Genomic DNA, 57671 nt, shown 5'->3' on the forward strand with positions numbered 1-57671 from the left:
AACCGTGGGGGTTCGAGTCCCTTCTCCGGCACCATTTCTGTATCGGAATGTAGCGCAGCTTGGTAGCGCGCACGCTTCGGGAGCGTGAGGTCCAGGGTTCGAATCCCTGCATTCCGACCAACTAGAAAGGCTCATTTCCTTCGGGAGATGAGCCTTTTTTGCACACTGGTACTCGCGATCTCGGTCAGATGAAAGAGCGAGGAAACGCATGAATTCAGTAGGATAGCTCTGTGTGCCGTCGATCATCCTGCACAGAAGCGAAATTTGTTTGAGTTTGTCGCCCGAATCGTGTTGAATCGTAGGCGTGACCGTGATAAGATACTACTTGTCGCCGCGATGAGCGGTGCACAACAACTTGATAGCAAGTCTGCAGAGACATGTGTGGTGATCGCGCTGCCGCTTGACGGCAGTGAGGAAAGTCCACGCTCGCCTGAGCTGAGATGCTCAGAGTTCGGATGCCTGACCAATCAATAAGTCAGGGCACCTCGCAAGAGGTGACGGCGGGGAACGTATGCTACGTCCTTCGGGATATGCTGCTACTACCCTGAAAGTGCCACAGTGACGAATCTCCTCGGAAACGAGGAGGGTGGAACGAGGTAAACCCCATCTGCGAGAAACCCAAATTATGGTCGGGGAACTGCCCGGAGGGAAATGAACTTCGGAACCAAAGGGCGGATCGACACATGTCGATAGATAGATGGTTACCACCTGTAGTGCGAGGTCTAATCAGCCGTTTGGAGCACAAGGTAACAAAACGTGGCTTACAACAGTCTCTGCAGTTCGATTTTGCCGGTGTAGCTCAGTAGGTAGAGCAACTGACTTGTAATCAGTAGGTCGCGGGTTCGATTCCTGTTGCCGGCACCAGTTTCGGAATGTAGCGCAGCTTGGTAGCGCGCACGCTTCGGGAGCGTGAGGTCCAGGGTTCGAATCCCTGCATTCCGACCACTAGGAACCAAAAGAGCCTGTCCATCGCGGACAGGCTCTTTTTTATTGTTCGAATTGTCGCAGGAAGTCGTCGAGGCTTTCCCGGAGCAGAGAAGCTTCGGAACGATTCAGTTCCTTGGCCAGTCGAGACAAACGGTCGAGCTGGGTTAAGGTGTAGTAGTTGCTCTTGAGTTTCATCTTGGTGTCTGCTGCGAAGACGATGCGGTTACGCCCTTCCTGCTTGGCGCGGTAGAGCGATTCCTCCAAGGCGCGCAGCAGTTCTTTGACGTCGTCGCCGTGCTTCGGATACTCCGCCAGCCCCGCGCTGAACGTGGCACCAAAGCGTTGCTCCAAAGCTTGCTTGGCAAGCGTTACGTGCAAGAAGAGATCCTCGACCCGATGATCCGCACTTACAACGGCGAATTCATCGCGACCCAGGTAGAGTAGTTCAGACGGCACGAGATTCTGTATAAGTTCGTGCATCTGCTTGAGCTTCTCACCCAACTCCATCTCCGGAAGTACCTCGTGGAAGCGGTCCAAGTCCACCAAGGCCACGACAAACGCAGTCGATTGCGCAGCCACATCTGTCAACCGTGAGAGGAGCGGGTGATACTCACGCTCGCTTATATACATCTTGTCCACCCCGTCTTCTCAAAATTCTCCCCAGACTATACCACCAGACTCCTCCAACGTCAATTCATCCATACATCTGTTCCAATTCGCCCGCCAGTTCGTCCAGTTCCTCGTCTCCATACAAAGCGTGGCAGCAGACCACAAAACTGCCGATCGGCGTCAGAACGACATCGTAGCGGTCGACTTTCAGCCACTTCCATGCTCCTTCATGTTGCATCGCATTGAGCTTCATAAAGTACACATACGCTCCGTTTTGGAAAAAGGGCTTGGCTCCGAAACGCAAGTCTGCCGCTTTCATCAACGTCAACCAACGGTCCGTATCATTCCAGCGCGTCGTCGTTTCCCGCAGGTTATGGTACCAGTAGTTCCGCAACGGACTCGATGTGTTACGACGCAGGTATGGGAGGATATGAAAACGTCGCAGCTCTTCAAAGGGCGGAAGGGTGGGCTGAACCCCAACTCGTCCTGCTAACTCCAACAACATCGGAGGCGTTTCCAGAACGGGGGTCTCTTCATAGGAATGCAGCAACAAACGCAAGGCGTAGTGCAAGTGGTAGCGTTCGATGACCTGTGCCACATAGTCCAGATCGATTTCATCCGCAAGGGAGATGTCGTGTGGCTGCGTGACACAGGTGACGTCGAATAGATCACGAAGCATTAATTTCGTACGAGACATCAATTCCGCGAGATAAATCAACAGATTTCCTTCGCGGTCGGGAACGGGAACCGTCACATCCGCCAATCGGACTTGACGGCGGCCTCTGGTGAACGTCTCCCACGGAAGGTAGGTGCGCATGTTCATCGAGTACGCTCCGATTTGCACTTCAACGCCTTCAAATTCTAGCGTCTCTTCCACCGGATCAAAACGGGCTCCCCCATGGGTCAGACCCGTATCAGGCTCCGTGAACATCGTCATCGTGCTGAACTGATCCAATTCGTTCTCCAACAACACGTGACCGGTCTTCCAAAACTCATCGAGCGACGAGACGGCGACGTCAAGGTCGTGAAAATAGCGGGACTTGCCCGGCGGATAATAAGCTTCGATGCCAGGTCCTTTCAAAACGAGAAAGTCCAGACCGGCACCGTCAACACCCATCCCGTTGAGGATGCGGAAAATCTCCTCCCGCATGTTGCGGTATCGTTGATAGAAGAGATGGTGCTCCTCTTCCAATGTAAAGTGCGGCTGCAAAGCTTCGTAGATCTCGGGGAAGATCTTGTTCAGTCGCGCCGTCTCCAACAAATGATGCGCGGTTTCGGACGTCAATTGTGCAGCCAAAGTCGCACGGGAATCAACGTCCCCGTAATAAAGGTTGATCAGCTGTTCAGCTGTTAATTTGTCTGTCATGAAAGATCCCTCCTATAAAGTAAGAATAGCAAAAAAATTTCGTCACGTACATATTGACGAACACATATATACGTATTAATATATAGACATAAGCTCTTGAAGGGAGGTCTCGTCCATGAAAGTAGTACGTTCTACTCGCGTTCGCCGCGTCATGTTCATCCTGTAATTTTACTGTCCGAATCGCGCCATTCTGAAAAGGAGGGCGCGATTCCTCTCTTTTAGCTCTTGAAAGCAAGTCTATATTAATGAAACGAGGCGTTGGTCGTGGCACATTTTTATTTTCAAAAACCGTTGCTGCGCCGAGGCTGCCAGGTGGACGCACACAGCGATCATTTGCAGCTTCGCTACCGTGACGATGAGTTTGAACTCTTCCCGGAAGAGGGTCACACGGTAGAGCAGATGCAAAAGATGCTGCTTCAAATAGACGGGACGAAAACCGTAGAGGAATTGAAAGCGGATGGATTCGGATACAGTGCGGATGAAGTGATGGACATGCTGACCGCTCTGGACGAAAGCTGGCTGCTGGAAGAAGGCGCACAACCGGTCTTCACCGGCAAAAGCGGTTTGCAATTCATCACGCACCTCGAAGACCTCTACCGGGATTGGGAAAAAGAAGCCGGCGAGACCAAACTCAGCCAACTTGTTCTGGACGGGAACGCTCCGCGTCACCTGATGATCGGGTGGACGCTCGAATATTACCATATCACCAAGCGGGCTCACGATTGCATTTCTCCGGCGATTGCCAAAGGACACGGAGAGTTTCGTTCGATGCTCCTCGACTTTTTCCATGAAGAATACCGCCATGACAAACTGTTGCTCAAATCCCTGAAATCTCTGGGCTTTGAAGAGCACGAGATCACCAACTCGATTCCTCTCCCGTACACGGCTGCGGTGTCGAACTTGTTGGCCAAATGGGCGCACACCGACCTGCTCTCGTACATGGCATCTCTGTTTATTTTCGAAGGAACTGCGATGGAAGGGAACGATTACGTGCAAGCGCTTGATGTGTACGAGATGCCGCGCGAGTTTTCCATCCACCAAGCCGCGCATAACAACATCAATACCGAAGGCGACCACGGCAACGTTTCGCGTGAGTTCTACGCAAGCATCGAGTACATCACGGCCGAGGATCAAGCCCGCGTCATCCGAAACATCCGCTTGCTGCATGAAGCACAACTGCGCGCACATGACACGATCTTCGAGTACTATCTGAAACCCGATGTCAAAATGCCGCGCCTGTTGGACAATCTGCTGGTCAGCAACGCATAATTTCATTGAAAAAGGAGTCGAACCTCATGCAGTTCACCATGCAGGAACTCATTGCAGAAGCAAAAGGCATGGCAAAGTCCCGCGAATGGGGGACAGGGTACCAAGCGTTTTGGGCTTCCGTACAGGCAGGGACGGTGGAAGCCGGTCTTCAGCAACTGTTTCTCGAAGAATGGCTGTATTTCCACAGCCGCCAATTGGAGTTTGGGTCGGCGATCCTGCACGTGAACATTCATGAGCAAGTGATGTTTGCGCTGTCTGCGCACTTCGTGATGGTTTCGTCGCTGAATCTGAAAGCGGTGGAGTCCCGTCGCCATGAAATGCCGTACCCGGCAACAGAAGCTCTGAGCAATTTGCTCTTGATCATGTCTGAAACAGACCCGGCTGCGTTCTTGACGGCAAGCACCTTGTTGGCACCGTATGTATTCCGTGCCGATGTGTTGAAGTCCGGTCTGGCACAGTTCGATCTGAGCCAAGAGGAGCGCGACGTACTGGTAAAATACACAAACATTCTTGCGGCCACTGAAGACAGTGTGGAGAAGTGCCTTCCGTACTTCGCGCCGGTTTCGGCGAACGATCGCATCCGGATCTTGAACCAAGTGCAACTCTTGTTGGAGACGGCAGACTTGATCTTCCAAGAACTTGGGGCGGCAGAACCGAAATGGGTGGCGACGGCGTGAACTTGCTGGAGTCGGTCTTTCCAAGTGTAGACCGGTGGGAGTCGGCGTTGGAACGTGTGCAAGCCCGCGCATCCGCTCTGAGTGAGCAGTTTGCAGACGGCATCACGTCAACGTCGGAGGTCTTGTTGGAGGGCCTGATGCATGTAGAGCAGATCTTGATCGAGGTGGAGGCCGTCTTTGTCTACGGACAATTGGGTTTCGACCTCGACCTGGATTCGGAAGGAGCTCTGCAGAGATTCGCTCAGGCGGAAGACAACAGCTTGTTCGTCCAAGAACAGATCGAATTCCTGCTGACTGAGCTCAGTACCTTTGATCTCAACCTGTTTGACGAGTTTGCAGAGAAAGAGTCGGAATTGCAACGATACCGTCCGTTTTTGGTGCGTGTACAGCAAGAGATGAACGCTGCGGGCGAACCCTCCACCCAAGCGGCGGTCAGCGCTTTGGATGTTGTGGGTCAGCAATTTGAAGAAGCGGCTCGAACGCTGTTGTTCCGCGAGACATCGTTTGCACCGGTGCAAGATGCAGACGGCAACGAGATCTCCGTCACGCATGGTAACTACCGGTCGTTGCTCGGCAACCCGGACCGCGAATTTCGCACGAGAGTGGCAACATCGTATCAGAACGGGTTGAAGCAACATCTCCACACCTGGGCGGTGCTGTACAACGGATACATCACCAAGGAACAACAGACCGCAGCTTTGCGGAATCTCTCGTCGTCCTTGGAAGCGGCGATGCACCGCGATCTCGTGGACGTGGCGGTCTATGATCGTCTCGTTCAAGCGGCAAGAGCGCAACTTCATCACTTCCATGCAACGCTGGAGATTCGTCAGGAAGCGGCCGGCACGGACACACTGGGGTTCCAAGATTTGTTCGTGCCTCTCGCGAATGATGTGGAGCGTACCTATTCGTGGGAAGAGGCCGGGCGGGTGTTGAAAGAAGCCATGCAACCATTTGGTGCCGAATATGTCGGCCTCCTGGAGGAAGCGCTGGCTTTTGTCATTCCGAATGCACCGGAGCCGACCGAGTACACCACGAACTGCTACGGACGTCATCCCGTTGTGTTGATGACCTACCGCAATTCTGTGCATAGTCTTTTGACCTTGGCGCACGAACTCGGTCATGCCGTCCACATGCGTCTCGCCAACCGCACACAGCCCTACTTTTCAGCGGAGGCGCCCGTTCTTCCCAGCGAAGTGGCGGCGCTTACGCAGGAGTGGGCGGTGTTGTTCCACTTGATCGAGACGGCGCGCACGGACGGAGAACGGGCGAGTTTGAAAGCGTTGGCGCTTGAGAAGTTTCAGGCGGCGTTCTTCAGGCAATCGATGTTGGCCGAGTTTGAGCGTCGGACGCATGAACTGGCAGCAGAAGGCATGGTCCTGTCTGCTGAAGTCCTCTGCGACGAATATGCAGAGTTGCTGCACACCTACTACGGTCCGACGTTTTCTGCAGAAGAGGCGGCACAGGACTTTGTGCGGGTCACGCACTTGTTCAACTCCTTCTACTTATATACCTACCCGATCGCCTGCTGTGCGGCTGTGACGCTTGCACAATCGATCGCCAAGGGCGGTGGAGAGTCGTTCATCCGGATGCTTTCCGCGGGAAGTTCGCAAGCACCGGCTGACCTGTTGCAGATCGTCGGCGTCGACATTACCCAAGACGCTCTGTATGACGAAGCGCTTGAAATCTTCAAATCTCTGTTCTAAAAAAGGAACCAGTACCCACGCGGGTGCTGGTTCCCTTTTTTATAAGCTTGATCGTGCGGTCAATTTGGTGAAAAGCGACCGGGCCATTTCGGAGAAGTCATGACCGATCCGAAGACCGATCAAGGGGCAGCGCAACAAATCGTCGATGCGCTTCTGAGCCTGTTCAACCAGCGCCGACTCGTCCACCTCCACGTACTGCAGCCAGTGCGGGCGGGAAGGGTCATGCGGAGTCCGGCACTCCGCTTCGAGGATGGCGCGTGCTTCTACAGGGTCGACTTCGTAGAATCCGGACGGCTGAGTGAAATCGCTGGTGGGTAACACAACAGCTTGCAGCTCAACAGACGGCGCGATCATCACGTGCAGACGAGAAGGGATGTCGCGGTAGGGGATGATCAGTTTGCCTTTCGATGTCCGCAGTCCCTCCGTTTGTTCGGGGGACATGTCGAACAGCTTGCAAGTGAAGTCGGAGATTCCGATCGGTTCCGGCCAACCGTGCAACCGGTTGGCAGAGTCGAGCATGACAAAATCGTTGCTGACGAACGATGCATCTTCTTTTCGCAAAAGCGCCCCTGTCAGCGTGGTGGTTTTGCCTGCGCCCTTGCGTCCCACGACGAGGAACCCTTTGCCGTCGAACGAGACCGCGGAACTGTGGAAAATCACAGAGCCGTTTGCTTCCTCCATGCGTTGGAGCAAATTGTCTTTCAAGATCGCCCGTGCTTCAATCGCCAAATGGGAGGTGTCGTCACCCAACAACACCGTCTGACGCCGCACACGGTCGCTGTAGACGAGAACACCGTTGGTCTGGTAGTGGAACAGCAGAGATCCGTCCAAATCATAGAGACGACCGTCGGTGAAAGAACCGCCCTCGTATTGCGAGGGAATCGGGACAAGCGAATACTCGGAAGGCAAAGAGTCCAGCGCTTGGCGATAGAGTTTTGCGTCACGGCATACCCACACGGTATCCAGTTGCTGCAACTGTTCAGGTGTGGCCTCGCCGAATCGGAAGTACGGGATCAGCCGATGCAATGTTTGCTCTACGATTTCAGGACAATGAGTCCGCAACAGAACGCTGGAGTTTGCGTACGAAACTTCCAGCGTGTGAGGGGTCGGTTGTGTTGTCAGTGTGTCAAACACATGTTGGGTCGTCTGGATCAAGGTCGTACCTCCTAGCGGAACAGATTGGTTTTTTCCAGCGGGTCACGGGTCAAGTTGTACACTTCAAAGCGCTGTTGGTCAGCATCCCAGTAGACTTTCAGCGTTTCGTTTTCCAACTGCAGGCGCAGGGCGTGGGTCTGCTCTTGACGGGTCACAGCCGGGAGAAAGGGCAATTGTTCTCCACGAAAAGCCGGGAGCAAGGATTGAGCGGTGAAGTCCTCGTGTTGATAGGGAAGATTCAAGAGATCCAGCACCGTCGGTACAACATCGGCGAGCCGCACTTGTTTGGAAACGGCCCGCGCTCCTGTGAAGCGTGTCGGGTAGGAGAACACCAAAGGGACACGATCTTCCATGGTTCCGTCCTCCCGTTGATTCGTCTCGCCCACGCAGATGATCAGAGTGTCATCCCAAAGCGGTTGCAAGTGCTGGAGCAACTTTTGTTGGAGCTCCGTCGTGGCCTCATCGGTTACGTGCAACCAAGACACCGTAGGGTGTTCGGAGCGCGCGAACAACTCTTGAAGTGAATCACACCAGATATCAACTTGTTCGTGGAAAAAGTCCTGAACGCGAGCCGTGCCGGTCATCCCGCGCACGACATACCCTTGTGTTTTCAATTCTTCAAAGAGAGAGTGCGCTCCCAACTCGTTTCCAAGCAGCGTTTTCATGTTTTCAAAAGAGTCAGACGAAGGAGCGATTGCGTTTTCAAAACGAAGCCCACGGGTGCTCATCTCGACCAAAAGCGGGTGACGGTGGAGCAACGGGGTAAGGGTCAAAGAGTCAAATTTGAGTAGAATCAGAGAAGTTGCTATGACAAGTCACCTCCGGAGATCAGGGCAGTAGGCTGTCCGTGTAGATGTGTTCGAACCATTTGCATCGCCGCTTCAAAATCCTGTTCCACGAGAGCGGTGTTCAACGTGTCGCGGCCATACCGCCAAAACACGTATTTTTTCTTGAGTTCCAGAGCTTCCAGCACATCTTCTTGACTAAAAATCGGCTTGTCCGGCAGATCGTCGGCAATTTTGTCCGCCAAGTCGAGGAACTGGCGGTAGAACTGCACGTCTTCGGTACCCATTTCGTCGTTTAGCACGGCGAGAGTGAGCGCCCAATCCGCACGATCCAGTTTCAAGCGGTCAGCGGCAGATTCTAAGATGCGGGTTGTCAGGATCGTATCGCGCAAGGGAAGACCACTTTGCAATTCTTCCTCGCTGACATAAGGAGCAAGGCTCGGTGCCAGTTGCAACAATTCGGAGAAGGCAATCGGTTGACCCAGTTGCAGCATCTCACGCAAGCCGAGAAGTTCATCATCGCGGAATGGCTGCATCTCCTCAAGGGGAACCCCCTGGGGGAAACGCTGACTCAGATTCCACACCCGGGATATCCGGTGGGCATAGACGCTGAGCACTTTGCCGGTGTCGTGGAGGAGAACCATCAAGCGCATGGCTTGTCGATTGAACGTCTGTGCAAGGGGTCCGCTAAGACTTGCGGCCAGCCGTTCGGCTGCCACCCCCACGTCGTAGAGGTGCGGGTAGAAGTTGATCTGCGGGTTTAGCTCATATCGGCCTTCTTCAATTAATAACGAGGACAGCTCACGGGAGGCTCGCACTTCCCTGCGTACAGCTTCCGACTTCAAGAAGCGTATCAGGCGGTGCAATCCTTCCTTCAAGGTATCAAATGAAATGGAGAACGTAATGCGAAGCCAGCATCCGTCAAACAGACCAAAGCAGACGCCGGGGAACACCGCCGTTTTTTCCTGTTGCAGAAAACGGAGGAAGAATTGATAACTGTCCAGTTCTGAACGGACTTTCAAAGTTACGTTCAGCGAGCCGTCCGGGACGATGATGTTCTCAATGAGATCGGGCATGTACGGCGTGAGCGTATCAATCGTGTATTGGCGGAGTTTCGCCATGCGCTCGGTGAATCGTGTCTGATTGAGGTTGTATTCATCGTAGAGCAGTTGCAAGCCCGGCATGGACAAGTTATAGGTGGTGTTGAATTGTCTCAAGTGCGACTCCGACAAGGTCGTAAGCGACATCGTTCGGTATTGCTCGAAGCGGGACTGCAACTCCAACAACAGATAGAACAAGGAATTCGGCGCGCCATAGGAAGTGGACGCCACATTGAAGAACGTCTGAATGATTTCGGTCCGCGCGAGGATATAGCCGACTTTCAACCCCGGAACCGCATGGGTTTTGGAGAGTGAAATGACGCGCACCACGTTTGGACTTTCCATGTTGTCCGGTTCTTCAAACGGTTCTCGAAGGAAACATTTGCCCGCTTCATCCAGCAGAATCACCAGATTGTGTTCTTCTGCATAGTCGATGAGAATTTCCAACTCCGCTTTCGGTAATTTGCCGCCGGTCGGATTGAGCACGTCGACCAATACGATCAATTGGGTTCGACTCGTCACTTTGGCGATCACATCTTCAGCGCGAAGTTTGAATCCTCTGTCTTCTTGAAGCGTGACGTACCGTACATCGCAATACTCTTCACATGCGTGCATGAAGGGAGCGTAGGACGGGAGAACGAACACAGCTTCACAGCGGGTTTCCAACTTGGCGGTCAGCATTTGCAAGAGGAAGTACAGCGCCGAAGTGCCGCCCATCGTGATGGCGACGTTGTTCTCGGCGTACACGGGACGTCCCAAGGAGGCATTCTCCCGATCGCAGACCGCTTTGCGTGTAGGAGCCATCCCCAGCGTGTTCGAATAGCCGACCCAGTTCTGTCGCAAGGCGTAGTTGATGGCCTGCTGCAACGCGAGGGAAAGTGGAAATTCCGTCTCATCGAGCGACCCGGAACTGAGGATTACATTTTCCGTATCATTGTCATACTTGCCGTAGAGGTCGTTTGCAAAAAAGTGATTGTAGATTTTTTTGCAGAACACGCCGTACGGGAATCGTTCTTCAAACCTGCGCATCAGTTGTTCGACAGCTCGTCCCGGACCACTCCCGAGGAAGAAACGGTACGCATCGTCGTATTCGCGCTGCGTGATCAAGGCAGGTTCCGAGAGAGGAGCGGCGGGCAAGGCACCGATCAGATGCAAGTAGGATTGACAGAGGAGTTGGTCACGCAGTGTGAAAAAGGAATTCTCCCGCACTTGCGTCGGGTTCGACTCTGACAGACGTGCCTCAACTAAATGAAACAAGACAGCCAATCCTTGAGAGCTTGCGAAAGGGCTTGCCGATGTGCTTTGGTTCATCACCAAAGAATGAGAGGGGGTCGAGTTGAGAGCCACGGGGAATTGAGCAGGTTCGCTCAGGCGGTTGAAACGCGCCAAGAAATCATCCAACTGTTGCAAACAATAGCTGACATACGTCAGCCAACGATCCGGTTCTGCTCGTTCGTCAAACGTCGGGTGAGGGAACCCCAGCTCTTGAGAGATGGATTTGATGACCGCCCAACATTCGTTTTTCGACCAGAGGGAGGTTGGATCCTGATCCGGCGTTTGCAAGTGGGTCAACATGTCGACGAGGATTTTTTTAGATTTTTCGATAAAATCAATCTTTTCTTGGATTAAGTCCATAATTATCACCGCATAGTTTTAGTGAGTTAGTTAGTTCAATTATAAAGGAATTGGCAGATGTGTCAAATGTACTTCTGTAATTTATAGGACTTGACCAGATAGTTCTGTTAAGGTAACTTAGGTTTAGCTAATAATACTATTCAGAGAAAAGGAAGGATCTACATGGCAGCGACACCTACAAACTCTCCAGCGATCGACGGACAGCCCACTCCCTCGACATCTGTTTGGAAAAACCGGAACTTTCTAATTCTTTTCCTTTCCTCGTTGATCATCTCTCTCGGGGGACGCGTGTATGAACTGGCCTTGCCGCTCATTTTGTACAATTTGACTCATTCGCCGGTGGCAATGGGTGCTATGAGAGCGATTGAACTGCTGCCGAATATGTTGCTTGCGATCTTCATTGGTGTCATTGTAGACCGCGTGCGCAAGAAATCTTTCATGCAGATTTCGATTGCACTCCAAATTGTGTTCTTGGTCTCCTTGTTCACCTTGATTCAGACCGGGCATGATCAGTTGGCCTTTTTCTTTGTTTTTGGATTTTTCCTGATGACCTTTAATTATGCGTATGACAATGTGCGCATCTCCATTGTGAAAAACGTAATTCCGTCTCCGTTGCTCACGTCTGCGAACGCGAAGTTCTCATTGGTCTCGACGTTGGTTTACATTTTAGGGCCTTCGATCTCCGGCTTCCTGTTCATGCTCTCCGATCTGCATATGGGGCTGTTGATCACCGCATCGGCGTTGACATTTGGTTTGATCGCGTCCTTCCTGCTGCAGATGAACGAAGCGGCAGATGTGCGCGCGACCGGGAGCTTCAAACAGAACCTGATCGAAGGTTGGACGGAGCTGCGCACCAACAAAGCGCTGTGGACGATCACGATGTTTGTTATCTTCATCAACGCGATTGACGGGTTGTCCAGTGCGATGATTCCGTTCTACGCCCAAGACACGATGGGGCTTTCCAGTTCCGAGTTGGGCATGGTCTTTTCGGCCGTCGGGATCGGCGGATTCCTCGCCAGTTTGATCGTTGCGCGCGTGCGCAAGATGTTCTCGGTCGGACACTTGCTGGGCATCACGATGCTGTTGATGGGGCTTTCCTACTTGACGATGTACTTTTCCACGAACGTTTGGATGATGATGCTCGCGATGTTTATGAACGGCTTCTTCGGCACCATTCAAGCGGTTTGCGTGTGGTCGTTCCGTCAAGAGACTACGCCTTCGCACTTGATGGGTCGAGTCAGCGGCATCACCGGGTCGTTGTTTAAACTGGGAATTCCGTTCACGATGTTCGGTTCCGGCCTTGTAACGGAAGCGGTCGGCCCGTCCTATGTGTTCTTGGCAGCCGCTTGCTCCGCGGGGCTTATGTTCCTCGTCTATCGATTCCAACCGTTATGGAAGGTCAAAGCATAATAAAAAAGACCAAGTGCCTGTGAGCACTTGGTCTTTTCATTTCCAATAAAACAAGGTGGTCAAGACCCAACTGGCAAGGCCGACGACCAAAAGGGCGATAAACACTTCGGAGTAGGGAATGCGGTAGTCGAAGATCATCTTCGACAAAAAGCTGGCAAAGAGCTCCACTCCGCCGATCCAGATGGCGATCGACGACAGCGAGCGCACGGTTTGGCGACGCAAGGTAGGTGCTCCTCTCTACGATACAAGTCCGAGTCTCTCATAGCATGTAGTTTCATGATACACCGCATCGGGGGAGTCTCTCAACCCGCCGAGTCTTGAAACTTTGACAATTCTGTGCACGTACCGAATACTGTCATTATGGACAGTCCCGAGAACGGGCAAGATACACACAAGCAGGAGGGGTACCGATGTCGAAACGAGACCATAAAATGAACGGCCCGAAGCAGGCTGGGGAACCGTCCGAGCGCTTGCATGACGACCCTGTGACATTGCCGGAGGAGACCCGTTTCCTCTCCAGTCAGATTCAGCGTCTGGCCATCCAGATGGAGCGTTCCAACTTTGCAGAGTATGTCCAACTGATGCAGCGACCGAGACGCCTGATCTTTCTCAATTTGATCAGCGGAATTTCCCGCGGTGTCGGCATCGCGATCGGATTTACGGTGATTGCGGCCGTGATTTTGTACATCCTGCAGAAAGTTGCAGTCTTGAATCTCCCGATCATCGGGGATTTCATCGCCGATCTCGTTCGCATCGTCGACGCGCAGTTGCACACGTCTTCGTACTAGATTGATCTAGGGGAAGGGGGAGTCTTCTATGACCTTGACACAAAACCAGTTGCAGCAGTTGCGTTCGCAGTTGGAGGAGGAGTTGTCCGACATCCGGGACCGACTCGATCACACCGACGGGTACGGTCTCGATGACTCGCTGGAGACGACGACCGATGAGTTGTCCAACTACGACAACCACCCGGGCGATTTGGGGTCCGAAGTGTTTGAACGCGGCAAAGACTTGGCACTTCGCGAGCATGACTCCATTCGAATGACGGAGATTGACGCCGCCCTCGATCGCTTGGAGGATGGAACTTACGGAGTCTGCCAGCACTGCGGGGCAGAGATCTCGTTTGCCCGCTTGCAAGCGGAGCCGGCCGCCAATTATTGCGTGGGGTGCCGCGAGGAAGCGGACGTCCGCGAAGTGCAGGCAAACCGTCCGGTCGAGGAGAACTTCCTGTATCCGGGCTTTGGCCGAAGCGATATGGACAACAACGACGAAGACTACAACGGATTCGACGGGGAAGACTCGTGGCAAGCGGTCGCCCGCTATGGAACGGCCGCGACCAATGACGACAACCCCGATTTTACCGGCAACGAGCCTCAGCACCAGTACATCGACGCCGACGAGCGCATCGGGTACGTAGAGGACTTGGAGGGCTTCCTGATCGCCGACATGCACGGCAATCCGGTCGAGCCGGGCTTTGTGCGCAATGAACCGTACCGCCGTGCGTTTGAAGAAGCCGGTGGCGACGTCTATTAAAAAGGAGACCAACCGCTGAGCGGTTGGCCTCTTTTTTCTTGTCATTCTTGGGTAATTTATGCTACAATTGGCACGCTAAAAAAGGTTGGAACTTGCCGGGAGAGGTGTGACCGCATGTATTTTTATCTCATAATCGCGCTCGTGGTTGCCATTGACCAATGGGTGAAATACTACGTTCGTCATCATCTGGAGATTGGACAGTCCGTTCCGCTGATCGACGGGGTGATCAACTTGACCTCGCATCGCAACGCCGGAGCGGCGTTCAGCATCCTCGAAGGACAGCAGTGGTTCTTCATCTTGTCATCGCTGGCGGTTGTCGCCGCTGTCATCTACTACCGCCGCAAGGGCGAACTCAGAGGGCGTCCGCTGATGGAGTTCGGCGTGGCGCTGTTGGTCGCTGGAGCGATCGGGAACATGCTCGACCGCCTCGTACTTGGGGTCGTCACCGATTTCTTCGACCTGCAGTTCGTGCAGTTTGCGATCTTTAACGTGGCAGACATCGCGATCAACCTCGCCGTCGTATTGATCGTGCTGGCGATTCTGATCGAGTCGTTCAAGCCCAAGACCAAGAAAGCCGTGGAGGAGTAGGAGGAAGCATATGTCCCAATCTCAATCTCATACCGAAGATCTCGAACTGGAATCGGAATCCCTCTCGTGGACCATCGAGGAGGAGCAAGCCGGAGAGCGCATCGACAAGTTGCTCGCGGAGCTGATTCCCAACGTCTCGCGCTCGCAAGTCCAAGAGCTGATTGAATCTCAACACGTCTTGGTACAGGACAAGAAACCCAAGTCCAACTATAAAGTAAAAACAGGCGATGTCCTCACCGTCACGCTCCCTGAACCGGAGCAAGCGTCCATCGAAGCGGAGGACATCCCGCTCGATGTGCGGTACGAAGACGCAGACGTCATCGTCGTCAACAAACCGCGCGGCATGGTCGTTCACCCGGCGGCCGGACATTACTCGGGGACGTTGGTCAACGCGCTGATGTTCCATTGCAAAGACCTCTCCGGCATCAACGGAGAAGTCCGCCCCGGCATCGTCCACCGCATCGACAAGGATACGTCCGGCCTGCTCATGGCTGCCAAAAACGACGTGGCCCATCGCCACCTCGCCGAACAGCTCAAAGAACATACCGTCACCCGCAAGTACCTCGCGGTCGTTCACGGTGTGATCCAGCATGACCTCGGCACCGTCGACGCACCGATCGGTCGCCATCCGGTTCACCGCCAGCAGCAGGCCGTTCTGCGGGAGGGCGGTCGTGAGGCGATTACGCACTTCCAAGTGATCGAGCGCTTGCCCAATCATACGGTCGTGGAATTGAAGCTCGAGACGGGCCGCACACACCAGATTCGCGTCCACATGGATTTCATCGGCCACCCGCTCGTCGGCGACCCGAAGTACGGAAACCAAAAGCGCAATCGCTTCGGCGACATCGTCGACGGACAAGCGTTGCACGCACAGGTGCTCGGGTTTGTTCATCCGCGCACGGGCGAATACTTAGAGTTCTCGACAGACGTTCCGGAAGAACTGCAAAAACTGATCGACTTTTTGCGACATGACGCTTGACGAATGCGTAAAGGATTGGTAGACTGCAAGAGAACTAAATAGTTCCTTTAAACTGATCCCGTGAGGTCGGTAAGGAGTCCGGACTTTTTGGAGGGGCATGCTGTGCCCTTTGCGAAAAAGGCTTCTTCCCGCATGTGTGGGGAGGAGCCTTTTTTGTTGGACTCAAGGAAAGAAAAGGAGGGTGACGGGATGGCGTTGGTCGAGAAAACGGTGTTGATGGATGAGCAAGGAGTGCGCCGGGCGCTGACCCGGATTGCACACGAGATTGTCGAGAAGAACAAAGGCACCGAGGACTTGGTGCTCGTCGGAATCAAAACCCGCGGCATTCATCTCGCCAAACGGCTGGCGGAGCGCATCGCGCAGTTTGAAGGGGTGCAACTGCCCGTCGGCTCGCTCGACATCACCCTCTACCGCGACGATTTGAAACTTCGCACGGAACAGCCGGTCGTACACGGCTCCGAAATCGATTGCGAGATCTCGAACCGCAACGTGGTGCTCGTCGATGACGTGCTGTTCACCGGACGCACGGTTCGCGCCGCGCTCGATGCGCTGATCGACATCGGACGCCCCTGCCAGATTCAACTGGCGGTGTTGGTGGACCGCGGGCATCGTGAACTGCCGATCCGCCCGGACTTCGTCGGCAAAAACGTCCCCACTTCGCGAGACGAAGTGGTGGCCGTGCAACTGATGGAGACGGACGTGAACGACAGCGTGATTATCTTGGAAGACGTTTCAATCTGACGGATGTAACACACAATAACGGAAGCACTCTTTAATCGGGTCCTGTGAGGCGCGCAAGGGTGTACGGCTCGGCTGGGAGCGGTCTGCGGATCGCTTGGTGGTCGGCGTGTACCCTCTCGGCGCCTGCGCAGGAGAGGGTTTTTTCTTAGAGGAGGACGTACAACGTGGCAAAACAACAACGCATCGTAGACGTGCAAGAACGTCTGCCGCTCGGTGAATCTCTCCCGCTTTCCCTGCAACATTTGTTCGCAATGTTTGGTTCGACGGTGCTGGTGCCGTTCTTGACGGGGTTGAATCCGTCGATCGCCTTGCTGACGAGCGGGATCGGGACGCTGCTCTACATCTTGCTGACGAAGGGCATGATTCCGGGGTATCTCGGGTCGTCGTTCGCCTTCATCGGGCCGATCATCGCCGTCAGCAAGTCGCAAGGGGTGGGGGCGGCGCTGTTCGGTTGCTTGCTGTCGGGGGTGGTGTACATCATCGTCGCAGGGATCATCCGCACGTCCGGTACGCGTTGGTTGGATCGTCTGTTGCCTCCTGTGGTGGTCGGGTCGATCGTCATCGTCATCGGCCTCGGGTTGGCGGGAGTCGCCGTCGACATGGCTTCGAAAGATTGGACGGTGGCTTCGGTCGCTCTGTTGATCGCGATTGTGGCGAGTGCTTTTTTCAGAGGGTTCCTCGGGGTGATTCCGATTCTGCTGGGGATCATCGGAGGGTTTGTGTTTGCAGCGATTCGAGGGCTGGTCGATTTTAGCGCGGTGGGGAAAGCAGCATGGTTCGCCATGCCGGAGTTTACGATGCCGCACGCTTCGTGGACGGCCGCGATTGTGATCGCACCGGTGGCGTTGGTGACGATTGCCGAGCATATCGGGCATCTGTTGGTGACGCAGAACATCGTCGGGCGGGACTTGATGAAGAATCCGGGCTTGCACCGTTCGATGCTCGGTGACGGTGTGGCAACGGCGCTGGCCGGTTTGGTTGGCGGTCCGCCGAGCACGACGTACGGCGAGAACATCGGGGTTATGGCGATTACGCGCGTCTACTCCGTCTGGGTTATCGGCGGGGCGGCGGTGTTCGCGGTGCTGTTCTCCTTCATCGGGAAGTTCTCCGCGATGATCACTTCGATTCCGGTGCCGGTTATGGGCGGCATCTCGATCCTGCTGTTCGGGATCATCGCATCGGCAGGTTTGCGCATGCTGGTGGAAAGCGGGATCAATTATACGCACAAACGCAATCTGATCATCTCAAGCGTCATTTTGGTGCTCGGGGTGGGCGGTGCGAAAATTAATATCGGCGATCTTCAGATCGAAGGCATGGCTCTGGCGACGTTCGCCGGCATCTTGCTCAACCTCGTGCTTCCGCGCGGGCTGAATGAGGACGATGCGGCGGAGTCCGAGCAGGTCGTGCATTAAACATAGTCATCACCTTTAATTCAATCCGAGAGGTTGGGAAGGTGAGTCGCCATTCGAAGAGACAGGTGTTCACTGTCTGTTTGGGTATAGGCTCCCTTCCCGGTTGTGGAATGGGAGTCTTTTTTTACAGAATTTGAGAGGGGTTGCCGAGATGTATCATGTGTTGAGTGCGCACCAGTTTGATCGTGGTCAGTTGGATGAGCTGTTCAAGACGGCAGACATTATGGAGTTCAATGCGCGCAAGGGCGGGTTGAATTTGCTCGGTGGGAAGATTATGGCGGCGCTGTTTTTTGAGCCGAGTACGCGGACGCGGTTTAGTTTTGAGTCGGCGATGATGCGGCTTGGCGGGACGGTCATTTCCACGGAGAATGCGGCTCAGTTTTCGTCGGCGATCAAGGGAGAGACGCTTGAGGACAGCATTCGGGTGATCTCTTCTTATGCAGATGTGATTGTCATGCGCCATAACGAAGTCGGCGCCGCGATGCGGGCTGCGAAAGTGGCGACGGTGCCGGTCATCAACGCGGGGGACGGCGCGGGAGAACATCCGACGCAGTCTCTGCTGGACTTGTACACGATTCAAAAAGAGATCGGACGGGTCGATGGGGTGAAGGTGGCGATGATCGGCGATCTCACCTACGGACGAACGGTGCATTCGCTGGCGTACCTCTTGGCAAAGTATGAGGGGGTTCAGATGTACTTCGTCTCTCCTGAGAACTGCCCGATCCCGGAGAAGGTCAAGGCGTTTTTGGATGAAAAAGGGGTCGAGTATTTCGAGGAGACCGATTTGGAAAAAGTGGCGGAGGTCGTGGATGTGCTCTACATGACCCGCATTCAAAAGGAACGCTTCCCGAATGAGGAAGAGTATACGAAGGCGGCGGGGGTTTACAAGATCGACAGTGGGTTGTTGTCGAGGATGAAGAAAAAGTCGATCATCCTGCATCCGCTGCCGAGAGCGGGGGAGATTGCGGCGGAGGTGGATGATGATCCGCGAGCTGCGTATTTCCGTCAGGCGAAGAACGGGGTATATATTCGGATGGCGTTGCTGGCGTATTGCTTGGAAGAAGGGGCTGTGGAGAGGGATACGACGGCGGTGGAGAGCTTGCTGAAGTAAGAGAGAGGCTTACTGGGCGCGGGGTCTTGGCGGGCTCCCGTCCGCTTGCGTACATTTCAGAGGAGGGATTTTTGATGGGCTTGTTGCTTAGAGGCGGTCGTGTGTTGAATTTGGAGAACGGTGAGCTCGAATCTCGCGATGTTCTCGTCGAGGGGAAAAAAGTCGCTCGCATCGCGAGCTCGATTGAGGCGGATGCACATGAGGTGGTGGACCTCGGAGGTCATGTGGTTCTGCCGGGCTTCATCGATATGCATGTTCATCTGCGTCAACCGGGGTTTGAGGGGAAGGAAACGATTGAGACCGGTTCGAAGGCAGCCGCTCGCGGCGGCTACACGAAGGTCGCGTGCATGCCGAACACCCGCCCGGTTTTGGATACTCCCGAATTGATGAAGTACGTGTATGACGTTGCACAGCGAGAGGGCTCTTGCTCGGTTCTGCCGTACGGCTCGATTTCGAAGGGGGAGCTTGGCGAGGAACTCACCGACATCGCCGCTCTTCGCGCCGCAGGCGCAGTGGGGATTACGGATGATGGGGTGGGGGTTCAGTCTTCGTCACTGATGCGCGAAGCGATGCGCATCGCCGCATCGCTCGATGTGCCGGTTGTGATTCACTCGGAGGACGAGGATCTGGCGAAGGATGGGTGCATGAACGAAGGCGTCGTTTCGAAGCGCTTGGGTCTGCCGGGGATTCCCGGATTGGCGGAGAGTGCCATGATTGCACGCGATATTCTACTGGCTCAAGAGACGGGGGCTCATCTGCATGTGTGCCACATCTCCGACGCTTGGTCGGTTGAACTGGTTCGCTGGGCGAAGTCCATGGGACTTCGCGTGACGACGGAGGTTACGCCGCATCACTTGTTGCTGACAGAGTCGATCATCGACGAAACCGACGGCGCCGACGCAAACATGAAGGTAAACCCGCCGCTTCGCACGGAATTGGATCGCCAAGCCTGCTTGAAAGGCTTGCTGGACGGCACGATCGACATGATCGCAACCGACCACGCTCCCCATATGGAGGAGGAGAAAAAACGCCCGTTCCGCACCGCTCCGTTCGGTTTCGTCGGTCTCGAGTTCGCTTTCCCGGTTCTGTACACCGAACTGGTTGAAAAAAGCAGTGCACTGTCGCTCCACGAACTCGTCAAAAAATTCGCCACCAATCCGGCAGATGTCTTCAAACTGAGCGGCGGTCGCATCGTCGAAGGCGAAGTCGCCGACATCACGGTCGTCGATTTGGAGAGTGAACGAGCCATCAACCCGGACGAGTTCTTCTCCAAGGGTCGCAACACGCCGTTCGCAGGCCAAAAAGCCAAGGGCTGGACGGTTCTCACCGTCAACGAAGGTCGAATCACGTACAAAGCGTAACAACACGAGTCTTACAGAAGGGTGGAGGAGCCATGAGAGCGAGATTGATTTTGGAAGACGGAACGGTCTTCGAAGGCGTAGCCTTCGGAGCAGAGGGCGAATCGTTTGGGGAGGTTGTGTTCAACACCGGCATGACCGGGTACCAGGAGGTTCTGACCGACCCGTCGTACTACGGACAGATCGTGACGATGACGTTCCCGCTGATCGGGAACTACGGCGTCAACGTCGATGACATCGAATCGGCTCACCCGCATGTGCGGGGGTTCGTCGTGCGCGAATGGGCCGAACATCCGAGCAACTGGCGCAACCGTGGCGACTTGGACGCCTACTTGAAACGCAACAACATTTTGGGCATCCACGGCATCGACACCCGCATGCTCACGAAAAAAATCCGTGTGCGCGGCACGATGGCAGGCGTCATCACAACGCTTGACACATCGGTCGAAGAGTACGTCTCAAAACTCAACACCGACAACTTGCTCCCGCGCGATCAAGTTGCTCGCGTGACGACGAAATCGACCTATCGTTGCCCCGGCGAACAACGCCGCATCGTAGCGATGGACTTCGGCATGAAGTCGGGCGTTCTGCGCTCGTTGGTCGCTCGCGGCTGTGACGTCACCGTCGTTCCGGCGCACACCAGCGCCGAAGAGATTCTGAACTGGGAGCCGCACGGCGTCATGCTGTCCAACGGCCCCGGCGACCCCGCCGACCTGCACGAGATCATCGAGACCGTGCGCGCACTGCTTGGAAAAGTGCCGATCTTCGGCATCTGCCTCGGGCACCAATTGATCTCGCTGGCGTGCGGAGCCAAGACCGACCGTCTGAAATTCGGCCACCGCGGCGCCAACCACCCGGTCAAAGACCTGCTGAACGGCCGCTGCTACATCACGTCCCAAAACCACGGCTATGTAGTCGTGCCCGAATCGCTCGAAGGGACAGGCCTTGAACTGACGCACATCAACCAAAATGACGGCTCCGTAGAGGGCGTCCAACATACGAAGTATCCGGCATTCTGCGTGCAGTACCACCCGGAAGCACGCCCGGGTCCGGACGATTCCGATTATCTGTTTGACCGTTTCATGGACATGATCGATAAGCACTGGGAGGCGAAGTAAACCATGCCGTTGCGCACAGACCTTAAGAAAATTCTCGTCATCGGTTCCGGCCCGATCATCATCGGCCAAGCGGCAGAGTTCGACTACGCAGGGACACAAGCCTGCCAATCCCTGCGCGAAGAAGGCATCGAAGTCGTCCTCGTGAACTCCAACCCGGCGACCATCATGACCGACCTCGACATGGCAGACAAAGTCTACGTCGAACCGCTCACTCCGGAATTCGTTGCTCAAATCATCCGCCAAGAACGCCCCGACGGCGTCCTCGCAACGCTCGGCGGTCAAACCGGCCTCAATCTCGCCGTCAAACTGCACGAGATGGGCGTGCTGCAAGAGGAAAAAGTCGAGCTGCTCGGCACTTCGCTCTCCTCGATCCAACAAGCCGAAGACCGTGAACAGTTCCGCGCCCTGATGCGCGAGCTCGGCGAACCGGTCCCGGAATCGGAAATCGTCAATACCTACGAAGAAGCGAAGGTGTTTGCCGAAGAACTGGGCTTCCCGATCATCATCCGTCCGGCGTACACGCTCGGCGGCTCGGGCGGCGGCATCGCCTCGAACTGGGCGGAGTACGAAGAGATCGTCAACCTCGGTTTGACACTCTCGCCGATCTCCCAAGTTCTCGTCGAGCGCTCCATCGCAGGCTTCAAGGAAGTCGAATACGAAGTCATGCGCGACAAAAACGACAACTGCATCGTCGTCTGCAACATGGAAAACTTCGACCCGGTCGGCATCCACACCGGAGACTCGATCGTCGTCGCGCCGTCGCAAACGCTCTCCGACCACGAATACCAGATGCTGCGCCACTCGTCGCTGAAAATCATCCGCGCCCTTGGCATCGAAGGCGGCTGCAACGTCCAATTCGCCCTCGACCCGCACAGCTTCAACTACTACTTGATCGAAGTCAACCCGCGCGTGTCCCGCTCGTCGGCACTCGCGTCGAAAGCAACGGGCTACCCGATCGCCAAAATCGCATCCAAGATCGCCGTCGGCTACACACTCGACGAAATCATCAACCCGGTTACGAAAAACACCTACGCGTGCTTCGAGCCGGCTCTCGACTACATCGTCACCAAGATCCCGCGCTGGCCGTTCGACAAGTTCATCTCCGCAAAGCGTGTGCTCGGTACTCAAATGAAAGCAACCGGCGAAGTCATGGCGATCGAGCGCACGTTCGAAGCGTCGCTCATGAAAGCCGTCCGTTCACTGGAAATCGGTCTCGACAGCCTCGACCTGCCGGGTGCAAACGAACTTTCCACCGAACAATTGGAGAAACGCCTGATCCACGCGGACGACGAGCGCCTGTTCCTCGTCGCCGAAGCTTTCAAGCGCGACTACACGATCGAGCAACTGCATGACCTGACCAAGATCGACCGCTGGTTCTTGCACAAAGTCCAAGGCATCGTCGCTCTCCTGAACGACATCGCCGCAAACGGACTGTCTGACGAAACCCTCACGCAAGCGAAAAAATGGGCGATCACGGACCGCACCATCGCACGATACGCCGGCACCACCGAAGACGAAATCTACGGCACCCGCAATCATCTCGGCCTGCGCCCGGTCTTCAAAATGGTCGACACCTGCGCCGCCGAATTCGAGTCGGCAACACCGTACTACTACTCCGCTTACGAGACGGAAGACGAAGTAGAAGACAACGACCGCAAAAAAGTCATCGTTCTCGGCTCCGGCCCGATTCGCATCGGCCAAGGCATCGAGTTTGACTACTGCTCCGTCCACGCCGTCTGGGGATTGAAAAAAGCCGGCTACGAATCGGTCATCATCAACAACAACCCGGAAACCGTCTCCACCGACTTCAACACCTCCGACCGTCTCTACTTCGAACCGCTTCACATCGAAGACGTCATGCATGTCATCGACCGCGAGAAGCCGGAGGGCGTCATCGTCCAGTTCGGCGGACAGACGGCGATCAACCTGGCCGCACCGCTCACCAAGCGCGGCGTGAAAATTCTCGGCACTCAACTGCAAGACATCGACCGCGCCGAAGACCGCGAGAAATTCGATCAACTGCTGACCGACCTGAACATCCCGCGCCCGCAAGGCCGCACCGTGTTCACCGTCGAAGCTGCCGTCGATGCGGCCAACCACATCGGCTACCCGGTCGTCGTCCGCCCGTCCTACGTGCTCGGCGGTCGTGCGATGGAGATCGTACACAGCGAGCAAGACCTGCTGTTCTACATGACCCACGCCGTCAAAGTCAGCTCCGAACATCCGATTCTCGTCGACTCGTACTTGACGGGACTGGAAGTGGAAGTCGATGCGATCTCGGACGGAGAGAACGTCCTGATCCCGGGCATCATGGAACACGTCGAACGCGCAGGCGTTCACTCCGGCGACTCCATCGCCGTCTACCCGACCCAGCGACTCTACCCGCACTTGAAGGAAGAGATCATCGAATACACGACCCGCATCGCCCGCGCCCTCAATGTCAAAGGGCTGCTGAACATCCAATACGTCGTTTCCAAAGACAAAGTCTACATCATCGAAGTCAACCCGCGTTCATCGCGCACGGTGCCGTTCCTCTCGAAGATCACCGGCGTTCCGATGGTCGATGTCGCCACCAAGATCATCTTCGGCGAATCCTTGACCCAGCAAGGCTACGAGCCGGGTCTCTGGCCGGAGCCGACAAACAACGTCGCGGTCAAAGTTCCGGTGTTCTCTTTTGCCAAACTTCGTCGCGTCGATGTCACGCTCGGCCCGGAAATGAAATCGACCGGCGAAGTCATGGGCCAAGACACGACGTTTGCAAAAGCGCTCTACAAAGGCCTGCTCGCAGGCGGCATCAACATCCCGGACCACGGCACGATCATCGCCACCATCGCAGACAAAGACAAGGAGGAAGCCCTCCCGATCCTGCGCGGCTACTACCACCTGGGCTTCAAATTCGTCGCCACCGCAGGAACTGCGAAAATTCTGCGTGACAACGGCATCCAAGTCACCGAAGTTAACAAGCTCCAAGAAGGCGAGAACACGCTGGTCGATCTGATCCGCCGCGGCGAAAGCGACATGGTCATCAACACCCTGACCAAAGGAAAAGACGTCACCCGCGACGGATTCCGCATCCGACGCGAAGCAGTGGAACACGGCATCCCGTGCCTGACGTCGCTCGACACCGCTCAAGCGATGCTCGACGTCTTGAGCTCGATCAAATTCTCCACCCGACCGCTGCAAAAAAACTAGAGAAAAAAGGGGCGTGAGAGCATGGCACGGCTGACCATCCTCGAACACCGCGAGATCGCGGACAACATGCGCTGGCTGGCGTTTGAAGCACCTCAAGACCTGCACTACCAACCGGGACAATTCCTGCACATCCGCGTAACCGACGGGGTAGACCACCTGCTCCGTCGCCCGATCTCTCTGTGCAAAGTCGACGGGGGCCGCCAAGTCCTCGCCGTCGCGTACCGAGTCGGAGGCAAAGGCACCAAACTGCTCGCCGCCAAAAACGTCGGCGACACGCTCGACGTCCTCGGACCGCTCGGCAAAGGCTTCCAACTCCATGACGGAGACTCTCACGCGATTCTCATCGGCGGCGGCATCGGCGTGCCCCCGATGGTGGAACTTGCAGACCAACTCCACCAAAAGGGCGTCAAAGTCACCACCATCGTCGGCTTCCAATCGAAAAACGTCTCGATCCTCATCGACGACTTAAAAAAATACGGCGACGTCCTCATCGCCACCAACGACGGAACGCTCGGCCTCCAAGGTTTTGTCACCGACTACATGACAGACGAACTGCTTTCCTCCGCAGACCGCTTCTACGCCTGCGGACCCACCCCGATGCTTCGCGCCGTCCAAGCCAAGATGGCAGGCCGAGTCGAAGGCTACCTGTCTCTCGAAGAACGCATGGGCTGCGGCATCGGCGCTTGCATGGCGTGCGTCACGTCCTGCCAACTCCCGGACGGCAGCATCGGCTTCAAAAAAGTTTGCAAGGACGGCCCTGTCTTCCCAGCACCGGAGGTGTACTTCGCATGATCGATCTGTCTGTCAACATCGGCTCGCTCAAATTGAAAAACCCCGTCATGCCCGCATCCGGTTGCTTCTCGTTTGGCAAGGAATACGCCGACTTCTACGACCTCTCGCAACTTGGCGCGATCACCGTAAAAGCCACAACGCTCGAACCGCGCCTCGGCAACCCGACCCCGCGCGTCGCCGAAACTCCGGGCGGGATGCTCAACGCCATCGGCTTGCAAAACCCCGGCGTCGAAAAAGTCATCGCCGAAGAACTCCCGCACCTGCGCAAGTACGACATCCCGGTCATCGTCAACGTCGCCGGCACGACGGTCGAAGACTACGTAGCGGTCACCGAACGCCTCATGGATTCCGCAGACGTCGATGCGATTGAAGTGAACATCTCCTGCCCGAACGTCAAGTGCGGCGGCATCCAATTCGGCACCGACCCGGCGCAAGCAGCCCACGTCACCGAATCGATCAAAAAAGTCTCCAAAGTCCCCGTCATCGTCAAGCTCTCCCCGAACGTCACCGACATCGTCGCGATGGCAAAAGCGGTGGAAGCCGCCGGCGCCGATGCGATCTCGATGATCAACACGCTGGTCGGCATGAGCATCGACCTGCACAAAAAAAGACCGCTCATCGCCAACGGCGTCGGCGGCCTCTCCGGACCGGCGGTCAAACCGGTCGCCGTGCGCATGACCTACCAAGTGGCGCAAGCGATCAACATCCCGATCATCGGCATGGGGGGCATCATGGACGGCGAGGACGCCATCGAATTCCTGATGGCCGGCGCAACGGCAGTCGCAATCGGCACCGCGAACTTCGTCAACCCGATGGCCTGCCCGGAGATCATCGAAGGCATTCAAACCTACTGCGAGCAAAACGGCGTAGCGAACGTACGAGACCTCGTCGGCGTCGCTTGGAAATAGCGTGCCTGCGGCACGAAGAACGGGAGAGATCACGAATGACCACGCAAAGCCCCGCTGAGAAAATTTTCGTCGCCCTCGACTACGACAACATGGACGACGCCCTGCGTCTCGCCGACCGCCTCGGCGATACGATTCGCACGATGAAAGTCGGATTGCAACTCTTTTTCAAAAGCGGCCCGGTCATTCTCGACCGCCTGCATGATATGGGCTTCCAAGTGTTCATGGACTGCAAATTCCACGACATCCCGAACACCGTTGCAGGCGCATCCGATTCTGTGACTTCGCACGGCGTCTACATGTTCAACGTCCACGTCGGCGGAGGAGTCGAGATGATGCGCCGCGCCAAGCAAGCGGCGATCACCCGTGCCGAATCCCTCGGCATCGCCGTCCCGAAAGTGATCGGCGTCACCCAATTGACTTCAACCACGCAAAGCGTCATGAACGACGAAATCGGCATCCTCGGCGACGTTGGCGAGTCTGTGATTTCCTACGCGCGACTCGCTCAGCAAGCCGGACTCGACGGTGTCGTAGCGTCCGGGCACGAAATTCAAGGAATCCGCGAAGCTTGCGGTTCCGACTTCTTGACCGTCATCCCCGGCATCCGCCCGACTTGGGCGGAGGCGAACGACCAAGCGCGCATCATGACGCCGACCGAAGCCCTGCGCGCAGGTGCATCCTATCTCGTCATCGGACGTGCCATTACGCATGCTGACGACCCGCGCGCCGCAGCACTGCGCATACTCGAAGAAGTTCAAGCATCGGAGGGAGCCATCTCATGACCACCAGACCCATCGGAGACAAAATCGCCAAAGCCCTGCTCGACATCCAAGCTGTCGCACTCAAACCGCACGACCCGTTCATCTGGTCCTCGGGACTGCGTTCGCCGATCTACTGCGACAACCGTTTGACGATCTCCTACCCGGAAATTCGCGACATGATCGCGGACGGTTTCGTGGAATTGATCAAGGAACAATTCGGCGACGTCGACGTGATCGCCGGAGCGGCCACGGGCGGTGTTCCGCACGCAGCATGGGTTGCGCAGAAACTCGGAAAACCGATGATCTACGTCCGTTCTTCCGCCAAAAAGCACGGCACCGGCAACATGGTCGAAGGCGTGCTGCGTGAAGGCCAAACGGTCGTCATCATCGAAGACCTGATCTCCACGGGAGGCTCCTCGCTCAACGTCGTCGAAGGCGTTCGCCAAGCAGGGGGCACCGTCGCCGGCGTCGCCGCGATCTTCTCCTATGAATTCCAGAAAGCCGTCGAGAACTTCCAAGCAGCCGATTGCAAATTCGCAACGCTGTCTTCCTACTCCAAATTGCTTCCCATCGCAGTCCAAGAGAACTACGTCACCGCCGACGACCTCGAGCTTCTCCGCAAGTGGAAGGACGCACCGGACCAGTTCTAATCTAAAAAGTATCGAAAAAAAACCCCTTCACGCACGAAGGGGTTTTTTCTCATTCTATCGAGCCGGAACCTCGAGATTCTACGCTCACATTCACGTTGAAGCTAATTTTTTTGTACATCGCTTTCCAATCTTTCACTTCTTGTTCCATCTCGTCCCAGTGCGTCGCACGATACAGCAACCCGAACTCGTAGGGGTCGAGGTTTTCGTCACGGAACCTTGTCAACAAGTTTTCCACTTTTTTCTTGAAATCCTTGGAGAGCAGACGTTCCACCTCGTGCATTTCGCTTTCGTTCACTCGGCCGCGACCCACGCGCTCGACGATGGTGCCGCTCAACTTGACATCCACTTGGGCGGTCGGTTTTGGCGATGATTCCAGACGCCGTTTGATCTTGACTTGGTCCACATGGAACACGTACTTTCGGTCCCCCTCCGGAATTACGTATTCGTATTTGTTTTGGGTATGTGTGAGCGTGTTAAACAGTCGCGTTTCCTCAGGAGAGAGCTTGAGTGCGGCTTTTTTGCCGTCCATAACATAGGCGCTGTCGATGATGAAGTGGCCTTTGCGCGCTTGGATGAGCGGCAAGACGGGAGAACTGCCGGGTTCCTCGTTGCTGCGGTAGAAATCAAACAAATAGCGGGAGACGGTAAACTCCGATTCCACCCCGATCTGTCCAAACGAGAGGAACAGCGCATTGGAGGGGAGGCGTTCGAAACTCGGTCGGACATTCAACGCCCGTTCGGCACTGGGGGTAACGACACCCACCCAGGCGATTCGTTGCAAGAACCGAGTGCGAATTGCCCAATTCAGCACATCGGTGTAGTCCTTCTTGGCCAGCGACTCGCCGATCATCAGCATCTTGGCATGACCGAAATCAAACTCTTTGTCCACGTTGGCTTTCAGACGCTGAATGGCGTTGGAGATCGTGCTGTCGTCGACACCGTAGACTTCAAAGTCCTCCTTGCCCATTTGTACCTGACCGCGCGGGATCGCGACTTTCACGGAGACGTGAAACGTTTTTTCCGGGTCACTCGATTTGTCGACTCCTATTGAAACGACGAAAAACCGCTTGTCGATGTCCTTAAACTCACAGCCGCTGAGAACCAAGGAGGAGCAGAGGAGCAACACGAACAAGACCTTCTGCCATTTCATGACGATTTCTTCCACCTCCTTACGCCGTACATCACGACGGCGACCAATGAGATCTCGGCAAATAGACGAAAGGTCAGCCAGCGCGTCGCAAAACTGTACATCTCATGCTCGTTGCCCAGCACTTTTTGCAAGGCCAAGGTTAGGAGAAAAAAAACGCCCAAGACGATCTGACGGCGTCTTTTCTTCGGCATCGAAAACAGACTGTCGAACAGTTGGCAGCCGACATGCCAGTGGACGATCGTGGAGATGGTCGACAGGGCCAAGTAGAGGATCAAGAACGGACCCAACACGCGCTCAATGAAGAAAAACTCCATGCGCATCGCATCGGCGGTGGCGACCCACGGGAACGAATAGTGCTCGACCGAATACGACCCGAGAAATCCAATGGGGATCAGGAACGAGGTCATGATGATCGAAAAGCCGAGCAGACCCATGATCAGATAATGAATCTTGCGCAAACGGGCCGGAAAACTGCGGGAGAAAATCAACATGTTCGTATACCCGGAAAACACATACGTCGTCGCGCCGATTCCCTTCAGACTGGGAGCGTTCCACGTATGGGTTATGACGTCCGTGACCTCGATCCAATTCATGGTCTTGGAGAACAACGACTTGCCGAGCAAAAACACGACCAATGGCACGACGACGATGAAGACCACTTCCACCCCGTACATCAACAGATCGGACTCCATATAGCTCACCCCGACCACCAAAAGCAACAATATGCCGAGGATCAGCATCGACGACGTCTCCGGGGAGAGGAAGCGGCGCGTCATCTCGGTGTAGGAAATCAGACTCGTCGCGCCCGCCGTCATCCAAAACAAACCGAGCAGAACGGTATAGGGCACACGAAACCACGTCGGGTAGGCGTTTTGCAGAACTTTGGGCAGGGTGAAGTGGTCGATTTTTTTCAACTGCATCGTGAACAAAATCAACAACGTCATCCCGATCAGAACCGATGCCACGGCAGAACTCATCCCGCCGCGAAAACGCTCTTCGATCAACACATGAGGGACGAACATCGTGACATTGGTCAGCATGTTTAAGCTGACGAGGTAGAAAAAGTAGCGATTTTCTCTCACGACTTATCTCCTTTACGAAACAGCTTTACGTAAGGGGTGCCAAGCGTTGTGATGCTGGACACGTAGAACGCGAGCGCCATCAAGCCGACCATCATGCCGAAGAAACCGAACAACGTCGACAACAAAAGCAACGGATACTTGACCACACGAATCGTAAAACTCATCGAGTTGATCGGGATGACGAAGTTCGAGATGGCGACGACAGACACGATGATGATCATGATGTTGCTGACCAAGCCGGCCTCGGTGGCAGCTTGTCCGAGAATCAAACCGCCGACGGTGGTGGCCGTCGGTCCGATGGCGCGTGGCAAGCGGATACTTGCCTCTGCCAGAAACTCCATCATCAGCAGCATGAACAGCACTTCCAGATAGGATGGATACGGGACGGCTGCGCGAGACGACGCGATGGAAAACGCCAGTTGGACGCGTACGAACTCCGGGTTGTACGACGTGATGACCACATACAACGACGGCATGATCAACGTCAGCGCCAAACCGATATAACGCAACGTCAGCAGGAACCTCCCGACTACGTTCTGAAAATATAAATCATCCATCGAACTGAAGAAATCGGAGAAAATGGACGGCGTGATCAAGGCGAATCCCGCCTTGTCGGTGAGCAGTGCAAGTTTTCCTTTGGAAATATTATGAACCGTGCGGTCCGGGCGTTCCGTGGACAACATCGTGGGGAAGAGGTGGAGTTTGCGCGGGTCGAGCAATTTCTCCAACTGGCCCGCCGCTTGCAACATATCGGTGTCGATGGTGTTCAGTTTATGGCGAATCTCTTCAATCTGTTTTTCGATGGCCCGTTCTCGGTCGTACACGAGGGCGATTTTGGTCTTGGACTGTTTGCCGACGGTGAACATCTCCACGCGCAGGGTCGGAGATTGGTAGCGGGCACGCAACATGTTAAGGCTTGTTTCGAGATTTTCGGTTAGCGCGTCTTGCGGACCCTGCACGACCGTTTCCACATTCGCTTCCGTTACCCCGGAGGAGGATTGCAGAGCGGCTTCGAACAAATAGAGCCTCTCACCGAGAAAGACCGCGACATAGCCGTCCAATAACTTGTCGGTTACGCCGCTCAGATGAACTCCGATTGAACTGTCGGGGAACGAGAGCAGGAAATTGCCAAACTCCTGCTCAGAGCGTAATTCCCAAAACGGCATGATCAGAAATCGTTGGACCTTCTGAGGGTCGCAGAGTGTTTTCAAATAGAGAAGTCGGGCCGTAAGGGTTCCACACGTCATCTCACGGTCTTCCACATCGGACGATTGGGCGAGGCCGTCGCGCAAGGTTTGCTTCAGTTGCTCATAATCCGACTTTCGCATACGGATCGCTCCTTTCGATGGGCTTTTGAATAGTATGCGTCAAGGGAGGAGAATTATGGAGGCGGGGCGAATCTTTGTTATATCCATTTAGATTCACATCTCCAAGCACTTTACTTAACACCCTAAGGACAGCGGGGGAAACCGATGAAAGTGGTCAATCTCATGGAGCGAGTCGTCGAGGCCGCGTTGGAACAACAATGGAAGCATCTGCGCATGCCTTGCGATTGCGAGATTTGCAAAAACGACGTGCTTGCCCTCACCCTCAATGCACTGCCCACGCGATATGTTTCCAATGACAGGGGACGCATGATCGTGCAAGCCCGGATGATGGATGAACAGTACCAAGCGGATGTATTGCGGGAAATGTCTCTCGCTTCAGAAGTTGTCGCGAAGAAACCTTCCCATACGATTGAGAATAGTTGAGAATCCCTGTTGCAGGACTCCCTTAGTTGTGTTACTTTAGAAAGTGAAGCGACACTTCGAAACAAACTAAGGATGGGGAGGGCAGTCAATATGAGTGAAATATGTGAAATCTGTTCCCTCAAGACATATGAGCTGTTTAAGGATTTGAATGAGGAAGAACTGGACCAACTCGGGCGTGGCAGCACTCCGACGATGGTACCGAAGCGAGAGTACATCTTCACCCCGGATGAGCCGAGCAACCAGATCTACATGTTGAAGTCCGGCCGAGTCCGCATCTCTCGTCTCTCCGAGACGGGCAAGCATTTCACGTTGGTTATCTTGGAGCCGGGAGACATCTTCGGCGAGAGTGCTCTGTTTGACGACGAACCGCGTCGCAATTTTGCAGAAGCGCTCGATGATGCGCAGATCTGCATGATCGACAAGCGCGAATTCGAAAAAGTCGCCCTGAGCAACCCGAGCGTTTCGCTCAAAATTGCGCAAATCGTCGAGCATCGCTTGACGGAAGCGCAAGAGCAGATTGAGAACTTGGTTTTCTACGACGTGCAAACTCGACTCGCCCGCCTGCTTTTGAAGTTGGCCGACATCCACGGCGAACGCGTCGAACACGGCGTGCAGATCGGGATCAAACTGACTCACGAGGACATCGCTTCGCTGATCGGTTCGACCCGGGAGACCACGTCCAAGATTCTCAACGAATTCAAAGCCCACGGCTGGATCGACGTCAAGAAACGCCAGATCATCTTGCTCGACCAGAAAGTCTTGGCGGAGATGAAGTAGAACATATGCAAAAAGCCCCCTGCGTCTTGCGCGCAAGAGGGCTTTTTTTTGTGGTATGCATTACGGCAGCCAAGACTGCATCAATTGTTCCAGCATCTGAGCGGGCAGGGGGCGGGAGAACAGGTAGCCTTGCATCTCGAAACAGCCGAGGCGATGCAAATAGGTTTGCTGATCTTCCGTCTCGACACCTTCCACGATCAAGTCGAGCTTGAGGGAGTTCGCCATCGCGATGATCGCCGAGACGATCGAAGCGTCGTCCGGGTCGCTGGTGATGTCGGTGATGAAGGAACGGTCGATTTTGAGCTTGTGGATCGGGAATTTCTTGAGATAGCTCAGCGACGAGAACCCCGTTCCGAAATCGTCGATGGAGATCTGGATGCCGAGGTTGACCAGACGTTCCAATTTGGCGACGACTTGCTCGACGTTGTTCATCGCGATGCTTTCCGTGATCTCCAATTCCAGATAGCGTGGCTCCAATCCGGTTTCCTCGAGAATTTGTTGGATCGTCTCGACCAAGTTCGGCTCTTGGAATTGGATCAGTGACAGGTTGACCGCCATGCGCATCGGTTTGCGGCCTTCTTGGAGCCAGCGTTGGCCGTCTTCGCACGCTTTGCGCAACACCCATTCGCCGATCGGAACGATCAGGCCGGTCTCTTCGGCAAGCGGAATGAAGTGAATCGGAGAAAGCAGGCCGCGGTGCGGATGTTGCCAGCGCACCAACGCTTCCATGCCGGTGATCTGCCCGGTGGAGACGTTCACTTGCGGCTGGTAGTGGAGGAGGAATTCGTCACGGTCGATCGCTTTGCGCAGTTCGCGCTCCAATTGCAGGTGTTGAATCGCGTCTTCGTTCATGACGTCGGTGTAGAGTTGGTAGTTGTTCTTGCCGTGTTCTTTGATGCGATACATGGCGATGTCGGCGTTTTTCATCAATGTATCGGCATCGAGGCCGTTCTCGGGATAGAGCGCGATGCCAATCGACGTGGTAATGTGAACTTCGTGACCGTCCACGACCAGCGGTTTGCGCACGACTTCCATGATTCGCTTCGACATGGCCACGGCGCAGTCTGGACCTTTGACGGTCGGCAACAGCAACGTGAACTCGTCACCGCCCATGCGGCAGAGCGTGTCCTGCTCGCCCACGCAAGATTGCAAGCGCTCGGAGACGGCTTGCAGCACATGGTCGCCAAACGCATGACCGAGCGAGTCGTTGATGACTTTGAATCGGTCGAGGTCGATGAACAGCACGGCGAGTTTTTGATCAGGGTTCGTTTCCGCCGTTTCGATGGTCTCCGTCAGCCGTTGACGGAACAGGCGGCGGTTGGGGAGATCGGTCAGGCAGTCGGTGAACGCCATATGGTTGATGATGCGCTCTGCTCGTTTTTGTTCGGTGATGTCTTTGGCGATACAGAAGTATCCGATCACCTCGCCCTCCACTTCGATCGGCAGGTTGATGACGGAGAGATCGACCTGATGGCCCAGTTTGTGGGTGATCGTCGCTTCCACCTCTTGCTTCTCGGTAGGGTGGTTTGCGTAATGGTTCAGCACCGAGAGATCCTTGAGCTCCGGCAACAACAAAATCGTGTGGTCACGGTAGAGCAGCTCTTCCGGTGTGTATCCGGAGATGCGTTCCACAGCCGGGTTGAGCTCGGTGAAACGCCCTTGGAGGTCGACGGAGTAGATGGCGTTGGGGTTGTTTTCAAACAGGGATTTGTATCGCTGCTCGCTGACTTTGAGCAGACGTTCGTTGGCTTTGCGGTCGGCGATGTTGCGCATGATGCAGGCATAGGAACTGATCTCACCAGATTCGTTTCGAATCGGGGTGAGGGTTTCGCTTGCAGTGAACATCGAGCCGTCCTTGCGCTTGCGTACGGCTTCGCTGGCCAACCCGGAAAACGACTGCTCTTGCAGGCCTTTTAAAAACTCTTGCACATGCGGTTCGGGGACAAAGGGCAAAAACTTGCCGATTGCTTCCTCTGCCGTCCAACCCAAAATATGTTCAAACGTGTCGTTCACACGTATGATGTGCCCCGTGAGGTCGATGACGATAAACGCCACGGTGGAGTTATTGACGAACGCCTCGAACTGTTCCTTCATCGCGCGAAGTTCGGTTTCCATACGTCTGAATTCTTCCGCATGATCCTTCTCGGCTGACAACACGTCCATTCCCCCCTCTATAGTCTAGATGTCTTCCTCTAGTGCTTCGACATTCGTAGGGAAAATCATGCCGATACTTCGTACATTTACAAAATAATTAGCAAACGGAAAATCTAGATTTACGGGAGTTTCGATTTTTTTTACGAATTCCGTATTGAATCGAAAAAAAGGAACTGTCACCAAGGGGGACAGTTCCTCTTTTTTAACCAAGATACACCGGCTGCAACGCTTCTTCCACAACTTCACCCTCCACAAGCGTTACGCGATAGGCTTTCGCTTCGGGGCGGGAGGAGATGATTTGGTGCAGGTCGGTGCCGATGTAGTGCAGGCCGACCCCGTCGTCGGCGGCGAGGCCGGGGGAGATGAGTCCTTCGCGCAATTGACGATGGTAGGTGGGGCGGCGGTCTGCTTCACCGTCGTAGTGCGGACAGTTGCTGCCGGAGAGGAAGCCCAAGCAGTTCATGTAATGCAACTGCTTCGGAATCACCGAGTCTGTTACGCCTTCTTCGAACCAGCAGATCGAACCGGCACTCAATCCGGCGAGCACGACGCCTTGCTCCCAGGCTTTGCGCAGAATTTTGTCGATGCCCCATTCCTTCCACAGCACGATCATGTTCCGCGTATTCCCGCCCCCCACATAGATAACGTCTTGGGAAAGCAGGTACTCTTCAAAATCGTTCGTCCCCGGATGGTGATGGAACAGCGACAGATGATTCGGCTCACAATTCAACGTGTTCATCGACGTATAGAACCGCTCCGTATAATCTATCGAATCTCCGCTCGCTGTCGGAACGAAACAAACCTTCGGCCGCTCCTTGCCGGACTGCGCCAGTACGTACTCATCGAGCAACAGATTGTCCGGCTCCATCGAGAACCCGCCGCCGCCCATGGCGATGATTTGCTTTTTCATATGGATTCGTCCCTCCAATCATTTCCACCATCATACCAGAGACAAATCGTTTTGGGAATTGTACGACAGTTTCACCCATCGTATAATGAGAGCAACTACGGTTTCCTCATCAAGACGCCTCTGCCACACGCTCTCTCGTGCTTTTCGGCACACGGTGGCGCACGACTCGGACTTTATGGGTCACGGGTTTCTTGTTCGTGTTGCGAAACTGAGTGAACAAGAACAAGAGTCCGACGCATTCGGCGAGGTTGCCGACGACGCTCAAGGTGTCGCGTAGGAGGGTGAACCAGTTATGGTCCTCCATCTGGGGTTCCCTCCTTTCCGATTTCGAGGTTTTGTTGTCGATTGTATGTCGAGTGGACAGTCGACAGAACATAGAGGAGGCTAATTGAGATGACTTTGCATACACAGACCTTCCCCGCAGGGGATGCCTCTACGCGTTCAGTCCCGCTGACGGTCGTTCTGGTACACGGCGCAGGTGAACACAGCGGGAGATACGGGCATGTACTGGAAAAACTGAACGCCCACGGAATCTCCGTCATCACCGGCGACCTGCCTGGACACGGTCGTTCCGGAGGCATCTCGGGACACGTGGAAACGTTCGATGAATATTTGGACGCCGTCTCGGAATGGATGAGACTCGCCGAACAACAAAGCGGTCCCCAAGGCCATGTGATGATCGTCGGTCACAGCATGGGCGGTCTCGTCACGTCGCGCTACCTGCAAGAACGCGGCGAACAGCACTCGACTCTCATCGGCGCCGTGCTCTCCTCTCCCTGCCTCAAACTCGTCATCGAAGTGCCCGCTTGGAAAAAAAGCCTCGCCAACCTGCTCAACTCGCTGGCCCCGCGACTGCGCATGGCAAGCGGCATCAAACCGTCAGACGTCTCGCGCCACCCTACGGTGGTCAGCCAATACGGAAGCGACCCGCTGATGGGCACCAAAGTTTCCGTGCGCTGGTTCCACGAGCTCAACGCCGCGATGGAACAAGCCGTCACCAAAGCCGACTCCATCTCGATCCCGCTCCTCGTCATGCAAGCGGGTCAAGACCGCCTCGTCGACGCCAACATCGCACCGGTCTTCTACAACAAATTGCCTGCCCACGATCTGAACAAGTTCGTGCCGTACCACAACCTCTACCACGAACTTTTCAACGAACCGGAGCGCGATGAAGTTTTGGAGACGACTGTGGAGTGGCTGACGTCTTGTCAAAATGCAGCCGTCGGCATGTAGTATGCGAGATCAAGCCGTAGGCACATCTGTGCCACGGCTTTTTTTGTTCAGACAGCAGAGTTTTCCGTGGGTGAGTAGGACTTCCGGCACTGGAGGAGGTGCCTCGTGAGAGAGAAGTCCTGCTCGCGAGTTCCGATATTTCCCGAGAAATAGTCGAAGTTTGACGAATCCTATGAAAAAAACCAGACCTTGTCGCGGTGACGGCAAGGTCTGGTTTTTTTTCAAGCGGATGGGGAACCTACCCTATGGAAAATTGCACCGGACATGAGGTGGTGAGAACATGAGCATCTGGCAAAAGGTCAGTCGATGGTTCACGGTGGACGATTCAATCATGGATGAGGACTTTTCCCTCGTCCCCGATGACAAGCAGGATGGCGCAGAAGAACAACAAAAGGACTCTCAAGATCCCAAAGAACCTCAAGATCAACAAGAGCCTGAGAAGGCACATGAGATTCAAAAACCCCAATCCGAACAAGACCCGCCGTCAGACCCTCGCCCAACCAAACGGCGAACCACGATCAAGCCCAAGAAGATCGGAGCCAGAGCGGACACACCGGAACCGCATGACCTCGCACCCGAAGAGGACCCTCCCGCCGAAGGCCCGCGCAAAGTGCGCCGCCCGCAGCCGAAAAAGTCACAAAGCAAAAACTACCGACCTGATCCTAAATTGGAGAACCTCAATTTCAAACCGACTTACCCCGAGAGCCTGTCTCACGATTTGGCAGAGAATCGCAGTACGGTGGTGCAACTGTTCCAGATCCCGCGCAACGCCGACTTCATCATTCGCGATTTCACGATCTCGCTCGACCCACCGCTGCGGGCGTTCGCTGTGTTCATGGAAGGGCTCAGTGACAAAAAGATCATCAACCAACACATCCTCGAACCGCTGATGTTGCTCGCCGCCGTCCCTCATGAACCCAAACACACCTCTCGTGCGGATCTGATCCAAAAAACGCTCGTCCCCGGCAATCAACTCACGGAGGAAGCGAAATGGGACGCCGTCAAAAAAGGCATCCTCAGCGGATCGACCGCCGTCTTCATCGAGGACATGAACGTCGCGCTCCTCGTCGAGACAAAAGGGTTTGAACACCGCTCGGTCGGCGACACGAAAGTCGAGACCGTCGTCCGCGGTCCGCATGATGCTTTCACAGAACACTTGCGGACCAATACGGGCCTCGTCCGTTCACGCTTGCGCACGGAGAAGTTGGTCACAGAGATGACGGAGATCGGGGAACTCGCCCCGACGGACGTTGCCATCATGTACGTCGAAGGCATCGCCAACCCCAAACTCATTGAGGAAGTTCGACGTCGGATCAAGGACGTGAAAGTCGATTTCCTTCAAGACAGCGGAACTCTCGAACAGTTTATCGAAGACGCACCCGGTGGCATGGTGCCGCGCATGTTGGCCACAGAACGACCGGACCGTGTCGCCGTTTCGCTCGCCGAAGGGTACGTCGCGGTGTTCGTCGGGCAGAGCTCGCAAGTCTTGATCTTGCCGACGATGCTCTGGTCGCTGTTGCATACGGCGGAGGACGCGTACATTCGCTATCCGTTCGGGACACTGTTGCGCGTCATCCGCTTCGTGGCGTTCTTGGTTGCCATGCTGTTGCCCGCGTTGTACATCGCGGTCACGAATTACCACCCGGAGATGATCCCGACCGACCTGATGCTCACCATCGCGTCGTCGCGGGAGAAAGTTCCGTTCCCCGTCGTGATCGAAGTCTTGTTGATGGAGATCGCCATCGAATTGATTCGTGAAGCGGGCATTCGAATTCCGAACGTCATCGGGCCGACGATCGGCATCGTCGGCGCTTTGATCCTCGGCCAAGCCGCCGTGCAGGCGGGCGTTGTGTCTCCCTTGCTCGTCATCGTCGTCTCGGTCACAGCTCTGGCTGCGTTCACGATGCCCAATTACAACATGTCTTTCGCCGTGCGGACTCTGCGCTTCTTCATGATCGCACTCGGGGCGGTCTGGGGCTTCTACGGCATCACGCTCGGGGTGTTGATTTTGTTGATGCAATGGGCGACGATCAAATCGTTTGGCGTTCCGATGATGACCCACATCGCGCCTTACAAACAAGCGTCCGAAGACATCATCTTGCGCGGACCTGTGTATCAGCAGGAAGTACGCCCCGGCGGAATTTACCCGGGGCTGATGAAACGTCAAGTGCGATTTACCCGCCCGTGGGACCCCAGCGTCCATGATTCCAAAGAAGCCAAGCGACGCATGGATGAGGAAAACCAAGCCCTCGATACAGAAGAAACGAGCCAAAGTGGACGGCAAGGAGGGAAAGAGACGTGATCAAAACCGGACATCTCGGAAAAAGAGAACTGTTGGCGCTCTCCGTCATCACGTCGATTGCCGACGTCTCGCTTTTTTACCCGCAGCAGTTGGTTATGAGAGGGTCGTCGGCTGCCTGGATGATTCCGATGCTCTCAATGCTGATCACGCTCGGCGTATGGGCGCTGATCTCTCCTGTGCTCGTTCGCACAGATAAGCAAGATCTCATCACTCTCTGCGAAAAATCGCTCGGCCGTTTCGCCATGCGCGCGATGTGTTTGCTCATTGCCTTCTATATGATCGCCGACATGACGACGCTTGCCCGCACGTTCACCGAAGCGGTGGTGACGACGGTGTTGCCGCGCTCGCCGATCTCCTTCATTGCAGCACCGTTTTTTTTGGTGGCGGCGTTTTACGCGTGGAAGGGAATCGAGGGCATCTCTCGCGTCTCGTTGGTACTTTGGTCTTGGTTGGCGGTCGGCTTGGTCGCTTTGCTCGTGCTCAATTTGAACTGGATGCGCCCGGACAAGATCTTTCCGCTCTTGGGTTATGGGGTCATGCCACTGATTACGGGGAGCGGGCTTTTTCTCAGCGTATTTGTGAACATCTTGATCCTTACCTTGTTTTGCTCCCGACTGCGCAATCCAAAAGAAGTGCGCTCGATCGGGTACATCAGCACGATCCTCATCGGGTTGACGTACATGCTGGTCACGATGGCGTTTCTCATGGTCTTCTCGCCGGAAGCCGCGATGCGTTCGCCGTTTCCGCTGTACCAATTGGGACGGCTGATCTACATCGGACGTTTCATCCAGCGTTTGGAGGCGTCCTTCGTGTTCATTTGGGTCGTGATGGCGGTGATCAAGATGGCGGTGACGCTTTTCATGTCGACCTACCTGATTGCCACCGCGTTTCGAATGCCCGTCTACCGGCCCTTGGTGGCGGCGGTGACGTTGATTGTGTTCGACCTCTCGTATTACCCGCGCAGTTTCGTGGAGACGGTCAGTTTCAACAACAAATACATCGTCGCTTGGAGTTGGTCCATCGTGATCGTTGTGCCGCTGCTCGTGACGATGGCGTATCGAATTCGCAAGCGTGGGGAGGCGAAGAAGCATGAAGAGCAAGAACGTTCGGCGGACGCTTCTTAGCCTCCTCGTCGTGGCACTGATGGGTTCGGTGTTTGGCAGCGGATGCTACGACCGCATCGAATTGGAGGGGATGGCGTTCGTCGTCGCACTCGGTTTGGACAAAGGGCCGAACAACACAATCGACGTCACCGTCCGAATTGCGATTCCAAGCGAGATGGGCAGCGGGAACGACGGAGGAGCCGGAGGTACGCAGTTAGGAGCCTCACGACCCATGACGGTGCGTTCCAACACGGTCGCAGGGGCATTGACACTTTTAAACTCCACCGTCGAGCGGCGCATCTCGCTGTTGCATTTGACGACGATCTACATCGGAGAGAACGTGGCCAAAGAGGGCGTGCTGAATTTCCTCGGTCCGTTGGTGCGGATGCGCGACTTTCGGCGCACGGTCAATTTCTTCATCGTCCCCGGGGAAGCGCGGGAAGTCTTTCAAGCGAACCAACCGGTCTTGGAAAAATCGTCTTCGCGCTTCAACGAGTCGATCTCGGAGATCGGGCGTCATACCGGGCTTACCGTGACGAACAAACTGCACGACTTTTTGATAACAACAGAGGGATCGAACGAAGATCCGATTGCGCCGGTGATTGCGATCAATCGCAACGTGCAACAGCAAGCGGAAGAAGCGAAGAGTCAAGGTCAGGGCGGACAGGCGGGGCAGGGGAAACAAAAGGGGACACGCGAAAACACCATGCCTGACGCCAAAGTGTCGTTCAAGCCGGGCGAAGTGGTACGCATGGGCGGCAACTCCGTCGAATTCATTGGCTCGGCGATTTTCAATCGAGACAAACTGGTCACCTATCTTGACGGAATTCAAACGCGGGTACTCCTGATGATCCGCGGCGAGTTGCAACGCACGCAGATGGACTTCCCCGACCCGCAGCAGAAAGGGAAGTTCGAAGCGATTGAAATCAAGCATGCCCGTTCGCCGCAGATGGAGGTCGATGTGAAGTCCAACCCGATCACCATCAAGATCAAGCAGAAGCTCGAAGGTGACTTGGTCGGCGTGCAAAGCACCATCGACTATACCGAAGAGAGCAACATGCGTGTGCTGGAAGACTCGATCAAGAAAACGCTCAAGCAAAAAGAGGAAGACTTGGTCAACCAGATGTTTCACGAGTATCAAGTGGCTCCCTTTGGAGTGTTCCGTCAGGCGCGGGCACAGTTTCTCACCGAGCAAGAGATGGAAGCGTTTAAGTTCCGCGACAAGCTTAAAAACGCGAAAGTCAGCATCGATGTCGACTTGAACATCCGTCGCATCGGGGTTCAACTTGCACCGGTACAGGCCAAATAGAGGAGGGGTCAGGCATTGCAATGGGTGATTTTTTTCGGAGAAATGCTTGTGCCGCTCTGGATTGCGGTGTACACGTTCAATTTCGGACGATGGCTCGGCAAGCGAGATCACCGCTCCGGCTCGTGGGGCGCGTATCTGTTTGCGATGTTGGCGCTTGGCGTCTCCGGCTGGATGCTCATTCGAAATTCCATCTAACCCAGCAAAAAAGGCTTGGATTCGCGTCTGCGAACCAAGCCTCTTTTTTCAAAATAGGCGTTACTTGACCGTTTCCTTTGCCGCTTGCATCGCGCGGGAGACGTTGACTTCGCCGTAGCCGTAATAGTCGTCCTTGCCTTCGGGACCGAGATCGTCGGCGGTTTTCTGCAAGATGTCGCGGATGTCGGAGGGCTTGAGGTTTTTGTTGATCGATTTCAAGAGACCTGCCACGCCGGCGACGTGCGGGCTTGCCATCGAAGTGCCGGAGAGGGCGACATAGCGCTTGTCCGGATAGGTGCTCGGGATCGAGACGCCGGGTGCAGACACGCTGCAATGAGCTCCGTAATTTGAAAAAGTTGCCGTTTCGTTGGTTTCGTCGTTCGCAGCAACCCCGATGACTTCCGGGTACGCAGCCGGATAGCTCGCTTCTCCTGTGCCGTCGTTGCCCATCGCGGCGGTGACGACGATTCCCTTCTCATACGCGTATTTGATCGCTTCGTGCAGGTAGTCCGAGTCTTCGTAGTCGCCAAGCGAGAGGTTGATCACATCAGCCCCGTGATCGGCGGCCCATGCGATGCCGTCCGCGATGTCGGCGACAGAGCCGCTGCCGTCGGCGTTCATCGCTTTGACAGGCATGATCTTGGAGTTCCAGTTCACGCCGGCGATGCCTTCGAGGTTGTTGGTGCGCGCCGCGATAATTCCGGCACAGTGCGTGCCGTGTCCGTTGTCATCTTGCGGCTGGTCGGTGCCCGCGATGATGTTGCGGCCTGCGACGAGCTTGCCTTGCAAGTCGGGATGGTTTAGATCGACGCCGGTATCCACGACGGCGATGACAACATCCGGGTCGCCGGTCGAGAGCTGCCATGCTTTGTCCGCTTTGATCAGCGGGAGGTTCCATTGGTTGGAGGAGTAGAACGTGTCGTTCGGTTGTTCGACGACGCGGTCTGAAGTGCCGGAGGTCTTGGTGGCGGAGGAGGAGCCTTCGTCGTTTTTGTGAGCGTGCATATGGGGCTCTGCGATCACGGCGCCTTTGCTTTTAAAGTAGGCGATCATGTCTGCAGGGCTTTTTTTGGTCGAACGGAAGATATAGCCGTTGCGAAGCGTGGTTTTCACAAGCGACCCGTTGATATCTGTGCTCATCTGTTGGAGTTCGGCTTGTGTCAACGTGCGGTTGAACCGAACGAGTATTTCGTCGGGAACGGTCAGCGCATGTTTGCGACCACGGTCTTGCAGGGAGGTGACATGAACCGACCAGGCTGTGCCGTCGACTTTCGATTGTGCAGTTTTGGAGCTGGGTTTGGTCGTCTTGATTCCGCCGATCGATTCGGAGGGTTTGGAAGCGAGCGCTTCATTTTTGCCGTTGGCTCCGAGGATTTGCGTGCGGGTTCCCATCTCGTCGTCTTGGCTTTTCATGACGCCCATGAGATGGCCCATCTCGACGTCGGCGGTTAGCGACCCGGTGACTTTCGAATCGCCGAGCACCGGAACGGCGAGCGTCATCCCGATCTGCTCCTTCGGGTCTTGTTGGCTCGGTTTGTGGTAAAGGTCTGAGACGTAGAACTCATCGCGCAGGGCGAAGGATTGCGCTTGCGGGTAGAGGCTCGGGTTGAGCGGTTTGCCCAGTTGCACGGGAGTGTTTCCGTCTTGTTTATACGTAAGCGCGACGAATTGCGAATGATGCGACAGGTGCGATTCGAGGATGCGTTGACGATCTCCGTCACTTTTCGCGTGGGAGAGTTCATTGGAGATCTCCGTCAGCATCGTGCGGCAATCGCGTACGCAAAGCGCGGCGGTGCGGGCGATGTCGCGGGCGACGACGCCCTCGTTGCCTAGGCTTTTCTTGGCTTGCAACGATTGAATCAGCGTTTGACGGGTCGGGCCGTGCATCGGAAGTTGCGTGACGTGCGGGGACGTCGGGGCGGGCAGGACCGATTTGCGTATGGGAGCGGGCTGCGAACCTTGCCAGTACAAGGGGGCAACGAGCCCGACGGTCAACAGGGTGATCAGACCCCATTTGGAACTCCGTTTCATGAGTGATCCCTCCTGCTTGCGGATTTCGTGTTCCTTGGTAGTATTTTCGTCTGCGTTCGTCGGATACTAAGCAAAAAAAGGGAGGGAAGCTCCATGCGCACATCAGCGCTTCATGCACCAGCCGCCAAAGTAATCGGGCATCTGTTGATGTCGCTCTTGCTGATGGGGTTCATCTTCCGCTTCACGCCGCCGTTTTTTGGCGGGGATTTGGATACGGCGCGCAACTACCTCGCGACGCTTGCCTCGACGCTTGCGACGATTCTCGCGCTCTCCGTGTCTGTGATCATGGTCGCGATTCAATTGACGGCGAGCAAGTACACGCACCGGGTGCTGGACTTTTTTGTGCGGTTTCCTTATAACGCTTCTCTGTTGGCGTTTTACTTGGGCACCATCGTGCATGCGATCTACTTGCTCTCCCGCATTCAAGACACGCCCGAAGATCAGCCCCCGACGTACATCGACCAAGGGATGAGCGCCGATCTGCTGCTGTTGATCGCTTGTTTTTTCTCCCTCTTGATCTATCTGTACAACGTCATTCAACTCCTGAAGCCGGAGACGATCGTGTCGGGCATTCAGCGTGAGTACGTGTCCTGCTACCGAAGCGGCGACTATCTCTCCGCATTGGACAAAGTTGAGCAAATCTGCGACATTGCGAAGAAAGCGGTCAGTGAAATGGACGCCGTGACCGCCGATCACTGTGTCGAGAACATCGCCGAGATGATGCATCTCGCGAAATTACCCTCTCAGCAGGCGGATGACGTGCTGTGGTACCACGAGCGGATCGTCGGGCAATTGGTCGGCATCGCGAGCATCACGTTCAAAGAACGGGAGTTGGTCGTCTCCAAGCGCGTGCTGGAAGAACTGCAAGAGATGGGGATGCGCTATGCGGAAAGCGGGTCGTTGAAAGCGGCGAGCACGGTGTTGGACGCGTATGCGCTGATCGTGCGCAACAACCTCGTCGGACAGCAGATGATGAATATGATTCAGCAGTCGGTCGAGTCGATTTTCTCCATCACTTGCCATGTTGTAAAAAATCGTCCGCTCTGTGCCGAGACGCGACAATTTGTGCTCCAATCCTTTCGCAATCTCGGCGAGATCGGCAAGCTGGTGTTGAAAAGCGAATCCTACGGGCACAGTTTCGTCGCCAAGTGCATCGTTTCGCATGCGTTCGGGCAACTGCTCAGCACGCTGATTTCAAACAACGGGATCGAGCGGATGGGCTTGGTCAAAGCGTTGCTGTTTGAATATATGAAGCTCACACGGCGGTTGATCTTGAAGTCGGAGATCGGCGACATCGTCCAGATTACGACGTGGTTGCGCAAGGAGATGATCCCCTACCGAAGCGAGCCGGATCGGGTGTATCCGTATCTCTACTTGTACATGTTGCTGACCTCTTCGTCGCTGTACTTGCGTCGCACGGATGTGGTGATGCTCTTCGTGCGGGCGGTGGGGAAGTATTTTGCCCCGGACGAGGAGTTGCTGTACACGCTTTGCAAGAGCCGGATCGAGATTCGGCATTTCTATGACTACCATGAGCCGGAGCGCTATCTGATCAACGTGTTCGTGCTGTGGCGGTCGTATCACGCCTATACGCAGATGTACCCGTTTGGACCGGAACGCAAAGTGGAACTCGGGGATACGGTGGAAGACAAAGAACTGTGGCGCGACTTGTTTGACGGGATGGACCCGGATGAATTCTTGGGGCAGGATGCGGCGCATTGAATGGAGAACAAGTACCTCTGGAAACGGAGGCTGGGCGATGTTCGTGTTTCAAGGACGAGAGTATGAAGCCATCCCGCTGGGGAAACAAACGCACAACGGCGTGTACACAGTGGATCGATATCTGGTAAAAACGTACCGCACCCGCTGGAAGCAAGCGCATGAAATCTTTGCGATGGAGGCGTTGGCCGACGTCTTGCCGGTGCCGAAGATCGTAGAGCGGGGAATGTGGACGGAGAAAAAGGAAGGCACGGACGCGGGCCTTCCTTATTTGCTCATAACGAAGTTGCCGGGGGAAACGGTGGATTCGTTGTGGGCTTTTTTGTCGCGTGAGGAAAAAGTGAAGATCGTGCGCACGGCGGGGGAGTGGTTGCGCAAGATGCACGATGCGCTCCCGATGTCGTTCATCGGACTCCTCGACGAGCACGGACAGTCCCGAGGCGGTTACTTCTCGGGTTGGGGCGACTACCTCGCCTCCGATGTGCGACGTTGGCAAGGCATGCTGGAAAAGCAAGGAATCGGTACGGAAGCGGATGCAAGTCGTTTGAAAGCCATGACCGAACTTGTGGTTTCCAAGCAGAGTGAACTCAACGGAGTCAGGGAGACGAGTTTTCTGCACCGTGACTTTGGGTTGCGCAATTTGTTGATGACGGGCGATGGAGAACTTTCCGGTGTGATCGACTTCGAGCACGGTTTGGCGGGGGACCCGTGGTCGGATCTCGTACGCATGGCGGCCGAGAACCTGTTTGCGGATGAGGAGTTGCTCGGGGTGTATACGACCGCCTATTTGAGACGTCCGATGAACGCTTCTGAACGCGACAGACTGCTCACGTACCTCGCCCACCATGCCGTCTCTCAATTTGGGTACGGCTGGCGAGAGGGCGTTGAGGAGGAGGTCAACCACGCCCGCACTTTGATGCGATGGGTCGCCGCCAACACGTTTGACTGAGGAGTCAACCCGAATTGCGCGACTTGTCAGCAACTACCGATTGCCTTTTTCCCCTTTTCTCCTGTACGCTTGGTTTACATAAATATGCGAAACGGGAGAGGGTGAAAGGTCGATGCGCAAGTTGGTTCTGGGCGTCTCCACATGTGGAATTCTGATGTCTGCAAGTATGGCGGGTGCTGCAACGCCGTTTGTCGATATCGCGCAAAGCTATGCAAAACAACAGATTCAAGACCTCTACCAACGAGGCATAATTTCGGGTAAAGGTCAAGGAGTTTACGACCCGACAGCTCCGATTACCCGCGAAGAATTTGTCACGATGCTCGGCCGCACACTCGGTCTCAAGCCGTTGCCAAGCGTCGTACCGGCGTTCACCGACGTGCCGGCAACCCGCTGGTCCTACCCGTGGGTGCAGGCGGGCAATGCATTGGACATCATCAGCGGCACGAGCAACACAACGTTCGCTCCCGACGATGCGATCACCCGTGAACAAGCGGCGAAATTGCTGGTCAAAGCGATGGAATCCAACATTACGGCGGGCACAACCGCTGAAGCGTCTGTACAAGTACCGTTCTCCGACGCGAGACTTACGTCCGACTGGGCGAAACCGTATGTCTATGATGCAGACCGCTTTGGCCTGATGCACGGCGACGGAGGGAACTTCCGCCCGAACGCCCCGATTACCCGCGAAGAGACGGCGGTTGTCCTCTCGCGCATTTTGGAAAAAGGAGTTCCCGTTTCTGCGCAACCGACCTTCGAACCACCGATCCAACTGGGCTGGCAATTCGGCGAAACGGACGCCGCTTTTCAACAAAAAGTGGAAGCGTCCGGCACGATCAACACCGTGTCACCGCGCTGGTTTTTCCTCCAAGAGAACTACCTGGTCAAGGATTACGGCAACACCGCGATGGTCGACTGGGCTCACCAACGCGGTCAAAAAATCTGGCCGTTGGTCGGCAACCACTTCAACCAAGTGCTGACCCATCTCTACATCAGTCAGCCCGACAAGCGCACGAAACTCATCCAAGACGTACTGGACATGGCAACCCAGTACGACGTAGACGGCTTGAACATCGACTTCGAAGGTCTGGTGGCAAGCGACCGTGCAGACTTCACGGCGTTCATCCAAGAACTGTCCACCGCGGCACATGCCAAAGACATGCAGATCTCCGTCGACCTGCCGCCGAATTTCAAATCCGATTTCACTTCGGCGTATGACTATGCAACGCTTGCCAAGAGCGCGGACTATCTCGTGCTGATGGGCTATGACGAACACTGGAACACAAGTCCGACTGCGGGCTCCGTCTCTTCGCTCCCGTGGTTGAAAAAAGGCATCGACAGTTTCCTCGCGGCGATGCCCGCTTCGCAAGTCATCGTCGGGGTGCCGCTGTACACCCGCGATTGGACGGTCTCGGGCGGCAGACCGCTTGCGCAAGAACTGACCCTGCCCATGCAAAGCACGAACCTCGCGGGAGCCACCTCTACGTGGGACGCGAGCGTCGGGCAGTACGTGGCCACGTACAGCAAGAGCGGCGTCGCCCACACCATCTGGGTGGAAGACTCCCGCTCGCTCGCCCTCAAGTACAGCGCCGCTCTCGACCGCCGCGTAGCCGGCATGGCGTACTGGCGCATCGGCGGGGAGACTTCGGACATCTGGACGAGCTTGCAAAACGTGTCTTCTTACAAAAAGGAGACCAGCCCTACATCGTAGGACTGGTCTCTTTTTCATCTTCCAGTTCCGGATCACTCTCAGGTTCCGGCCCGGTGTCTTCCTCGGGGTACCACGGATTCAGATGAATCAATACCTCATACACATCATCATGCTCTTCCATGATCGACCGCTTGATCTCGCGGGAGATATCATGGCCTTGTTGAATGGTCATAAAACCCGGCACTCCGACGCGAACGTCGACGAGGACGTAATGACCGTGCTCGCGAGCGCGCAGACGGTCGATGCGTTTAACTTCGGGAACAGACTGGACGAGTAGGATGTATTGGTTCAGTTTTTCACTGTCGATATTCTTCTCCATGAGGACGTCGAGCGCTTCTCGGCCCATTTTGTAGGCGATTTTCAGCACGAGGAACGAGACGATAATGCCTGCCACAGGGTCGCCGTAGGACAGGTAGTCGAGGTGATAGTGCTCTCCGATCAAGCCGAGCCCGACGCCGATCAACGCAGCTCCCGACGCGTAGACGTCGACGAGGTGGTCGTAGGCGGTGGCGATCAGACCTTTGGAATTCGTTTGTTTGCCAAGTCGCATCGTGTACAGATAGAGGATTTGTTTCCAAACCAAAGACACGAACGCGGCGATCAACGAGATGACGTGCGCTTTTGACGCCGGCTCAAACAGAGCGGCAATCGATTCATACGCGATGAAAATCCCCGCAGCCACCAAGATGACAGCGACGAGACTGGAAGCGAGAACTTCCGCTTTGCCGTGCCCGTACGGATGGTCTTCATCCGCGGGGCGGTTGGAAATGCGCATCGAACCGACCGTTGCGGCCGATGCGATGACGTCTGCGCCGTTGTGAGCTCCATCGGCGACCAAGACCTGACTTTGAAAGAGCACGCCAACCGCGATTTTGATGACGGTCAGCAGGATGTTGCTGATCAAACTCACCCATGCGGCAACCATGCCTGCTCCTTTTTCTGCAATCATCTGGTTTCTTGCCCCTCTCCATCATTCTTTCCTCGGGGAAACAATTCGGGCCTTCAATCCCGATTGGATTGAAGGCCCGTTTTATTCCCATTGTCGGTATGGTTAGTTTGTCGAACTGCAATCCAACTCATTCGTGAACACCCGCTTTTTTGAGGACATAGTGACTCTATTGTAGCATATGCAAAAGATACCAGACAACTACCCTATCCCCAGTAAAATGTGCTATACTAGTAAGCGGTATTTTTTACCCCGCAGCATGCACACTAAGGAAACAGCATGGATCGAGAGAGGTGGATACTTATGAAGTACCGCATTTTGCTGTACTACAAATATACGACGATTGAAGACCCGGAGGCATTCGCCGCCGAGCACTTGGAAGTCTGCAAAGAAATGGGCTTGAAAGGCCGCATCCTCGTGGCCAACGAAGGCATCAACGGGACGGTCTCCGGCACTGTGGAACAAACGCAAGCGTATATGAATCATATGCACAAAGATCCGCGATTTGCCGATTTGTGGTTCAAAATTGACGAAGCGCCGAAGCATGCGTTCCGCAAGATGAAGGTCAAAGCGCGCAAGGAGATCGTCAACTGGTCGATGGCCGATCAAGACAACGTCGATCCCAACGAGACGACCGGCAAGTACCTGAATCCAAAGGAATGGAAAGAAATGATGGAGCAGGAGGACGTCATCATCATCGACGGGCGCAACGACTACGAGTACGACATCGGCCATTTCAAAGGCGCGATTCGTCCGGAAGTGGAAACCACCCGCGAGTTCCCGCAATGGATTCGCGAGAACTTGAGCCAGTACAAGGACAAAAAAGTCCTGACCTACTGCACCGGCGGCATTCGTTGTGAAAAACTGTCGGGCTTCCTCGTGAAGGAAGGCTTCCAAGACGTGTCTCAGCTTCACGGCGGGATCGTCACCTACGGCCAAGACCCGGAAACCAAGGGCGAAGGTTGGGAGGGCAAACTCTACGTGTTCGACGAGCGCATCGCCGTTCCGGTCAATCGCGTGGAGGACAAAGTCATCGCGTCCTGTTACCACTGCGGCAAGCCGCACGACCGTTATGTGAACTGCGCGAACCCGTTCTGCCACAAACAGCACGTCTGCTGCGAAGAGTGTGAACCGCTCCACAAGCGTTCTTGCTCCAAGGAATGCGAGGAACACCCGGCCAACCGCTATGAGCTCGAATTGCAGATGGCGCAAGAACTCGTCAAACAGGAACAACAGGAAGCGTAAAAAGGATTGCCCCGGCGCGGGCAATCCTTTTTTTATTGCATAGGCCATAAGTTTCAATAAAATTTGATTGCATTGGTAGTTTTGGACTAGTAAAATGAAGTTAGCTTTCTTGAAATGTAATGGTAGTTTTAACAGGAGGAGAACTATGCGTCTGATCACACGTTCCGACTTTGACGGATTGGTTTGTGCCATGCTCTTTAAAAAAATGGGGATGATCGACGAAATGAAGTTCGTCCACCCAAAAGACATGCAGGATGGGCTGATCGAGGTCACCGAAAACGATATCCTTGCAAACGTCCCTTATGTACCGGGCTGCGGCCTGTGGTTTGACCACCATGCCAGCGAATTGCAACGCATGGGCGAGAAAGTCGAATTCAAGGGTGAAACCCGCCTCTCCCCGAGTGCGGCTCGCGTCGTCTACGAATACTACGGCGGCCGTGAGAAGTTTGGCCCGGAGCTCGACTCGATCATGGAAGGCGTCGACAAAGCCGACTCCGCACAATTCAGCGCAGACGACATCTTGAATCCGAAGGGTTGGGACCTGCTCTCGTTCATCATGGACGCGCGCACCGGCCTCGGACGATACCGCGACTACCGCATCTCCAACTACCAATTGATGGAGGACCTCGTCGACTATTGCGCTCACATGAGCATCGACGAAATCATGGAACTCCCGGATGTCAAGGAACGTGTCGAACGTTATTTCGAACTCGACCGCGAATTCCGCGACATGCTGCAAAAGTACACCCGCACCGACGGCAACGTCATCATCTCCGACTTGCGCGGTGTGGAAACGATCTTCCCGGGCAACCGCTTCATGGTGTATGCGCTGTACCCGGAACAGAACATCTCGATCTGGGCGATCGACGGCAAAGCGAAGCAGAATGCCGTGTTCGCATGCGGTCACAGCATCATCAACCGTTCCTCGAAGACCGATGTCGGTTCGCTGATGCTCGCCAACGGCGGCGGCGGTCACAAAGCTGCAGGCACCTGCCAAGTCCCGTATGGGGAATCGGACCGCGTGTTGCAAGAACTCGTAGATACGATGAAACAGAACGGCTAGTGGACAAAAGGCGATCTGGTTGCAACGGCAACCGGATCGCTTTTTTGCAGGAAATGAATTCGTTTGCGCGAATAGAAAGAGTATTGGTTCAACACAAAAGGAGTGTGCCTTCATGCGTACGATCGGCACGGGCAAAGTCGAGCACTTCCTCCCGGACGGCAGCCGCCGTGAAGTCGAAGGGGAAGTGGAGATGAAGGGCGACCGCGTGGTCGTCACCGAAATCATCTACATCAACGGTCAACCGGGCGGTGCCCGAGAAATCAACATTCCGGCAAACCTCTGCGTTGTGTATTGGAAACCGGAAGTCTACGACGAAGTCTAAGAGTCGCGGAACAGACGAGCATACCTTTTACGAGGTATGCTTTTTTGTCAGAATGGGGGAGACATCATGATCTGCAAACTGGAGGAAAGGCACCGTGTGGTGCTGACGGAGTTTTTGGCACAGGATCCGTATTATGCGCTGTTCTTCCAAGGCAATTTGCTGGCGATGGGGTTTGGTCATCCGAATTTGGAGTATTGGGGTTCGTTTGACGGGTCGGAGTTGACGGCGGTGCTGATGCGCTATGTCAATAATTTTTCGATCCTGGCGCATGAGGAAGGGATGGACCTCCAAGGGTTGATCCTCATCGCCAACGAGTTTGACGAGATCCGAGCTCTCACCGGAAGGCCGTGGATTATGGAGCAGTTCGTGTCGGGGCTGACGCGCCATCCGATGTCCAACCTGCATCATGACTACTTCTGCGCGCTGTCTGCGGAGGCGTTTCAACCGGGTTCTGTCGAGAGTGTGCGACGTACGACGGTCGAGGATGCAGAGGAGGTCGGGGTGCTGTATGCGCAGGGAGAGTTCAAGCATTTTACAGCAGATGTCTACCGTCGCCGATTGCTTGATTCGCACTGTCGCTCCTTTGCGGTGGTAGATGAGCAGGGACGGATCGTGTCGATGGCGATGACCACCGCCGAAACGCCGGATGCCGCGATGATCGGGTCGGTGTACACGCCGTCCGAATCTCGTGGGCGCGGCTATGCATCGCGGGCAATGTCTGCGCTGTGTGCCGATTTGCTTGCAGACGGCAAGAAACCTTGTTTGTTTTACGACAACCCGTCGGCGGGTGTGATCTATCGTCGACTTGGATTTCAAGATATTGGAATGTTTAATATGGCGGAAAAGTAAAAAATTTGCAGATTTGTTGTAGATTCTTGGTAACTTTTCGAAACGAAATGCGTCTCACTTAGTGTGAGGCGTTTTTTTATGGAACTTTTACTTTTTTTCTACATAGGAGGTAAGGCATGAAAAAGCAGAAGAGATGGCGCCGTTCAGTTGCGTTTCTGGCAGCGGCCGTTTTGACGACTGCGCTGTGGGCACCGGCTGCGCTTGCGGCGGACGATGTCAAGATGACGTCCGTCGTCGGCTGGGACGGCACTTTTAAATTGGAAGCTCCGACGTTTGTGGAAGTCACAGTCGAGAACCAAGGCGACGACCTCAACGGCACGCTCAACGTCGGTCCGCAGAATTCGCAAAACGGAGGCAATACGGTCGCCGGGAGTTATGAGAAGGAAGTTGTGATCCCAAAGGGAAGCACCAAAACGTTCCGAATCGATGTCCCGGGCGAATTGTTCTATGATGCCGTGAAAGTGCGGTTGCTCGACGCCAAAGGCAAAGTGGTCCAAGACGCTTCGCCCTCGCAAGTCGCCGTACGAGAGGGGATCTTGATCGGCGGCGTCACGGAGAAAAAGGACGACCTCAACGTGTTCTCACTCGTCACTTCGCCCGCTGTCGGCGGCAAAGTGACGCTGAAATGGATGAAGAATTCCGACCTGCCCGACCGCCCCGAACTGTTGAAAGGGCTGGACGTGCTGACCGTCAACCACGCGCCCAAGGAGAAACTCACCGACGAGCAGGTGCAGACGATTCACGATTGGGTCGAGCGCGGGGGGACGCTGCTATTATCCGGCGGTTTGAATTATCAAGGCGGGGCCGGGCTGTTCCAAGACCTCTCCCCGGTGCAAGTGACAGGGGCGGGCAAAGCAGACGACCTCTCCGATTTGCAACGCTTCACCGGGATCAAACCGTCGGTGAAGGAGTTGAACGTCTCCACCGGCACGCTCGTCCAAGGAGCGAAAGCGCTGGTCAAGAGCGGCAACGGACCGCTGATCGCCGAGCGTGACATCGGAGCCGGGCATGTTTTTTATGCGGCGTATGATCTCAGCGAAGAACCGTTGGCGTCGTGGCAGGGCAACAAGGAATTATGGAGCAATGTATTCCGAACCGCTGATTTCGAGGCGTCGCACAAGCCTTCCCAGAACAACGGCGGGATGCGTTCCATCGACCAGCAGATGCAGATCATCAGCGCGTCGCAGATGTTCCATGACCTGTTCCCCGCGTACAAGACGGCGGCGGTGGTCTTCCTCGGATATCTCATTTTGGTCGGGCCGTTGATGTACGTTGTCTTGCGTCGGGTGAACCGCCGCGAATGGGGTTGGGGCTTAATTCCGGTGACGGCGCTGTTGTTCACGGCGGGCATCGTGATGCTCGATGGCGGGCCGCGCAACAGCAACACACGCGCACAGACCGCCGCGATCATCGATCTGAAAACGGACAAAATCGCCGAAGTGGCGGCGGGATCGTCGTTCCTCGTCACCAGCGGCGGCGATTATGCCGTGACCTACAAGGAAAATTCGTTCCTCTACCCGTCGAACTATAACAGCGGGAGCAACAACGATACAACGCGCATGGTGTTGGGAGACGGCAAGCCGACCCTTCGGTACCAAGACGTCGAGTACTGGTCGCTGCGCAGTGCTTTTGCAGATACGACGCTTGAAAACCAAGGCAGCATCCATCCCGATTTGCACGTGGACAAAGCGGGCAACCTCGTCGGGAAGTTGGTCAACAACACGAAGTTCGATTTGGAAGAAGTGCATCTGCTGATCGGCAATGACGCCATCAAGATCTCCGATCTGAAAGCCGGGCAAACCCTCCAAGTCAACGAACCCATCAAAAGCGGTTCCCCAAGCCTCGGCGTACCCGGCAACAGCTATGTGGAAAAAATGTTCCCCTACGTAGGCGGGGTGTTCGATCAAGAAAAGGAGCAGTACCGCAACCTCACGTCCTACGCGACATCGCCGTGGGAGATCGGCACAGCGTCCGTGCAATTGTTCGGTTTCACCAACGCGCCGCTTTCGCTCTACACAATTGACGGCAAACAAGTCAAAGACGACCGCAACTTCTCTCTCGTTCGCCAAGTGCTGCCGATTCAGTATGAGGACGTCACGGCGCTTCCGGCCGGTTTGATTCGTCCCGAGATTTTCGCCATGGACGGGCAGACGTTTATGTCTCCGGACGGTTTGCGGATCGCGGTCGGTTCCGCCACGCTGCAATACGATTTGAAGTCTCGACCGGACTTCCAAGTGGAAAAAGTGACGACCAACCTCGATTCGGCGGCGTATGCGATGTATGACAAGCAACTCTATAATTTTAAAACCGGCCAATGGGTGCAAGTTGCCAAGGAAAACACCCCGACGATCTCCGGCGACCTCGTGTCCCAGTTGATCTCGCCGGAGGGGGAATTGCGCGTGAAACTGATCTCCACCACGCCGCAAGACCAATTCTTGCAATACCCGACTGTCGGTCTGGAAGGGAAGGTGTCGCCGTGATTCGCACCGTCAACCTCACCAAGCGCTATGGAAAATTCCTCGCGGTGAACAATTTGAACCTGCATATCGAGCAGGGGTCTGTATTTGGCTTCGTCGGTCCCAACGGAGCGGGCAAATCGACGACGATGTCCATTCTCGCCACGTTGATGGAGCCGACAACGGGCCATGCGTATGTCGGAGGGTTCGATGTGACGCAGGACCCGGACAAAGTCAGACAGTTGATCGGCTATATGCCGGACTTTTTCGGGGTGTATGACAACTTGACGGCCGTTGAGTACCTCGATTTCTATGCGGGGGCGTACGACATCCCCAAGGAAAAGCGTCCCGCGCTGATTGAGAACCTGCTGGAATTGGTCAACCTCACCATGAAGGCAGACTCGTTTGTCGACACCCTCTCGCGGGGAATGAAGCAACGCCTCGGGCTCGCTCGCTGTCTCGTCCATGATCCGCAAGTTTTGATCCTCGACGAACCGGCTTCCGGTCTCGACCCGCGTGCCCGCATTGAAATGAAGGAAATTCTCAAAGAGCTCAAATCGATGGGCAAGACGATCATCATCTCCTCGCACATCTTGCCGGAGCTCGCCGAGATGTGTGACACGATCGGGATCATCGAGCAGGGCCAATTGATCGCCCTCGCCCCGGTGGATCAGATCGCCTCGCGTGTGGCGGGACATAAAGTGTTGCGTGTGAAATTGCTCGATCGAGTCGAGGAAGCGCATGCACAAGTGCATTATCTGGAGCATGTTTCGCAGGTCGACGTGCAGGACAACACGCTGTTGATTCAATACACGGGCGACGAAGCAGGTCAAGTGGAGCTGCTCGCCAAATTGGTGCAGAACGGCCTGCCGGTGCTGAGTTTTGCAGAAGAGGCGGGGAATCTGGAAGAAGTGTTCCTCACCGTGACGAAAGGGGTCGGTTCTTGATGCAGAAGTTGCTTCGTTTTCGATTGACGAACCCGGTGTTGGTCAAGGAGTTTCGGGGCCGGATGCGAACGATGAAGACACCGCTGTTGCTGGCGGCCTACTTGCTCATCGTCGGGGGAATCACGTTTGGCTATATGTACATCCGCTATTCCAACCAAACGTACTACCGGCCGGGGGAGAGCAAGGATCTGTTCCTGATGCTTGCGGTCTTGCAATTGATCTTGATCGGTTTCGTCGCACCGGGTCTCACCGCGGGGACGATCTCCGGGGAGCGGGAGCGGCAGACGCTGAACATCTTGCTGACGACCCACTTGTCGCCGACCAAGATCGTGCTTGCCAAGATGGTGTCTTCGCTCGCCTTTATCGGGTTGTTGGTTTTTTCGACGCTGCCGGTTTATGCGATCGTCTTTCTCTACGGCGGGATTTCGCCGGGGCAGATGTTCGGCGTGTTCGTGATGTACTTGGTTTCGATGCTGTTATTCGGTTCGATTGGCATGTTTTGCTCGGCGTGGTTTAAGCGCACAGGGGTTTCGACCGTGCTCGCGTACGGGGTGTCGCTGTTTATGCTTGGCGGAACGGCTTTGTTGGCGGTGTTCATCTCCGAGTATCTCAATATGTATCAGTACCGGGTGTACGGACAGCATGTCGGTTATCCGAATCTGTTCTATCTCACAGCGTTGAACCCGGTGTTGAACTTGATTTCGCTGTTTGAGCCAAGTGCGGTGATGATGGGGCAGAACGGGTCCGTTTCGCCGCAACAGGGAATTCCGATTCAGCCTACGCTTTACTATTCGTTGGTCTACATTCCGGTGTCTGCGTTGCTGTTGTTCTTCAGCGTGCGCATGGTAGCGCCGGTCAAGAAAAAATTATTTCGTCGTCGTTCGGCGGGGGGACAATGATCCCGCGTGAACTGCTGACGGGGCTGACTCCCGTACGGCGGCGTCTCCTCTGGCTGCAAGTGTTTGCAACGTGCGGCCGGGGACTCCTCGGAGGAATGAGCGCGGCGGCGGGCTTGCTCGTGGCCGCGCGCTTTTTTCCCATCCTGTACAACTTGGAAGTTGCGTGCGGGTTGGTGGCGGTTGGGTTGCTCGGCGGATTGGTTTGGGGGCTTGCCAAGCCTCCAACGTTGCAGGAAGCGGCGGTGGCGGTCGACCGTTATGGACTGGAAGGCCGCATCTCGACGGCGTTGCACTTTGCGGGAGAGGACTCGCAGATTGCGAAGTGGCAGCGACAGGAAGCGATTGAGCGACTGTTGCTGGTGCGGGAGGAAGTCGCGGAGATCGTGCCTCTCGGATTTGAACAGGTTCCGAAACGTTCGCTGTTGGCGACAGGAGCGCTGCTGCTTTTGACGGCGGGGTTGATGATGGTGTACAACCCGCTGGACGATGTCGCCGTGGAGCGCCATGATGTGCAGAAAAAAGCCGAGCAAGTCGTCGACGCAGCGAAAAAAGCGGCGGAAGAAGCGAAGCAAAAAGGGCTCTCTGAAAAGGACAAAGCCAAGCTCGACGAAGCGTTGCAGAAGTTGCAAGCGGAGTTGAAGGAGGCGAAGAAGCAAGAAGACCTCGAACGCGCCCTCGCCAAAGCGGAGAACAAATTGAAGGCGGTGCAGGGTGACCTCGCGAAGCAGGAAGCCGACCGCAAGAAGTTGGGAGACGCGCTGGCGGGGACGGAAGCGGGGAAATCGCTGGGAGAAG

At 55.4% G+C, this 57671-nt stretch carries 50 protein-coding genes, 3 tRNA genes and 1 other RNA gene (1 of these 54 running past the window's edge); 40 read left to right on the forward strand and 14 right to left on the reverse strand.

Going from position 1 to position 57671, the window contains the following annotated elements; translation table 11 throughout:
- The first annotated feature begins 43 nt into the window (after positions 1-43).
- The 4 genes from JJB07_RS19255 (at position 44) to JJB07_RS19270 (ending at position 945) form a co-directional block, all read left to right on the forward strand.
- Positions 44-120 (forward strand) — tRNA-Pro (locus tag JJB07_RS19255).
- A 255-nt stretch (positions 121-375) separates the two neighbouring features.
- An RNA gene (gene rnpB, locus JJB07_RS19260) (RNase P RNA component class B) lies at positions 376-769 on the forward strand.
- A gap of 19 nt (positions 770-788) precedes the next feature.
- Positions 789-864, forward strand: a tRNA-Thr gene (locus tag JJB07_RS19265).
- Positions 865-868: 4 nt separating this feature from the next.
- A tRNA-Pro gene (locus tag JJB07_RS19270) sits at positions 869-945 on the forward strand.
- Positions 946-987: 42 nt separating this feature from the next.
- Here JJB07_RS19270 and JJB07_RS19275 read toward each other — a convergent pair.
- Together JJB07_RS19275 and JJB07_RS19280 are read right to left on the reverse strand one after the other, a co-directional pair.
- Positions 988-1557 carry a diguanylate cyclase domain-containing protein gene (locus tag JJB07_RS19275; RefSeq protein ID WP_201637719.1) on the reverse strand — a complete coding sequence of 190 codons (570 nt, stop codon included), beginning with the start codon at positions 1555-1557 and terminating at the stop codon, positions 988-990.
- Positions 1558-1621: 64 nt separating this feature from the next.
- Positions 1622-2902 carry a nucleotidyltransferase family protein gene (locus JJB07_RS19280; protein ID WP_201637720.1) on the reverse strand — a complete coding sequence of 427 codons (1281 nt, stop codon included), beginning with the start codon at positions 2900-2902 and terminating at the stop codon, positions 1622-1624.
- 264 nt (positions 2903-3166) lie between these two features.
- Here JJB07_RS19280 and JJB07_RS24440 point away from each other — a divergent pair, with 264 nt between their 5' ends.
- From JJB07_RS24440 to JJB07_RS19295, 3 genes are read left to right on the forward strand one after another with little or no spacing between them, the layout of a single operon-like run.
- Positions 3167-4171 (forward strand): iron-containing redox enzyme family protein, encoded by a 1005-nt coding sequence (locus JJB07_RS24440; protein ID WP_201637721.1) that lies wholly within the window; start codon positions 3167-3169, stop codon positions 4169-4171.
- 26 nt (positions 4172-4197) lie between these two features.
- Entirely contained in the window at positions 4198-4848 is a 651-nt protein-coding gene (locus tag JJB07_RS19290) for a hypothetical protein (RefSeq protein ID WP_201637722.1), read from the forward strand.
- Positions 4845-6551, forward strand: a complete 1707-nt coding sequence (locus JJB07_RS19295) for a M3 family metallopeptidase (protein ID WP_201637723.1) — start codon at positions 4845-4847, stop codon at positions 6549-6551. The genes JJB07_RS19290 and JJB07_RS19295 overlap by 4 nt, the downstream gene beginning before the upstream one ends.
- Positions 6552-6590: 39 nt before the next feature.
- Here the strand turns inward: JJB07_RS19295 and JJB07_RS19300 are convergent, their stop codons facing one another.
- The 3 genes from JJB07_RS19300 to JJB07_RS19310 all read right to left on the reverse strand — a co-directional run bounded on the left by JJB07_RS19300 (position 6591) and on the right by JJB07_RS19310 (position 11226).
- A complete protein-coding gene (locus tag JJB07_RS19300) occupies positions 6591-7706 on the reverse strand; it encodes a hypothetical protein (RefSeq protein ID WP_201637724.1) in 1116 nt (371 codons plus the stop codon).
- A gap of 11 nt (positions 7707-7717) precedes the next feature.
- Positions 7718-8371 carry an alkaline phosphatase family protein gene (locus JJB07_RS19305; RefSeq protein ID WP_201637725.1) on the reverse strand — a complete coding sequence of 218 codons (654 nt, stop codon included), beginning with the start codon at positions 8369-8371 and terminating at the stop codon, positions 7718-7720.
- A 140-nt stretch (positions 8372-8511) separates the two neighbouring features.
- The gene (locus JJB07_RS19310; RefSeq protein ID WP_201637726.1) at positions 8512-11226 is read right to left on the reverse strand and encodes a pyridoxal phosphate-dependent aminotransferase; all 2715 of its coding nucleotides are present in this window, start codon (positions 11224-11226) and stop codon (positions 8512-8514) included.
- 162 nt (positions 11227-11388) lie between these two features.
- Here JJB07_RS19310 and JJB07_RS19315 point away from each other — a divergent pair, with 162 nt between their 5' ends.
- Positions 11389-12636 carry an MFS transporter gene (locus JJB07_RS19315; protein ID WP_201637727.1) on the forward strand — a complete coding sequence of 416 codons (1248 nt, stop codon included), beginning with the start codon at positions 11389-11391 and terminating at the stop codon, positions 12634-12636.
- A 36-nt stretch (positions 12637-12672) separates the two neighbouring features.
- Here the strand turns inward: JJB07_RS19315 and JJB07_RS19320 are convergent, their stop codons facing one another.
- Entirely contained in the window at positions 12673-12858 is a 186-nt protein-coding gene (locus tag JJB07_RS19320; protein ID WP_201637728.1) for a hypothetical protein, read from the reverse strand.
- Positions 12859-13046: 188 nt separating this feature from the next.
- Between JJB07_RS19320 and JJB07_RS24090 the strand changes: the two genes are divergently transcribed.
- From JJB07_RS24090 to pyrE, 14 genes are all read left to right on the forward strand, one after another.
- Positions 13047-13424: a DUF5665 domain-containing protein gene (locus JJB07_RS24090; RefSeq protein WP_236588234.1), complete on the forward strand. Its 378-nt coding sequence runs from the start codon at positions 13047-13049 to the stop codon at positions 13422-13424.
- Positions 13425-13452: 28 nt separating this feature from the next.
- Positions 13453-14169, forward strand: a complete 717-nt coding sequence (locus JJB07_RS19330; RefSeq protein WP_201637729.1) for a TraR/DksA C4-type zinc finger protein — start codon at positions 13453-13455, stop codon at positions 14167-14169.
- Between the two features lie 114 nt (positions 14170-14283).
- The gene (gene lspA / locus JJB07_RS19335) at positions 14284-14757 is read left to right on the forward strand and encodes a signal peptidase II (protein WP_201637730.1); all 474 of its coding nucleotides are present in this window, start codon (positions 14284-14286) and stop codon (positions 14755-14757) included.
- Between the two features lie 10 nt (positions 14758-14767).
- Entirely contained in the window at positions 14768-15736 is a 969-nt protein-coding gene (locus JJB07_RS19340; protein ID WP_201637731.1) for an RluA family pseudouridine synthase, read from the forward strand.
- Positions 15737-15925: 189 nt separating this feature from the next.
- Positions 15926-16477, forward strand: a complete 552-nt coding sequence (gene pyrR, locus JJB07_RS19345; protein WP_201637732.1) for a bifunctional pyr operon transcriptional regulator/uracil phosphoribosyltransferase PyrR — start codon at positions 15926-15928, stop codon at positions 16475-16477.
- A gap of 164 nt (positions 16478-16641) precedes the next feature.
- Positions 16642-17889, forward strand: a complete 1248-nt coding sequence (gene uraA, locus JJB07_RS19350; RefSeq protein WP_201637733.1) for a uracil permease — start codon at positions 16642-16644, stop codon at positions 17887-17889.
- Positions 17890-18040: 151 nt separating this feature from the next.
- A complete protein-coding gene (gene pyrB, locus JJB07_RS19355; protein ID WP_201637734.1) occupies positions 18041-19000 on the forward strand; it encodes an aspartate carbamoyltransferase in 960 nt (319 codons plus the stop codon).
- A 74-nt stretch (positions 19001-19074) separates the two neighbouring features.
- Complete coding sequence (locus JJB07_RS19360) at positions 19075-20361, forward strand: dihydroorotase (protein ID WP_201637735.1); 1287 nt, start codon at positions 19075-19077, stop codon at positions 20359-20361.
- A 32-nt stretch (positions 20362-20393) separates the two neighbouring features.
- A complete protein-coding gene (gene carA / locus JJB07_RS19365; protein WP_201637736.1) occupies positions 20394-21476 on the forward strand; it encodes a glutamine-hydrolyzing carbamoyl-phosphate synthase small subunit in 1083 nt (360 codons plus the stop codon).
- A gap of 3 nt (positions 21477-21479) precedes the next feature.
- Positions 21480-24668: a carbamoyl-phosphate synthase large subunit gene (gene carB / locus JJB07_RS19370; protein WP_201637737.1), complete on the forward strand. Its 3189-nt coding sequence runs from the start codon at positions 21480-21482 to the stop codon at positions 24666-24668.
- Between the two features lie 21 nt (positions 24669-24689).
- Positions 24690-25460, forward strand: coding sequence for a dihydroorotate dehydrogenase electron transfer subunit (locus JJB07_RS19375; RefSeq protein ID WP_201637738.1), 771 nt, complete (start codon positions 24690-24692; stop codon positions 25458-25460).
- On the forward strand, positions 25457-26368 hold the full coding sequence (locus tag JJB07_RS19380) for a dihydroorotate dehydrogenase (protein ID WP_201637740.1): 912 nt from the start codon (positions 25457-25459) through the stop codon (positions 26366-26368). The genes JJB07_RS19375 and JJB07_RS19380 overlap by 4 nt, the downstream gene beginning before the upstream one ends.
- A 35-nt stretch (positions 26369-26403) precedes the next feature.
- Positions 26404-27147, forward strand: a complete 744-nt coding sequence (pyrF, locus tag JJB07_RS19385) for an orotidine-5'-phosphate decarboxylase (protein ID WP_201637742.1) — start codon at positions 26404-26406, stop codon at positions 27145-27147.
- Complete coding sequence (gene pyrE, locus JJB07_RS19390; protein ID WP_236588235.1) at positions 27144-27776, forward strand: orotate phosphoribosyltransferase; 633 nt, start codon at positions 27144-27146, stop codon at positions 27774-27776. Before pyrF ends, pyrE begins: the two co-directional genes overlap by 4 nt.
- A 49-nt stretch (positions 27777-27825) precedes the next feature.
- Here pyrE and JJB07_RS19395 read toward each other — a convergent pair whose 3' ends face one another.
- Genes JJB07_RS19395 through JJB07_RS19405 form a run of 3 tightly spaced genes read right to left on the reverse strand, consistent with a single transcriptional unit; the run spans position 27826 to position 31336 of the window.
- Complete coding sequence (locus JJB07_RS19395) at positions 27826-28926, reverse strand: Ger(x)C family spore germination protein (RefSeq protein WP_201637743.1); 1101 nt, start codon at positions 28924-28926, stop codon at positions 27826-27828.
- Positions 28923-30008: a GerAB/ArcD/ProY family transporter gene (locus tag JJB07_RS19400; protein ID WP_201637745.1), complete on the reverse strand. Its 1086-nt coding sequence runs from the start codon at positions 30006-30008 to the stop codon at positions 28923-28925. The genes JJB07_RS19395 and JJB07_RS19400 overlap by 4 nt, the downstream gene beginning before the upstream one ends.
- Complete coding sequence (locus JJB07_RS19405) at positions 30005-31336, reverse strand: spore germination protein (protein ID WP_201637746.1); 1332 nt, start codon at positions 31334-31336, stop codon at positions 30005-30007. Before JJB07_RS19405 ends, JJB07_RS19400 begins: the two co-directional genes overlap by 4 nt.
- Positions 31337-31480: 144 nt before the next feature.
- Between JJB07_RS19405 and JJB07_RS19410 the strand changes: the two genes are divergently transcribed.
- Both JJB07_RS19410 and JJB07_RS19415 read left to right on the forward strand, forming a co-directional pair.
- On the forward strand, positions 31481-31759 hold the full coding sequence (locus JJB07_RS19410) for a late competence development ComFB family protein (RefSeq protein ID WP_201637748.1): 279 nt from the start codon (positions 31481-31483) through the stop codon (positions 31757-31759).
- Between the two features lie 90 nt (positions 31760-31849).
- On the forward strand, positions 31850-32536 hold the full coding sequence (locus JJB07_RS19415) for a Crp/Fnr family transcriptional regulator (protein ID WP_201637750.1): 687 nt from the start codon (positions 31850-31852) through the stop codon (positions 32534-32536).
- Positions 32537-32596: 60 nt separating this feature from the next.
- Here JJB07_RS19415 and JJB07_RS19420 read toward each other — a convergent pair whose 3' ends face one another.
- The 3 genes from JJB07_RS19420 to JJB07_RS19430 form a co-directional block, all read right to left on the reverse strand.
- The gene (locus JJB07_RS19420) at positions 32597-34699 is read right to left on the reverse strand and encodes a sensor domain-containing protein (RefSeq protein WP_201637752.1); all 2103 of its coding nucleotides are present in this window, start codon (positions 34697-34699) and stop codon (positions 32597-32599) included.
- A gap of 193 nt (positions 34700-34892) precedes the next feature.
- Positions 34893-35600, reverse strand: coding sequence for a Type 1 glutamine amidotransferase-like domain-containing protein (locus JJB07_RS19425; RefSeq protein ID WP_201637754.1), 708 nt, complete (start codon positions 35598-35600; stop codon positions 34893-34895).
- Positions 35601-35709: 109 nt separating this feature from the next.
- Positions 35710-35904 (reverse strand): hypothetical protein, encoded by a 195-nt coding sequence (locus tag JJB07_RS19430; RefSeq protein ID WP_201637756.1) that lies wholly within the window; start codon positions 35902-35904, stop codon positions 35710-35712.
- 89 nt (positions 35905-35993) lie between these two features.
- On the opposite strand from JJB07_RS19430, the gene JJB07_RS19435 reads away from it, so the two are divergent.
- The 5 genes from JJB07_RS19435 to JJB07_RS19455 all read left to right on the forward strand — a co-directional run bounded on the left by JJB07_RS19435 (position 35994) and on the right by JJB07_RS19455 (position 41742).
- Positions 35994-36833 carry an alpha/beta hydrolase gene (locus tag JJB07_RS19435; protein WP_201637758.1) on the forward strand — a complete coding sequence of 280 codons (840 nt, stop codon included), beginning with the start codon at positions 35994-35996 and terminating at the stop codon, positions 36831-36833.
- A gap of 280 nt (positions 36834-37113) precedes the next feature.
- On the forward strand, positions 37114-39135 hold the full coding sequence (locus tag JJB07_RS19440; protein WP_201637760.1) for a spore germination protein: 2022 nt from the start codon (positions 37114-37116) through the stop codon (positions 39133-39135).
- Positions 39132-40259: an endospore germination permease gene (locus JJB07_RS19445; protein ID WP_201637761.1), complete on the forward strand. Its 1128-nt coding sequence runs from the start codon at positions 39132-39134 to the stop codon at positions 40257-40259. Before JJB07_RS19440 ends, JJB07_RS19445 begins: the two co-directional genes overlap by 4 nt.
- On the forward strand, positions 40225-41547 hold the full coding sequence (locus JJB07_RS19450; RefSeq protein ID WP_201637763.1) for a Ger(x)C family spore germination protein: 1323 nt from the start codon (positions 40225-40227) through the stop codon (positions 41545-41547). The genes JJB07_RS19445 and JJB07_RS19450 overlap by 35 nt, the downstream gene beginning before the upstream one ends.
- A gap of 15 nt (positions 41548-41562) precedes the next feature.
- The gene (locus tag JJB07_RS19455; RefSeq protein ID WP_201637765.1) at positions 41563-41742 is read left to right on the forward strand and encodes a hypothetical protein; all 180 of its coding nucleotides are present in this window, start codon (positions 41563-41565) and stop codon (positions 41740-41742) included.
- 60 nt (positions 41743-41802) lie between these two features.
- Here the strand turns inward: JJB07_RS19455 and JJB07_RS19460 are convergent, their stop codons facing one another.
- Positions 41803-43773, reverse strand: a complete 1971-nt coding sequence (locus tag JJB07_RS19460; RefSeq protein WP_201637767.1) for a S8 family peptidase — start codon at positions 43771-43773, stop codon at positions 41803-41805.
- Between the two features lie 93 nt (positions 43774-43866).
- Between JJB07_RS19460 and JJB07_RS19465 the strand changes: the two genes are divergently transcribed.
- The 3 genes from JJB07_RS19465 to JJB07_RS19475 all read left to right on the forward strand — a co-directional run bounded on the left by JJB07_RS19465 (position 43867) and on the right by JJB07_RS19475 (position 48149).
- Positions 43867-45495 carry a DUF2254 family protein gene (locus JJB07_RS19465; protein WP_201637768.1) on the forward strand — a complete coding sequence of 543 codons (1629 nt, stop codon included), beginning with the start codon at positions 43867-43869 and terminating at the stop codon, positions 45493-45495.
- A 37-nt stretch (positions 45496-45532) separates the two neighbouring features.
- The gene (locus tag JJB07_RS19470; protein ID WP_201637770.1) at positions 45533-46441 is read left to right on the forward strand and encodes a phosphotransferase family protein; all 909 of its coding nucleotides are present in this window, start codon (positions 45533-45535) and stop codon (positions 46439-46441) included.
- 112 nt (positions 46442-46553) lie between these two features.
- Positions 46554-48149: an S-layer homology domain-containing protein gene (locus JJB07_RS19475; protein ID WP_201637771.1), complete on the forward strand. Its 1596-nt coding sequence runs from the start codon at positions 46554-46556 to the stop codon at positions 48147-48149.
- Here the strand turns inward: JJB07_RS19475 and JJB07_RS19480 are convergent.
- The gene (locus JJB07_RS19480; protein ID WP_201637773.1) at positions 48139-49098 is read right to left on the reverse strand and encodes a cation diffusion facilitator family transporter; all 960 of its coding nucleotides are present in this window, start codon (positions 49096-49098) and stop codon (positions 48139-48141) included. The two genes, JJB07_RS19475 and JJB07_RS19480, sit on opposite strands and share 11 nt — an antisense overlap.
- Positions 49099-49398: 300 nt before the next feature.
- Between JJB07_RS19480 and trhO the strand changes: the two genes are divergently transcribed.
- From trhO to JJB07_RS19520, 8 genes are all read left to right on the forward strand, one after another.
- Positions 49399-50340, forward strand: a complete 942-nt coding sequence (gene trhO, locus JJB07_RS19485) for an oxygen-dependent tRNA uridine(34) hydroxylase TrhO (protein ID WP_236588236.1) — start codon at positions 49399-49401, stop codon at positions 50338-50340.
- 145 nt (positions 50341-50485) lie between these two features.
- Complete coding sequence (locus JJB07_RS19490; protein WP_201637776.1) at positions 50486-51403, forward strand: DHH family phosphoesterase; 918 nt, start codon at positions 50486-50488, stop codon at positions 51401-51403.
- A gap of 112 nt (positions 51404-51515) precedes the next feature.
- Positions 51516-51725, forward strand: coding sequence for a hypothetical protein (locus tag JJB07_RS19495; protein WP_201637777.1), 210 nt, complete (start codon positions 51516-51518; stop codon positions 51723-51725).
- 66 nt (positions 51726-51791) lie between these two features.
- Positions 51792-52574, forward strand: a complete 783-nt coding sequence (locus tag JJB07_RS19500; protein ID WP_201637779.1) for a GNAT family N-acetyltransferase — start codon at positions 51792-51794, stop codon at positions 52572-52574.
- A 116-nt stretch (positions 52575-52690) separates the two neighbouring features.
- Positions 52691-55054: a DUF7408 domain-containing protein gene (locus JJB07_RS19505; protein ID WP_201637780.1), complete on the forward strand. Its 2364-nt coding sequence runs from the start codon at positions 52691-52693 to the stop codon at positions 55052-55054.
- Positions 55051-55977 carry an ATP-binding cassette domain-containing protein gene (locus tag JJB07_RS19510; RefSeq protein ID WP_201637782.1) on the forward strand — a complete coding sequence of 309 codons (927 nt, stop codon included), beginning with the start codon at positions 55051-55053 and terminating at the stop codon, positions 55975-55977. Before JJB07_RS19505 ends, JJB07_RS19510 begins: the two co-directional genes overlap by 4 nt.
- Entirely contained in the window at positions 55977-56876 is a 900-nt protein-coding gene (locus JJB07_RS19515; protein WP_201637784.1) for an ABC transporter permease, read from the forward strand. The genes JJB07_RS19510 and JJB07_RS19515 overlap by 1 nt, the downstream gene beginning before the upstream one ends.
- A protein-coding gene (locus JJB07_RS19520; protein ID WP_201637785.1) for a hypothetical protein crosses the window boundary here: on the forward strand, positions 56873-57671 show its start. 881 nt of this gene lie beyond the right edge of the window; only the first 799 of its 1680 coding nucleotides appear in the window; it begins with the start codon at positions 56873-56875; the stop codon falls past the right edge of the window. Before JJB07_RS19515 ends, JJB07_RS19520 begins: the two co-directional genes overlap by 4 nt.

Origin of the sequence: Tumebacillus amylolyticus, from assembly GCF_016722965.1 — a bacterium.
GTDB lineage: Bacteria > Bacillota > Bacilli > Tumebacillales > Tumebacillaceae > Tumebacillus > Tumebacillus amylolyticus.

Coding starts and splice junctions, on each gene's coding strand:
- JJB07_RS19275 (WP_201637719.1), bottom strand. CDS start 1,557: ATGTATATAAGCGAGCGTGAGTATCACCCGCTCCTCTCACGGTTGACA.
- JJB07_RS19280 (WP_201637720.1), bottom strand. CDS start 2,902: ATGACAGACAAATTAACAGCTGAACAGCTGATCAACCTTTATTACGGG.
- JJB07_RS19290 (WP_201637722.1), top strand. CDS start 4,198: ATGCAGTTCACCATGCAGGAACTCATTGCAGAAGCAAAAGGCATGGCA.
- JJB07_RS19305 (WP_201637725.1), bottom strand. CDS start 8,371: ATGAAAACGCTGCTTGGAAACGAGTTGGGAGCGCACTCTCTCTTTGAA.
- JJB07_RS19310 (WP_201637726.1), bottom strand. CDS start 11,226: ATGGACTTAATCCAAGAAAAGATTGATTTTATCGAAAAATCTAAAAAA.
- JJB07_RS19315 (WP_201637727.1), top strand. CDS start 11,389: ATGGCAGCGACACCTACAAACTCTCCAGCGATCGACGGACAGCCCACT.
- JJB07_RS24090 (WP_236588234.1), top strand. CDS start 13,047: ATGTCGAAACGAGACCATAAAATGAACGGCCCGAAGCAGGCTGGGGAA.
- JJB07_RS19330 (WP_201637729.1), top strand. CDS start 13,453: ATGACCTTGACACAAAACCAGTTGCAGCAGTTGCGTTCGCAGTTGGAG.
- lspA (WP_201637730.1), top strand. CDS start 14,284: ATGTATTTTTATCTCATAATCGCGCTCGTGGTTGCCATTGACCAATGG.
- JJB07_RS19340 (WP_201637731.1), top strand. CDS start 14,768: ATGTCCCAATCTCAATCTCATACCGAAGATCTCGAACTGGAATCGGAA.
- pyrR (WP_201637732.1), top strand. CDS start 15,926: ATGGCGTTGGTCGAGAAAACGGTGTTGATGGATGAGCAAGGAGTGCGC.
- pyrB (WP_201637734.1), top strand. CDS start 18,041: ATGTATCATGTGTTGAGTGCGCACCAGTTTGATCGTGGTCAGTTGGAT.
- JJB07_RS19360 (WP_201637735.1), top strand. CDS start 19,075: ATGGGCTTGTTGCTTAGAGGCGGTCGTGTGTTGAATTTGGAGAACGGT.
- carA (WP_201637736.1), top strand. CDS start 20,394: ATGAGAGCGAGATTGATTTTGGAAGACGGAACGGTCTTCGAAGGCGTA.
- carB (WP_201637737.1), top strand. CDS start 21,480: ATGCCGTTGCGCACAGACCTTAAGAAAATTCTCGTCATCGGTTCCGGC.
- JJB07_RS19375 (WP_201637738.1), top strand. CDS start 24,690: ATGGCACGGCTGACCATCCTCGAACACCGCGAGATCGCGGACAACATG.
- JJB07_RS19380 (WP_201637740.1), top strand. CDS start 25,457: ATGATCGATCTGTCTGTCAACATCGGCTCGCTCAAATTGAAAAACCCC.
- pyrF (WP_201637742.1), top strand. CDS start 26,404: ATGACCACGCAAAGCCCCGCTGAGAAAATTTTCGTCGCCCTCGACTAC.
- pyrE (WP_236588235.1), top strand. CDS start 27,144: ATGACCACCAGACCCATCGGAGACAAAATCGCCAAAGCCCTGCTCGAC.
- JJB07_RS19395 (WP_201637743.1), bottom strand. CDS start 28,926: ATGAAATGGCAGAAGGTCTTGTTCGTGTTGCTCCTCTGCTCCTCCTTG.
- JJB07_RS19405 (WP_201637746.1), bottom strand. CDS start 31,336: ATGCGAAAGTCGGATTATGAGCAACTGAAGCAAACCTTGCGCGACGGC.
- JJB07_RS19410 (WP_201637748.1), top strand. CDS start 31,481: ATGAAAGTGGTCAATCTCATGGAGCGAGTCGTCGAGGCCGCGTTGGAA.
- JJB07_RS19415 (WP_201637750.1), top strand. CDS start 31,850: ATGAGTGAAATATGTGAAATCTGTTCCCTCAAGACATATGAGCTGTTT.
- JJB07_RS19420 (WP_201637752.1), bottom strand. CDS start 34,699: ATGGACGTGTTGTCAGCCGAGAAGGATCATGCGGAAGAATTCAGACGT.
- JJB07_RS19425 (WP_201637754.1), bottom strand. CDS start 35,600: ATGAAAAAGCAAATCATCGCCATGGGCGGCGGCGGGTTCTCGATGGAG.
- JJB07_RS19430 (WP_201637756.1), bottom strand. CDS start 35,904: ATGGAGGACCATAACTGGTTCACCCTCCTACGCGACACCTTGAGCGTC.
- JJB07_RS19435 (WP_201637758.1), top strand. CDS start 35,994: ATGACTTTGCATACACAGACCTTCCCCGCAGGGGATGCCTCTACGCGT.
- JJB07_RS19440 (WP_201637760.1), top strand. CDS start 37,114: ATGAGCATCTGGCAAAAGGTCAGTCGATGGTTCACGGTGGACGATTCA.
- JJB07_RS19450 (WP_201637763.1), top strand. CDS start 40,225: ATGAAGAGCAAGAACGTTCGGCGGACGCTTCTTAGCCTCCTCGTCGTG.
- JJB07_RS19460 (WP_201637767.1), bottom strand. CDS start 43,773: ATGAAACGGAGTTCCAAATGGGGTCTGATCACCCTGTTGACCGTCGGG.
- JJB07_RS19465 (WP_201637768.1), top strand. CDS start 43,867: ATGCGCACATCAGCGCTTCATGCACCAGCCGCCAAAGTAATCGGGCAT.
- JJB07_RS19470 (WP_201637770.1), top strand. CDS start 45,533: ATGTTCGTGTTTCAAGGACGAGAGTATGAAGCCATCCCGCTGGGGAAA.
- JJB07_RS19475 (WP_201637771.1), top strand. CDS start 46,554: ATGCGCAAGTTGGTTCTGGGCGTCTCCACATGTGGAATTCTGATGTCT.
- JJB07_RS19480 (WP_201637773.1), bottom strand. CDS start 49,098: ATGATTGCAGAAAAAGGAGCAGGCATGGTTGCCGCATGGGTGAGTTTG.
- trhO (WP_236588236.1), top strand. CDS start 49,399: ATGAAGTACCGCATTTTGCTGTACTACAAATATACGACGATTGAAGAC.
- JJB07_RS19490 (WP_201637776.1), top strand. CDS start 50,486: ATGCGTCTGATCACACGTTCCGACTTTGACGGATTGGTTTGTGCCATG.
- JJB07_RS19495 (WP_201637777.1), top strand. CDS start 51,516: ATGCGTACGATCGGCACGGGCAAAGTCGAGCACTTCCTCCCGGACGGC.
- JJB07_RS19500 (WP_201637779.1), top strand. CDS start 51,792: ATGATCTGCAAACTGGAGGAAAGGCACCGTGTGGTGCTGACGGAGTTT.
- JJB07_RS19505 (WP_201637780.1), top strand. CDS start 52,691: ATGAAAAAGCAGAAGAGATGGCGCCGTTCAGTTGCGTTTCTGGCAGCG.
- JJB07_RS19515 (WP_201637784.1), top strand. CDS start 55,977: ATGCAGAAGTTGCTTCGTTTTCGATTGACGAACCCGGTGTTGGTCAAG.